Annotated in this window: 48 protein-coding genes (1 of these 48 only partly in view); 24 read left to right on the top strand and 24 right to left on the bottom strand. The window is 71.1% G+C overall.

The features are described 5' to 3' along the window. The first annotated feature begins 263 nt into the window (after positions 1-263). The 5 genes from WMF19_RS07815 (at position 264) to WMF19_RS07795 (ending at position 5147) form a co-directional block, all read left to right on the top strand. Positions 264-1100, top strand: a complete 837-nt coding sequence (locus WMF19_RS07815; RefSeq protein WP_437898505.1) for a DUF692 domain-containing protein — start codon at positions 264-266, stop codon at positions 1098-1100. 42 nt (positions 1101-1142) lie between these two features. Then, positions 1143-2129, top strand: coding sequence for a hypothetical protein (locus tag WMF19_RS07810; RefSeq protein WP_437898504.1), 987 nt, complete (start codon positions 1143-1145; stop codon positions 2127-2129). Beyond that, positions 2126-3793 carry an FAD-binding oxidoreductase gene (locus WMF19_RS07805; RefSeq protein ID WP_437898503.1) on the top strand — a complete coding sequence of 556 codons (1668 nt, stop codon included), beginning with the start codon at positions 2126-2128 and terminating at the stop codon, positions 3791-3793. The genes WMF19_RS07810 and WMF19_RS07805 overlap by 4 nt, the downstream gene beginning before the upstream one ends. A 180-nt stretch (positions 3794-3973) precedes the next feature. Beyond that, on the top strand, positions 3974-4561 hold the full coding sequence (locus WMF19_RS07800) for a sugar O-acetyltransferase (RefSeq protein ID WP_437898502.1): 588 nt from the start codon (positions 3974-3976) through the stop codon (positions 4559-4561). 10 nt (positions 4562-4571) lie between these two features. Next, on the top strand, positions 4572-5147 hold the full coding sequence (locus WMF19_RS07795) for a TetR/AcrR family transcriptional regulator (protein ID WP_437898501.1): 576 nt from the start codon (positions 4572-4574) through the stop codon (positions 5145-5147). A 106-nt stretch (positions 5148-5253) separates the two neighbouring features. Here the strand turns inward: WMF19_RS07795 and WMF19_RS07790 are convergent, their stop codons facing one another. The 3 genes from WMF19_RS07790 to WMF19_RS07780 form a co-directional block, all read right to left on the bottom strand. Next, positions 5254-6372, bottom strand: a complete 1119-nt coding sequence (locus tag WMF19_RS07790; protein WP_437898499.1) for a DUF4185 domain-containing protein — start codon at positions 6370-6372, stop codon at positions 5254-5256. Next, complete coding sequence (locus WMF19_RS07785; protein ID WP_437898498.1) at positions 6369-7886, bottom strand: sensor histidine kinase; 1518 nt, start codon at positions 7884-7886, stop codon at positions 6369-6371. Before WMF19_RS07785 ends, WMF19_RS07790 begins: the two co-directional genes overlap by 4 nt. A gap of 474 nt (positions 7887-8360) precedes the next feature. Further along, positions 8361-8795: a GNAT family N-acetyltransferase gene (locus WMF19_RS07780; protein ID WP_437898497.1), complete on the bottom strand. Its 435-nt coding sequence runs from the start codon at positions 8793-8795 to the stop codon at positions 8361-8363. Between the two features lie 115 nt (positions 8796-8910). Here WMF19_RS07780 and WMF19_RS07775 point away from each other — a divergent pair, with 115 nt between their 5' ends. The 3 genes from WMF19_RS07775 (at position 8911) to WMF19_RS07765 (ending at position 12216) form a co-directional block, all read left to right on the top strand. Continuing rightward, the gene (locus WMF19_RS07775; RefSeq protein ID WP_437901604.1) at positions 8911-9684 is read left to right on the top strand and encodes an endonuclease/exonuclease/phosphatase family protein; all 774 of its coding nucleotides are present in this window, start codon (positions 8911-8913) and stop codon (positions 9682-9684) included. An 84-nt stretch (positions 9685-9768) separates the two neighbouring features. Continuing rightward, complete coding sequence (locus WMF19_RS07770) at positions 9769-11448, top strand: rhomboid family intramembrane serine protease (RefSeq protein WP_437898496.1); 1680 nt, start codon at positions 9769-9771, stop codon at positions 11446-11448. Positions 11449-11505: 57 nt separating this feature from the next. Beyond that, on the top strand, positions 11506-12216 hold the full coding sequence (locus tag WMF19_RS07765; protein WP_437898495.1) for a GNAT family N-acetyltransferase: 711 nt from the start codon (positions 11506-11508) through the stop codon (positions 12214-12216). Positions 12217-12462: 246 nt separating this feature from the next. Here WMF19_RS07765 and WMF19_RS07760 read toward each other — a convergent pair whose 3' ends face one another. Beyond that, complete coding sequence (locus WMF19_RS07760; RefSeq protein ID WP_437898494.1) at positions 12463-13470, bottom strand: DUF2167 domain-containing protein; 1008 nt, start codon at positions 13468-13470, stop codon at positions 12463-12465. A gap of 490 nt (positions 13471-13960) precedes the next feature. On the opposite strand from WMF19_RS07760, the gene WMF19_RS07755 reads away from it, so the two are divergent. The 3 genes from WMF19_RS07755 to WMF19_RS07745 all read left to right on the top strand — a co-directional run bounded on the left by WMF19_RS07755 (position 13961) and on the right by WMF19_RS07745 (position 16723). Beyond that, a complete protein-coding gene (locus WMF19_RS07755; protein WP_437898493.1) occupies positions 13961-14671 on the top strand; it encodes a DsbA family oxidoreductase in 711 nt (236 codons plus the stop codon). 30 nt (positions 14672-14701) lie between these two features. Continuing rightward, entirely contained in the window at positions 14702-15613 is a 912-nt protein-coding gene (ylqF, locus tag WMF19_RS07750) for a ribosome biogenesis GTPase YlqF (protein WP_437898492.1), read from the top strand. A gap of 186 nt (positions 15614-15799) precedes the next feature. Continuing rightward, positions 15800-16723: a DUF808 domain-containing protein gene (locus WMF19_RS07745; RefSeq protein ID WP_437898491.1), complete on the top strand. Its 924-nt coding sequence runs from the start codon at positions 15800-15802 to the stop codon at positions 16721-16723. A 73-nt stretch (positions 16724-16796) separates the two neighbouring features. Here the strand turns inward: WMF19_RS07745 and WMF19_RS07740 are convergent, their stop codons facing one another. The 12 genes from WMF19_RS07740 to WMF19_RS07685 form a co-directional block, all read right to left on the bottom strand. Further along, the gene (locus WMF19_RS07740; RefSeq protein ID WP_437898490.1) at positions 16797-17228 is read right to left on the bottom strand and encodes a DUF3037 domain-containing protein; all 432 of its coding nucleotides are present in this window, start codon (positions 17226-17228) and stop codon (positions 16797-16799) included. After that, on the bottom strand, positions 17206-18066 hold the full coding sequence (locus WMF19_RS07735; protein WP_437898489.1) for a HipA family kinase: 861 nt from the start codon (positions 18064-18066) through the stop codon (positions 17206-17208). Before WMF19_RS07735 ends, WMF19_RS07740 begins: the two co-directional genes overlap by 23 nt. Before the next feature lie 292 nt (positions 18067-18358). Then, complete coding sequence (locus WMF19_RS07730; protein WP_437898488.1) at positions 18359-19390, bottom strand: hypothetical protein; 1032 nt, start codon at positions 19388-19390, stop codon at positions 18359-18361. A gap of 307 nt (positions 19391-19697) precedes the next feature. Then, positions 19698-20243, bottom strand: coding sequence for a dihydrofolate reductase family protein (locus WMF19_RS07725; RefSeq protein WP_437898487.1), 546 nt, complete (start codon positions 20241-20243; stop codon positions 19698-19700). A 236-nt stretch (positions 20244-20479) separates the two neighbouring features. Then, positions 20480-21013: a hypothetical protein gene (locus WMF19_RS07720; RefSeq protein WP_437898486.1), complete on the bottom strand. Its 534-nt coding sequence runs from the start codon at positions 21011-21013 to the stop codon at positions 20480-20482. Between the two features lie 197 nt (positions 21014-21210). Next, entirely contained in the window at positions 21211-22491 is a 1281-nt protein-coding gene (locus tag WMF19_RS07715) for a hypothetical protein (RefSeq protein WP_437898485.1), read from the bottom strand. A 609-nt stretch (positions 22492-23100) separates the two neighbouring features. After that, on the bottom strand, positions 23101-24297 hold the full coding sequence (locus WMF19_RS07710; protein WP_437898484.1) for a hypothetical protein: 1197 nt from the start codon (positions 24295-24297) through the stop codon (positions 23101-23103). A 381-nt stretch (positions 24298-24678) separates the two neighbouring features. Continuing rightward, positions 24679-25149, bottom strand: coding sequence for a hypothetical protein (locus WMF19_RS07705; RefSeq protein ID WP_272101033.1), 471 nt, complete (start codon positions 25147-25149; stop codon positions 24679-24681). A gap of 10 nt (positions 25150-25159) precedes the next feature. Continuing rightward, positions 25160-26362, bottom strand: coding sequence for an MFS transporter (locus tag WMF19_RS07700; protein WP_437898483.1), 1203 nt, complete (start codon positions 26360-26362; stop codon positions 25160-25162). A gap of 51 nt (positions 26363-26413) precedes the next feature. Further along, the gene (locus WMF19_RS07695) at positions 26414-27667 is read right to left on the bottom strand and encodes an outer membrane protein assembly factor BamB family protein (RefSeq protein ID WP_437898482.1); all 1254 of its coding nucleotides are present in this window, start codon (positions 27665-27667) and stop codon (positions 26414-26416) included. 259 nt (positions 27668-27926) lie between these two features. Further along, positions 27927-28838, bottom strand: coding sequence for an MBL fold metallo-hydrolase (locus WMF19_RS07690; RefSeq protein WP_437898481.1), 912 nt, complete (start codon positions 28836-28838; stop codon positions 27927-27929). A gap of 227 nt (positions 28839-29065) precedes the next feature. After that, positions 29066-30319, bottom strand: coding sequence for a DNA polymerase IV (locus WMF19_RS07685; protein WP_437898480.1), 1254 nt, complete (start codon positions 30317-30319; stop codon positions 29066-29068). Positions 30320-30534: 215 nt separating this feature from the next. Here WMF19_RS07685 and WMF19_RS07680 point away from each other — a divergent pair, with 215 nt between their 5' ends. From WMF19_RS07680 to WMF19_RS07645, 8 genes are all read left to right on the top strand, one after another. Continuing rightward, the gene (locus WMF19_RS07680) at positions 30535-31974 is read left to right on the top strand and encodes a hypothetical protein (protein ID WP_437898479.1); all 1440 of its coding nucleotides are present in this window, start codon (positions 30535-30537) and stop codon (positions 31972-31974) included. 125 nt (positions 31975-32099) lie between these two features. Then, a complete protein-coding gene (locus WMF19_RS07675; RefSeq protein WP_437898478.1) occupies positions 32100-32717 on the top strand; it encodes an RNA polymerase sigma factor in 618 nt (205 codons plus the stop codon). After that, positions 32714-33709, top strand: coding sequence for a tetratricopeptide repeat protein (locus WMF19_RS07670; RefSeq protein WP_437898477.1), 996 nt, complete (start codon positions 32714-32716; stop codon positions 33707-33709). Before WMF19_RS07675 ends, WMF19_RS07670 begins: the two co-directional genes overlap by 4 nt. A 287-nt stretch (positions 33710-33996) precedes the next feature. Then, positions 33997-34266, top strand: a complete 270-nt coding sequence (locus WMF19_RS07665; protein ID WP_437328120.1) for a PqqD family protein — start codon at positions 33997-33999, stop codon at positions 34264-34266. Then, entirely contained in the window at positions 34263-35330 is a 1068-nt protein-coding gene (locus tag WMF19_RS07660; RefSeq protein ID WP_272101022.1) for an ATP-grasp domain-containing protein, read from the top strand. Before WMF19_RS07665 ends, WMF19_RS07660 begins: the two co-directional genes overlap by 4 nt. After that, the gene (locus WMF19_RS07655; RefSeq protein ID WP_437898476.1) at positions 35327-36670 is read left to right on the top strand and encodes a diaminopimelate decarboxylase; all 1344 of its coding nucleotides are present in this window, start codon (positions 35327-35329) and stop codon (positions 36668-36670) included. Before WMF19_RS07660 ends, WMF19_RS07655 begins: the two co-directional genes overlap by 4 nt. Further along, positions 36658-38919: an urea transporter gene (locus WMF19_RS07650; protein ID WP_437898475.1), complete on the top strand. Its 2262-nt coding sequence runs from the start codon at positions 36658-36660 to the stop codon at positions 38917-38919. The genes WMF19_RS07655 and WMF19_RS07650 overlap by 13 nt, the downstream gene beginning before the upstream one ends. Continuing rightward, the gene (locus WMF19_RS07645; protein ID WP_272101019.1) at positions 38916-39557 is read left to right on the top strand and encodes a tetratricopeptide repeat protein; all 642 of its coding nucleotides are present in this window, start codon (positions 38916-38918) and stop codon (positions 39555-39557) included. The genes WMF19_RS07650 and WMF19_RS07645 overlap by 4 nt, the downstream gene beginning before the upstream one ends. 44 nt (positions 39558-39601) lie before the next feature. On the opposite strand, the gene WMF19_RS07640 is transcribed toward WMF19_RS07645, so the two are convergent. Then, complete coding sequence (locus WMF19_RS07640; protein ID WP_437898474.1) at positions 39602-40654, bottom strand: FG-GAP repeat domain-containing protein; 1053 nt, start codon at positions 40652-40654, stop codon at positions 39602-39604. A 444-nt stretch (positions 40655-41098) separates the two neighbouring features. Between WMF19_RS07640 and WMF19_RS07635 the strand changes: the two genes are divergently transcribed. Beyond that, positions 41099-42316, top strand: a complete 1218-nt coding sequence (locus WMF19_RS07635) for a hypothetical protein (protein WP_437898473.1) — start codon at positions 41099-41101, stop codon at positions 42314-42316. Positions 42317-42420: 104 nt separating this feature from the next. Here WMF19_RS07635 and WMF19_RS07630 read toward each other — a convergent pair whose 3' ends face one another. After that, positions 42421-44121 carry a hypothetical protein gene (locus WMF19_RS07630; protein WP_437898472.1) on the bottom strand — a complete coding sequence of 567 codons (1701 nt, stop codon included), beginning with the start codon at positions 44119-44121 and terminating at the stop codon, positions 42421-42423. A gap of 389 nt (positions 44122-44510) precedes the next feature. On the opposite strand from WMF19_RS07630, the gene WMF19_RS07625 reads away from it, so the two are divergent. Beyond that, positions 44511-45821 carry an ABC transporter substrate-binding protein gene (locus WMF19_RS07625; protein WP_437898471.1) on the top strand — a complete coding sequence of 437 codons (1311 nt, stop codon included), beginning with the start codon at positions 44511-44513 and terminating at the stop codon, positions 45819-45821. Positions 45822-45980: 159 nt separating this feature from the next. Here WMF19_RS07625 and WMF19_RS07620 read toward each other — a convergent pair whose 3' ends face one another. The 6 genes from WMF19_RS07620 to WMF19_RS07595 all read right to left on the bottom strand — a co-directional run bounded on the left by WMF19_RS07620 (position 45981) and on the right by WMF19_RS07595 (position 55175). Then, on the bottom strand, positions 45981-48128 hold the full coding sequence (locus tag WMF19_RS07620; protein WP_437898470.1) for a TonB-dependent receptor plug domain-containing protein: 2148 nt from the start codon (positions 48126-48128) through the stop codon (positions 45981-45983). A 93-nt stretch (positions 48129-48221) separates the two neighbouring features. After that, on the bottom strand, positions 48222-51071 hold the full coding sequence (locus tag WMF19_RS07615; RefSeq protein WP_437898469.1) for a response regulator: 2850 nt from the start codon (positions 51069-51071) through the stop codon (positions 48222-48224). Between the two features lie 5 nt (positions 51072-51076). Beyond that, positions 51077-51538, bottom strand: a complete 462-nt coding sequence (locus WMF19_RS07610; RefSeq protein ID WP_437799633.1) for a response regulator — start codon at positions 51536-51538, stop codon at positions 51077-51079. A 167-nt stretch (positions 51539-51705) separates the two neighbouring features. After that, entirely contained in the window at positions 51706-52743 is a 1038-nt protein-coding gene (locus WMF19_RS07605; protein WP_437898468.1) for a hypothetical protein, read from the bottom strand. Then, positions 52734-53435, bottom strand: a complete 702-nt coding sequence (locus WMF19_RS07600; protein WP_437898467.1) for a hypothetical protein — start codon at positions 53433-53435, stop codon at positions 52734-52736. The genes WMF19_RS07605 and WMF19_RS07600 overlap by 10 nt, the downstream gene beginning before the upstream one ends. Before the next feature lie 1221 nt (positions 53436-54656). After that, a complete protein-coding gene (locus WMF19_RS07595; RefSeq protein WP_437328108.1) occupies positions 54657-55175 on the bottom strand; it encodes a hypothetical protein in 519 nt (172 codons plus the stop codon). 1014 nt (positions 55176-56189) lie between these two features. Between WMF19_RS07595 and WMF19_RS07590 the strand changes: the two genes are divergently transcribed. The 3 genes in view from WMF19_RS07590 to WMF19_RS07580 are tightly spaced (each overlapping or abutting the next) and all read left to right on the top strand, a layout consistent with a single transcriptional unit that may run on beyond the window. Continuing rightward, positions 56190-56351: a glycosyl hydrolase gene (locus WMF19_RS07590; protein ID WP_437898466.1), complete on the top strand. Its 162-nt coding sequence runs from the start codon at positions 56190-56192 to the stop codon at positions 56349-56351. Then, entirely contained in the window at positions 56348-56974 is a 627-nt protein-coding gene (locus WMF19_RS07585) for an RNA polymerase sigma factor (protein WP_272101007.1), read from the top strand. Before WMF19_RS07590 ends, WMF19_RS07585 begins: the two co-directional genes overlap by 4 nt. Further along, positions 56967-57671: the 5' portion of a hypothetical protein gene (locus WMF19_RS07580; protein WP_437898465.1), read on the top strand. Its footprint extends 210 nt past the window's final position; the window shows 705 of its 915 coding nt (coding positions 1-705); its start codon is at positions 56967-56969; its stop codon lies off the right edge, out of view. Before WMF19_RS07585 ends, WMF19_RS07580 begins: the two co-directional genes overlap by 8 nt.

Below are 57671 nucleotides of genomic sequence, written 5' to 3'. Positions count from 1 at the left end.
CGATGACCGAGGAGGCCAATCTGCCTCGGATGAAGGAGAAACAGGATGAATACCGACAAGAGTGGATTCGATTTCGAGATGATCACCCCTGAGGACCCGGCCGAACTCGAGGTGAGAGAGGTCGCGCTGCATTGCCACTGCTGCGGCTACGTGAACGACGAGTAACATGAGCGGCGGGGGGCGCGCCCCTCGCCGCCGGCGCCGAGGCAGCGCTCGCCGCGCTGCCTCGGCGTCTCATCTTACCTGCGCGCGAGGAGCTTTTCATGTCCACGAAGCCGAGATTCGATCTGCCGCGCATCGGCGTTGGGCTTGCCTACCGCCCCTGGTTCGTCCGCGGGATCGAGCAACACCGCGACCGGATCGACTGGATCGAGATCTGCGCGGATCATTACATCTACCGAACAGAGGGGCGGGTCGCCCGTGCCGTCGAGCTGAGCGAGCGTCTGCCCATAGCGCCTCATGGCCTCGAGCTGTCCATCGGCACCGACGCGCCGCTCGACATGGATTACTGCCGTGATATCGCGCAGCTCGCGAGAGCGGTCCGCGCCCCCTGGTACAGCGATCACCTCTGCTTCACGCAGGTCTCCCGGATCGAGCTCGGCCAGCTCACCCCGATCGCGTTCACCGAGCGTACCGCGTCGCGCTGCGCAGCGAAAGCCCGGCAGTTCCAGGACATGCTGGGGGTCCCGCTGCTCCTCGAGAACATCGCCTATTACATGGGGATCCCCGGAAGCGCCATGACAGAGGCGGAGTTCCTCAGCAAGGTCGTGAACGACGCCGATTGCGGCATCTTGCTCGATCTCACGAACCTCTACGTCAACGCCCGGAATCTCCGCTATGATCCGTATGAGTTCATCGACCAGATCCCGCTCGAGCGCGTCGTGCAGGTCCACCTGGCCGGCGGGACGTACGAGGACGGGATGTGGGTCGACACGCACGACCACCCGGTCGACAGCCATCCCGAGGTCTGGGACCTGCTCGACTACCTCTGCCGGAGAGCGCCCGTGCGCGGCGTCCTCATCGAGCGCGACGCGAATCCGCCGGACGACTTCGGCGAGATGCTGGCGGAGGTCGAGCGCGCGAGGGCCATTTGGGCGTGAGGCGTTCCTCGCGCAGCCGGAGGGAGGACCATGGAACGTGTCATGAATCACATAGCAAAGGAGCGGACGATGGAGCGCGCAGCGGAGATGCGGGCGACGGGCACGGATACATCGGCGTTTCAGACCGCGTTCGCGCGGCTGCTCACCGATCCTCAGGCGTTCGAGCGCTTTTACGATGACCCGGCGCGCTTCGCCGAGGAGAACGCGCTGAGCGCCGGGCAGATGTCCGCGCTCCAGTCGCTCGACAGGGAACGGCTGCGCTGGATCTCGGGCTCGCTGGGCCTCAAGCGCTTCTACCTCGTCGAGACGTACTTCCCCGCCACGTTCGCGCTTCTCCGTCGCAACAAGGCGCTGTCGAGCGTGGGGCGGAGCTTCATCGCGACCTACCGCCCCATCAGGTCCGAGCACCTGATTCGCGCGTTTCGAGACGCCCTCTGGTTCGCCGAGCTCATCGAGCGGCGTGTCGGCCAAGGGGAGCTCGGGCTCCCCTACCTCATGGACGTGATGCGCTGCGAGCTCGCCGAGTTCATTGTGTGGTCCGACGCCGCGTGCGTCGAGAGCTCGAACGATTTCAAGTCGCGGAACGCGTCGAGGCCGAGCGTCACCGAGGAGGAGCTGCTCGACGGCGCCGTTCGCGCGGGCCGGCACGTCGCGCTGCGCGAGTTCTCGTGCGACGTGTTGCCGTTCATCCAGGCGCTCGTCGACGGCAAGGCGCCGCCCGAGCCGGAGCCCACGCCGACGCTGCTCCTGTTCGGGAGGATCGCGGTGACCGACCGGGTGCAGAAGGCCCGCGTGGGGCGGATGATTAGGTCGTTCCTTACCCGCGCTGTCGGCGGGAAGCCCACCCGGGAGATCCTCGCGGAGATCATCGAGCCGCAGACCGACAGCGCCGCGCGGCGCGCCGTCGAGCGAGATTGCTGTCGAATTCTGCAGAAGCTCTACGCGCTGAACTTCGTGACGATCGAGGAGAGCCTAGGGCCGGGCGCGCGCGGCAGAGGCGACGGCGATGGGCCGCGGAGCGTGGCATGAGGAGCGCTGCCCGACGCCATCATTCCTCACCGGGGGCGGCTCCCCTTCCCCGGGAGGACGCGGCGCACAAGGCATCTCGTCCATCCGGTTCATCCGGGCGGATCGACGCGGCCTACGGGCGCCTCGCCGCGGCGCTCGACGACGACGCGGTGCTCGGCCCGGGCTCGGATCTCTCGGCCTACGAGGACCCCTATGCGTTCGGCAGCTCCGAGGACTTCCGGTGCTCCGGGGCGGTGCTTCCGAGATCGGTGGAGGAGGTGCAGGCCGTCCTGGCCATAGCCAATCAGCACGGCATTCCGATCTGGACCGTATCCACCGGACGGAACCTCGGGTACGGGGGCGCGGCGCCGCGGGTGAGCGGGGCCATCGTGCTCGACATGCAGCGGATGAACCGGATCCTGGAGGTCGACGAGGAGCACGCCTACGCCCTCGTCGAGCCCGGCGTGAGGTTCGTGGACCTCTATGAACATCTCCGCGAGCATCGGCTGAAGCTCTGGATGTCCGCGCCATCGCTCGGTTGGGGCAGCGTCGTCGGCAATGCCCTGGAGCGGGGCATCGGCTACACCCCCTACGGCGATCATGCCGCCCAGATCTGCGGGATGGAGGTCGTCCTGGCGAACGGCGACGTCGTCCGCACCGGCATGGGAGCGTTGCCCGGCGCCAACACCTGGCAGATGTACAAGGGCGGGTATGGCCCGTCGCTGGACGGGCTGTTCCTGCAGTCGAACCTGGGGATCGTGACCAAGCTGGGGCTCTGGTTGATGCCTCAGCCGGACGGCATGATGTCATGCACCGTGCGCTTTCAGAGGGAGTCCGACCTCGAGGCGGCCGTCGATGTGCTCGCGTCGCTGCGCCGCCGGGAGATCATCCAGAGCAACGCGCAGCTGGGCAATGTCCTGCGCGACGTGGCGCACCGCTATCCGCGCTCGCGCTGGTACGACGGCCCCGGCGCCATGCCCGATGAGGTGCTCGACGAGGTCCGCCGGGATCTGGGCATCGGATGGTGGTGGATCCTGCGCTTCGGCCTCTATGGCGACAAGGAGCTGCTGGACGCCCGGTTCAGGATCGTCCAGCGAGAATTCTCGAGGATCCCCGGCGCCGAGATCACGGGGCATGAGCATCTCGCCTCGGGCTCGGATGGGCTCCACGCCTGGGAGGTCGAAGGACCGGCCGGCCGGCTGGCGGGCGTCCCGGGGTTCTTCTCCTTGAACGCGCTGAAGTTCCGCGGCGACGACTGTGGGCACCTCGACTTCTCGCCGATCGTGGCGTCCAGCGGGCGCGAGGCGGCGAGGGTTTACAACCACGTGAAGGCGCGCGCCCGCGAGCACGGGATCGACTACCTGGCCGGCTTCACCGCCGGCGTGCGCCACCTGAACCACGTCTTCACGATCCTCTACGAGAAGCACGACGCGGAGCAGACGAGCAGCGCCGCCGCGCTGCTCGACGCCTTGATCAGGGAAATGGGGAGGCAGGGGATCGGCGGGTACCGGGCGCACCTGGCCTTCATGGAGCTGATCGGCGATCAGTTCAGCTTCAACGAGCACGCGCTCCGGCGCTTGAATGAGACCCTGAAGGACGCGCTCGACCCGAACGGCATCCTGTCGCCGGGCAAGCAGGGCATCTGGCCCGCGGCGTCCCGAAAGCAGCGGGCGGGAACGCGGTGATCGGCGCACGCGCGCGCCGATCACCGCGGACGAGCCTTGCCCCATCTGCCCGCGAAGCTCGAGGCACAGGGCGAGGGCCGCGCATGGCCCTCGACGCGTTCGTCCCGCCCGTCGATGTGGACACTAGTTCCTATAGAGTGTACACTCGTCCATATGTCGACCCCTCACGATCCCCGGTCCATGCGCGAGCGGATGCTCGCTGGCGACCTCTACATCGCCGACGATCCCGAGATCGCCGAGCAGAGCGCGGCCGCGCTGGATCTCATGGCGGCCTACAACGCGACGTCGGTACGGCAGCGCCCGCTGCGCCGCCGCTTGCTGGAGCAGCTGCTCGGCGCGATCGGCGAGGGCACCGAGATCCGCCCGCCGTTCTACGTGGACTACGGCTCGCGCATCACCATCGGGGCGCGCTGCTTCGCGAACTTCGGGCTGGTCGCGCTCGACGTCGCGCCCATCACGATCGGCGACGACGTGCAGATCGGCCCGAACGTGCAGCTGCTCACGCCGACCCACCCGGTGGAGCCCGAGCCCCGGCGCCAGAAATGGGAGGCCGCGAAGCCCATCACGATCGGGAACAACGTGTGGCTCGGCGGCGGGGCCATCGTGCTTCCGGGCGTGACGATCGGCGACAACACCGTGGTGGGCGCGGGCTCCGTCGTGACGCGCGACCTGCCGGCCAACGTGGTCGCAGTCGGCAATCCCGCCCGCGTGATCCGCGCCCTCGACGCCGCGGGCGCCGCGCCGGCGCCGGGCGAGGCGCGAGTGTGACGGAGGCGCGATGAGCGCTGCCAGGGCGAGGCGCGCCGCCCCCGCGCGGCGGGCCCGCCGCCACGACCCAGGGCGCCGGGAGCGGCTCGTGGCGACCGCGCTCGACGTGATCGCCGAGCAGGGCGTCGCCGGCGCGTCACACCGCTCGATCGCCCGGGCCGCCGACGTGCCGCTCGGCTCGACCACGTACCACTTCGCCTCGATCGACGAGCTGCTCGCCGCGGCGTTCACCCGGCACGCGGACGGCGTGGCCACCCGCTTCGAGGAGCAGATGCGCGCCGCATGCGACCGCGAGGCCGCGGTCGAGCTCCTCGTCGAGCACCTCACCACGGCCCTGCTCGGCTCGGAGCGCGACCTGGTGCTCAGCGTCGAGCTCTACGTCGCCGCCGCCCGGAAACCCGCGCTGCGCGCCGTCACCCAGGCCTGGATGCTGCGGAGCCGGCGCGCGCTGGAGATCCACTTCGACCCGGTGACCGCGCGGGAGCTCGACGCGCTGATCGAAGGCCTCGTGCTGCACAGCGCCCTATCGACGGATCCCATGGCGCCCGAGCAGATCCGGCACGCCATCCGCCGCTTCACCCGCTGAGCTCCCGCAGGAGATGGGAGGTTCTGGGCCGTGACGGACAGCCAGACGTCTGGCCACGGACAGCCAGGCCGCTCTTCTGGAGCAGACAGCGGCGAGCACTCGCCCGTCAGTTCAGCACGACGCGGACGAGCGCGAACTCCGACCCGAACCAGCCGCTCGTCGGCCGCGAGTACGTGATGTACTGCACCCGACCGCCGTCCTCCTCGTACTCCACGTGGTGGACCGCGTCGTAGGGCGCGTGCTCCTCGGGGGCCGTGTACAGGGTGGACTCGTCCGACCAAGGGCCGGTGAGGTCCGGGGCGGTGCGCGCCACGATCCGGTGGTCGAACGGGGGCGCGTAGACCGCGAGCCACGCCCCGAGGTGCTCACAGTACGAGACGGACATGATGGGCGCGCCGTCGAACAGCTCGGCGGCATCCCCGGCGTCGTCGCTCCAGCCATCGCCGTCGAAGTAGCGGAAGGCACCTCGGTCGACGGGCGTCTCGAGCGGCACGCGCGCGAGGCGGCACGGCTTGGACAGGCTGCCGTCGCACGCGAAGGTGTACAGGTCGTCGCCGTGGGCGACCAGCGCGGCACCCCAGCCTGGCTCGCCTTCCCCGAAGAGCAGGTCGGGGTGCTCCGCGCTCGCGTCCACGATCGGCCGCTCCGGCGCCTCGTCGAGGCCCTCCCAGATCGCGAACGACTGGCCCACGCCGCGGAAATTGAAGTCGCCCGGCTCCGCATAGATGAGGCCATACGGGATCAAAGCGCGGTCGCGCGCCGCATCGAACACCGGCGCCCCGGGCCACACGGCCCAGCGGGCGCCGCACGGCGCCTCGGCGCAGTCATCGCCGGCGTGAGCGTCGTTGAACGCCTGCTCGTCCGCGGTGGGCGCGATGAAGTACCCCGGCGCCCCCACGCTGTCGGCCGGCGAGGAGAAGCCACCGATGCCGTCGGACGCGTCGAGATCGTCCGAGATGTCGAACGAGTTATGGTGCCAGTTCGTCCCGGCCTCATCAGCCTGCGTGAGAACGGTGTCGCCATAGACCCAGACCGACTTGCCCCACACGACAGCGCTGTCTCCACCGTCGCGCCCTTCGATCCACGCCCCCTTCTCGACGACGCCGATCTCCTCGGCAGACTCGACGCCTGGGCCCGGCTCCCCGCCACACGCCGCGAGGACCAGGTGCGCGAGGGCGATGGGGACAGAACGGGCGGGCGTGAGGGATAGGCGTAGGGAGCTCATGACGCCATCATCCCACGGAAGGGGACGGCGCAGCTCACCACGTGCTCGATGGGCAGCTCGACGAAGAAAGTCGAACCCGCGCCGAGCGCGCTCTCGACCCGGATCGAGCCGCCGTGGGCCTCGACGATCTGCCTGGCGACGAAGAGACCGATGCCCACGCCGGCGTAGTCGCGCGACGACACGGCGCGCTCGAACCGCTCGAAGATCCGCGCCGTGTTCTCCGGGGCGATGCCGATTCCGTGATCGCGCACCGCGATCACGGCCGCGTCCCCGCGCCGCTGTACGCTGATCTCGACGGGGGCGTTCGCGCCATACTTCAGCGCGTTGGACACGAGGTTCGTCACGACCTGCTCGATCCGCAGCGCGTCCCAGCGACCGAGGATCTCGCGCTCGACGCGCAGAGACAGCGAGCAGCCCGCCTGCGCCAGCACCACCTGGAGGGGCTCGACGGCCTGGCGCACCACCTCGGCGAGATTGACCCTCTCCGGCTCGAGCTCGAGACGACCCGCCTTGATGCGCGACAGATCGAGCAGCTGATCGACCAACCGCGTCAGCCGCGCGACCTGCCGAAGGCTCCCCTCCACCGCTCGGGCGGTGCGGTCGTTCTGGAGGGTCGCTGGCTCGCCGCCGCCAGGCTTGCGCTGCAGCGCCTGCAGCGTGAGCTGGAGCGCGGCGATCGGCGTTCGGAGCTCGTGGGACGCGATGGAGAGGAACTCGTCTCTCTCTCGGACGGCAGCCTGGGCGGCCTCCTCACGGAGAGCGAGTCGGCCGCGATCTTCTACGGCCCTCCCCCGAGCCCGATCGATGCATTCCAACGCGGCAGCGCTCTTCCAGATGTGGCGCACGATGAGGACGACGCAGCCGACGACGAGGAGCGACGACTCGAACGCCGAATCGTAGAGGCCGAGCTTCCGCCCCTTCACGATCGCCCAGCCGAGGATGAACGGCGCGCCGAACGCGGCGACAAGCAGTCGGCGCGCCATCACGCCGCCGGCCCCCGCGCTGTTCAACAGCTCGACGCCGCTCAGCTCGGGCCGCGCGCACAGGGCGCCGGCAGACACCACCAGAAAGAGCAGCGCCGTATGCAACGCCATCTCGGTCGTCGCTCCGACGCCATAAAGATACCCGACCCCGAGCACATATCCGAGCACCGCCAGCTGCCCGAGCAACGCGATGAGCACGACCATCGCGAAGAAGAGCCGGCGGACGCGCCGCGCCTTCGCGTCGAGCAGACACAGCGCCGAGCCGAGGAGGACAAAGCAGAGGGCCGTCGTGATAGCCATTCTGCCGAGGTGAGGGGTGCCGACGGCGCCCGGCCCTTCCCGGAAGAGAATCTGATCGATATGGAGCGGCTTGTTCAGCGCGTATTCCAGGCACGTGAGCAGCCCGATGAGAGCGACTCCGCCGGCGCACACCCGCGAGAGCAGACGCGTCCGCAAGCTCGATCCCGCGCAGCGATAGAGCCACAGCGACGCGCCGGCGGCAAGGAAGGCCAGCGCCGTGTTCACCTTCATGGTCACGAATGTCGGGTGGACACTCTTGAGAACCTGAACATCGAGCCACCAGCCCACCAGGACAGCCCCAGCGGTCACGACGGTGAGGGCGCTCGCGGCTCGTGGGATGATCCCAATCCAGTCGAGCAGAGGTGGACCAGGAAGCGCGCGCGGGCAGCCAGGCTCGTCCAGTCCGCTGCTTCGCCCGCCCGCTTTCGACGTCATCGATCACGTAGATTGTCTTCGAACACCGCGATGCGCAACGTGCGAGGAGTCGCGCGCTGCCCTCTCGTCACGCCGCCCAGCGCCGCGCTCTACGAGTTTTTTTGGCATCTTCGGGTCTGCGATTTGCGCAGGGGCAGCCCAGGCGAAACGGCGGTGTCCGTCCGGCTGCAGATGGAGCGGCAGAGGTCGCGTATTGCTGCGGCGCGCCGAGCACCACGCAGATGGCCGTCGCCCTCCCCGGCCGGACCTTTATCGCCAGCGCCCGCGGACTCAGGCCATCCGTCGGACCATCTTCGTGTGCGGGATCCCCGCCTCGTCGAAGATCGGCCCCTCCTCGACGAAGCCGAGCTTGCGATAGAACGCCGCTGCAGAGACCTGGGCGTTCAGGATCAGCGCGCGCGCGCCCTCTGCGCCGGCGACGCGGATCGCCTCCTCCATCAGCCGCCGCCCGAGGCCCGCGCCGCGAAGGTCTCTCCTGACGGCCACGCGGCCCACCTTGAGCGCGCCCTCGTACGGCACGATGCGCATCGTCGCGACGACCTCGCCGCCGTCGAGGACGACGAAGTGCCGCGCGACGGCGTCGAGCTCGTCGATCTCGATGTCCTCGGGCACGGACTGCTCGACGACGAAGACCTCGCGCCGGAGGCGGAGCGCGCCGGCGTAGAGCGGCGAATCGCTGCGGATCGGTAGGACGTCGCCGGCCATCCCCGCTTCGTGCGCCGTCCCTGGCGGCGCGTCCACCCGATTCAGCGCGCCTTTTGGCTGCTCTCCGCAGACGCCCCGACCTCGGAAGAGCTAGCCTGATCGGACCGTGAAGATCATGACCTTCAACATCCTCTTCGGCGGCGAGGATCGGTTCGAGGCGATCCTCGCGATCGTCGCCGCCGCGCGCCCGGATCTGCTCGTGCTCCAGGAGTGCGTGGGCTGGGAGGACGGCGCCCGGCTCCGGGCCGTCGCCGAGGCGATCGGCGCGCCCGCCGGCGAGCGGCACGCCGTCCTGGGCAACGCCAACCCGCGGCCGAACGGGAGGCGCAACCACGTCGCCGTCGTCAGCCGGGCGCCGCTCGCCGGCGCAAGCGTGCACGCGCCCGAGACGCTGGCCCACTGCCTCGTCGAGGTCGAGCTCTCGCTCGACGGCGAGCCGCTCGTGGTGCTCGGCACCCACCTCAACGCCGGCAGCGAGGATCGCCGGCTCACCGAGGCGCGCTGGCTGCTCTCGCTCGTGCCCCCCGCCCGGTTCGCCGCGGGCCTCTGGGCGCTCGCGGGCGACCTCAACGCGCTGTCGCGCCGCGACCCCTACCCCGCGGACCTCGGCGCGCGCCTCGCGGCGGCCGGCATCGAGAAGTACGGCAGCCCGCCGCGGTTCGACACGATGGATTCGATCGAGGCGTTCGGCTGGGCCGACGCCCTTCTCCAGAGGCCGCGCTCCTCGCGCTGGTTCACCGCGCTGCGCGGGCGCGACGGCGCGCAGGTGGAGACGCGGACCGACTACGTGCTGCTGTCGCCGCGGCTCGCCGGCCGGCTCGCGCAGGCCGACGTCATCGACGTCGGCGCCGCGTCCGACCACCACGCGGTCATCGCCGAGCTCTCCTGACGCGCCGCCTTTCGGCTACGCTCGCCGCGCGACCTCTCGCAGGAGGGAGCAGGAGGAGAAGCGAGCGTGGTGGATCCGCCGATCATGGACCGTGCGCCCCGGGACGACGCGGCGGCGCGACGCGATCGCCTGCTCGCGGCGCTGCTCCGCGGGCCGGACGCCCTCGTGCTGCTCCGCTGCGACGCGAGGCTGGCGCTCCTCGCCGGCAGGGCGGCGCCCCTCCAGATCGCGCTCGTCACGGCGCCAGGGGATCTCTCGGCCGACGAGATCCACGCCCTGCTCGAGCCGCTCGTGAAGGCGGTGCAGCCCGGCGGACCGCCGACGCACGTCGTGCTCGTGGGCGGCGCCGCTGCCCCAGGCCGGGCCGCGCTCGCCAAGGTGGCGCCGCTGGTGCAGCTCGTGCGGATGGGCTTCCACCACCTCGACGCGGCGGGCGAGCTCGCGCGCGTGAAGGGGCAGGCCCTGCCGGCCCTCGATCGGGCCTACGAGCGCCTCGCCGAGGTGGGCCCGATCGAGCCTGACGCCCTCGTGGAGGCGCTCGCCGAGGGGCACGCGCTGGCGCAGCAGGAGCGCGCGATCGTCGACCGGCTGAGGGGCAGCCGCCGCGTCACCGCGACGCTCATGATCGCGTGCGCCGTGCTCCTCGCCGTGAGCTACGCCTTCGGCTCGGGCACCCACGAGGCGGCGCTGTGGCGCATGGGCGCCAACAGCGGCGAGGCGGTGCGCCGTGGGGAGCTCTACCGGCTCCTCGCCTCGGCGTTCCTGCACGCCGACCCGATGCACCTCTTCGTCAACATGCTGGCGCTCTGGTCGTTCGGCCCGATGCTTGAGGCGCTCTTCGGCCCGCGGCGCTTCCTGCTGCTCTACGGGGCCTCGGCGCTGGGCGGGTCGCTCGCGAGCGCGATGCTGGAGGACCGGTGGAGCGTCGGCGCGTCGGGCGCGATCTGGGGTCTCATGACGGCCGGCATCGGCGTCGCGCTCCGGCCGCACGGGCTCCTGCCCCCCGCGATGATCGCGCAGATGCGCAGCCGCGCGTGGCTGCCGCTCGGGCTCAACCTCGTCTACAGCTTCCAGCCCGGCGTCGATCTGCTCGCGCACCTGGGCGGCGGCGTCGTCGGCTTCGCGCTCGTCGTCACGGTCCTCCCCCGCGGCCTCACGCCCGTGGATCAGCGCGAGCGCGCGGCGGACGCCGAGCCGAGGCAGCGCCCCTTCCTCACGGCCGCGGCCGCCCTGGCGGCCGCGGCGATGGCGCTGTCCGTGGCGACGGCGTTCGCCGCCGGCCGCCCGTGGGAGCTCCGCGCGCCGCCGGTGCTGACGCGCACCGCGGTCGCGGACACGGGCGTCGCCCTGGACCTGCCAGAGGCGCTCGCGAGCGCCGCGTCCGTGGAGGAGCTGGCCGGCGTCCGCTTCCACGCGTACGGGAAGCTGCCCCGGACGCCCGTCGTGTTCCGGGTCGCCGTCTTCCCGCTCGAGGGCGCGGTGCCGCCCGAGCAGCTGGACGCCCTCCTCGAGCAGGAGCGCAAGGTGCTCGACGAGCAACGGCCGGCGAACACCGTGACGAAGGGCCCGGCGACGCGCGTCATGCTGGGCGGGCGGCCGGCGGTGAGCGTGAAGAACGGGCTCAAGAACGGGGTGCAGATGGTGAGCTACGTCGTGGTGCTCGGGGATCGCGAGGTGATGCTCCAGGCCTACTCGACGGCGGATCGGCCGGCGACGTGGGAAGGGATCGAGGACAAAGTGGCGGCGACGATCCGGGCGCAGTAGTACGCGGCTGGCGCCGTGAGCAAACCACCTTGCGGAGATCGCGATCCCGTGGAGCACATGAATTCTCTGATGCAGCCGATCGGCCACCCCCTCCCCGGCTGGACGCCGCGGCCGCTGCCGCCGCGCGAGATCCTGCTCGGGCGCACGTGCCGACTCGAGCCGATCGATCCCGAGAGGCACGCGGCGGACCTCCATGCGGCCAACCTCACGGACGCGGAGGGGCGAGGCTGGACCTACCTGCCCTATGGCCCGTTCGCGACCCTCTCGGACTACCGCGCCTGGATGGACGCCACGTGCCTGGGTGATGATCCGCTGTTCCATGCGATCATCGACGCGACGACCGGACGGGCGATCGGCGTCGCGGCCTACCTGCGGATCGACCCCAAGAGCGGGGTCATCGAGGTCGGACACCTCAGGTACTCACCGCTCCTTCAGAGGACGCCTGCGGCGACGGAGGCCATGTACCTCATGATGCGGCGGGCGTTCGACGAGCTCGGCTACCGGCGCTACGAGTGGAAGTGCGACGCGCTCAACGCGGGCTCGCGGGCGGCGGCGCTGAGGCTCGGGTTCCGCTTCGAAGGCGTGTTCCGGCAGGCCGCGGTGGTCAAGGGGCGCACCCGCGACACCGCGTGGCACGCGATCATCGACAAGGAGTGGCCGGCGGCGAAGGCGGCGTTCGAGCGCTGGCTCGATCCATCGAACTTCGACGGCGCGGGCCGCCAGCGGCAGAGCCTCTCCGCGCTGATGGGCGCGGAGGAGCGGCGGTAAGCGGGGGTCACCGGGCGAGGGCGAGGCGGCGCCGCGTCGCCCGGTGGTAGGGCACTTTGGCCGAAGGTGTGTTCTTTTGACCGCCAAGGCGCCATAAGACGCCAAGAAAACAATAATCATCTTGGCGTCTTATGGCGTCTTGGCGGTTCCATCATTCCGGCAGGATGGCGGGAGTTCCCCCGAAGTTCAAGGAGCTGCTCGTATGCGCCTTCGAACGACGCAAGGCTTTCGAGGACTTCCCGAAGGTCAAGGGCGCCCGCGGATCCGTTCCCAGAGCACCTTGGCGCCGCCCGCGACAGCCACCAGGCCGGCGACGACGAGCTTCTTGCTGGCGAGCAGCAGGGCGAAAAGCCCCTTGAACAGCCCCGCCTTGGCCGCCACCTTGCCCGCGACCAGGGCGCCGATGCCGTACACGGCCACCTGGTCGATCTTCTCGTCGAAGTCCTCGTAGCGGTTGCCGGGCTTGAACTCGACGAACTTCAGCACGCTCTGCATCTCGCCCCGCACGGTCGCGAGCTGCTTCATGCCGGAGACGGCGTTCAGCTCGAGCACGCCTTTGCGCCCGAGCACGCGGATCGAGTAGTTGAGCGTGTGGTGCTCGTTCCCCACGAACTCGAGCTCCTTGGCCCAGTACAGCTTCTTCGTCGCAGGATCGTAGTGAGGCGGCTCGGCCCAGCCGATCAGGCGCACGGCGGGGAAGCCCGCCTTCTGGCGCTCCAGGTTCCCCTCGCCGGTGTCCTTCTGCATCTCGGCCAGGAGCTCGCCGAAATCGATGTCCTTCGCGTCATCGTCGTCGACGTGGCCCTCCTCCACGTAGCTGATCACGACCCCCCACGAGTCGTCCGCGATCGGGCTCAGGCCGGCCGGGAACAGCATGCCGAGCGCTTCGGACCCCGGAGGATTGCCCCAGGCCTCGAGCACCTTCCTGGTGCCTTCCGGGCCCGTGAAGCGGAACGCCTCCGGCACGTCGAGCTCGGCCAGGTTGTCGCCGACCGTGACCTTCCCGCTCTGGAGCTTCAGCTCGGCATCGAACTTCTGCATCGCCGCGGCGATCTCCTCCGCCGTCGGCTCCCGCGCTGCGTCGCCGGATGGCTCCGCCGCAGCCGGCTGCGCGGCCCCCGCGGGCACGGCGCTCGCCGCTCCGGCCGCGGCCCCCGCGGGCGCGGCAGGGCTCGGGTCCCCGGCCGCGGCGAGCGCGCTCGCGCCGAGCACCAGGGCCACCGAAGCGATCGAAGCGAGTCGACGATTGGACATTTTCCCCACTCCTGACGGAACACCCTGCCGCCTTCGAGAATAATCGGGGCATTCAACCAGAGTGCTCCATGGCGCACAAGCGCAGCGGGGCGCTCCCGCAGGCTGTGGAGAAGGCAGCTCCTTCAATGCATGGATAAGTTGTTGATGCAGTGTCATTTTTCCAGGAGGGGGCGTGGCGCGTCAGAAACGTGCTTTCGCCGCGAGTGCACTACATCCGATTCCCTTCGCCAAGCACCGCTATGGACATGCGGCGCATGATCCGGCTGGGTGCACGACACCTTCCGGCCAGATGCATCCAGTCGACCTGCGCGTGACTGCCCGGAGCAATCCGCCACCGCGAAGGCGACGGCCTCCCCCAGGCGGGCGCACACGGGATGGCTCAGCGCTCCCCGGCGAGCTCGACCCCTCCCCGACCGCCGCGCCGGCCCCCTTCCCGCCCGCAACGCGCGCCGCCTGGCCGTCGGCGCCCCTGCGCCCTACCTTGATCGCCATGAAGAAGCTCCGTATCGATGTCTGGTCCGACATCGCGTGCCCCTGGTGCTACGTCGGCAAGCGCCGGCTCGAGGCCGCGCTCGCCAGGTTCCCGCGCCGGGATGCGGTCGAGGTCGTCTGGCGCGCGTTCGAGCTCGACCCCTCGGCGAAGCGCGTCCTCGACACCGAGGTCTCCTACGCCGGGCGCCTCGCGAGGAAATACGGCGTGCCCGTCGCCAAGGCCGAGGCCATGATCCAGCAGATGACCGAGGTGGGCGCGGCGGACGGCCTCGATCTCCGCTTCGACAAGGTCCGGCCCGGGAACACCTTCGACGCGCACCGCGTGCTCCACCTCGCGGCCGAGCGCGGCGCGCAGGACGCCGTGAAGGAGCGGCTGCTCCGCGGCTACATGACCGAGGGCGAGGCGATCGGCGAGCCGGAGGTGCTCGCGCGCCTCGCCGGCGAGGCGGGGCTCGACCCGGACGAGGTCCGCGCGGCGCTCGCGAGCGACGCCCACGCGCGCGAGGTGCGGGCCGACGAGGCCGAGGCGCGCGAGATCGGCATCACGGGCGTCCCCTTCTTCGCGTTCGGCGGGCGGTACGGCGTCTCCGGCGCGCAGCCGGCCGAGGCCCTCCTCGGCGTGCTCCAGAAGGCGTGGGACGAGGCGGCCGACGCGCCCGAGCAGGCGTTCGCCGAGGGGGCGGCCTGCGGACCGGACGGGTGCGCATGAGCCGCCGGGCGTGATAGAGCTGCGCGGCGGATGTCGATTCAATGGTATCCAGGCCACATGACCAAGGCTCGGCGCACGATCGCCGAGTCGATGCCGTCGCAGGACGTCGTCATCGAGGTGCTCGACGCCCGGATGCCGCTGGCCAGCGAGAACCCCGTCCTGGCCGAGCTGCGCGGCCAGAAGCCGTGCATCAAGGTCCTGAACAAGAGCGATCTGGCGGACCCGGCCGTCACCACGGCGTGGCTCCGCTACTTCGAGGCGGAGCGCGCCGCGCCTCCTGACGAGGCAGAGCGCGGCGCCTCGCCGGGGGGCCAGGTGCTCGCGATCGCGATCTCCGCGAGCCAGTCGTCCGAGGCGCGGCGCCGGATCCCGGAGCTCTGCAAGCGCCTCGCGCCCCCCAAGAACGGCCCCGGCAAGGTGGTGCGGGCCATGATCGTGGGGATCCCCAACGTCGGCAAATCGACGCTCATCAACGCGCTCATGGAGCGCAAGGTGGCCAAGGTCGGCGACGAGCCCGCGGTCACGAAGAGCCAGCAGCTCGTCACGTTGAAGACCGGCATGGCCATCTCCGACAACCCGGGGATCCTCTGGCCCAAGATCGACGACGAGTCGGCCTCGTTCCGCCTGGCCGTGGGCGGGGCGATCCCCGACACGGCCATCGATTATCAGAGCGTCGCCCTGTTCGCGGCGGGGTACTTCCTGCGGCGCTACCCCGAGCTCCTCGTCGCCCGCTACAAGCTGAAGGAGCTGCCGGAGACGGCCGCCGCGCTGATCGAGGAGATCGGCCGCCGCCGCGGCTGCCTGCGCAGCGGCGGGTCGGTGGACCTGCACAAGGCGTCGGACATCCTCGTCCACGACTTCCGCGCCGGTCGGCTCGGGCGCATCAGCCTGGAAGAGCCGCCGGGGCTGGAGTCGCCGTCGGGGATCGAAGAGAGCGCGTGAGCCGCGGCGCAGCGTCGCCGGCCAGGCTGGCCGATCGACGTGGGCGCCCAGGATCTTCGACCCGAAGGCCGCCGACGCCCGCTACGATGCCCACGCGACGGCTGCCGTGCGGCGCCGCCAGTGACGTTCGCCACGCTCCCCGCTCCCCACGCTCCCTACCCATTCACCCGACGAGGACCTCACTCCATGGCCGGAAGCAGCCTGCTCGCCCTGATCGACGACATCGCCACCGTGCTGGACGACGTTGCCGTGCTGACGAAGGTGGCCGCCAAGAAGACCGCCGGCGTGCTGGGCGACGATCTGGCGCTGAACGCGCAGCAGGTGACGGGCGTCAACGCCGATCGCGAGCTGCCGGTCGTGCTGGCCGTGGCGAAGGGCTCGCTGCTCAACAAGGCCATCCTTGTGCCGGCGGCGCTGGCGATCAGCGCCTTCGCGCCCTGGGCCGTCACGCCCCTGCTGATGGTCGGCGGCGCCTTCCTCTGTTACGAGGGCTTCGAGAAGGTCGCCCACAAGGTGCTGCACAGCAAGCACGAGGACGAGGCGCACCGCGCCGAGCGCGTGCAGGCGCTCTCCGATCCGAAGATCGACCTCGTGGAGTTCGAGAGGGAGAAGATCAAGGGCGCGGTGCGCACCGACTTCATCCTGTCGGCCGAGATCATCGCGATCACGCTCGGCACCGTGGCGGCGTCGCCGTTCAGCACGCAGGTCGCCGTGCTGAGCGGTATCGCCGTGCTGATGACGGTGGGCGTCTACGGCCTGGTCGCAGGCATCGTGAAGCTCGACGACGCCGGCCTCTACCTGAGCCGCCAGGACGGCGGTCTGCAGCAGTCGCTGGGCAGCGGCATCCTGAAGGCGGCGCCGTGGCTGATGAAGGGCCTGTCGGTCGCCGGCACGGCGGCGATGTTCCTGGTCGGCGGCGGCATCCTGACGCACGGCGTGCCGTGGCTGCACCACCACATCGAGGACATGACCCAGGGCGCCGGCGCCGTGCTCGGCGCGGTGGTGCCGTCGCTCGCCAACATGGTCGTCGGCGTCGCGGCCGGCGCGGTCGTGCTGGGCGTCGTGACCGCGGTGAAGCAGGCGATGACGCGCGAGAAGGACGATCACTGACCCTGGAGCGCGGGTTCGCGGCGCCTGGAGCGCGGGCTCGCGGCGCCTGGAGCGCGGGCTCGCGCCGCGCAGGTCAGCCCTGTCCGGACCGCACAAGGGCCGCGAGCAGCCGATCGAGCGCCGCGGCCGGATCGGCGCCGAGGCCCGCGTGGACACGCGAGGGCTGGACGACAGTGCTCGCCGGGGACACCACCCAGCCGAAGCGCTCGGCCTGGGGGAGTTCGGCGACGTACCCGCACGCCCGATCGCCGGCGCAGACGCGGCGGATGAAGTCGAGGTGGCCGCGGACCGCCTCCAGGTCGAGATCGGGCCAGAGGGCGAGCAGGCGCCGCTCGTCGGGCTCGAAGCGCGCGTCGAGGAAGCCCCGGGCGCGGCAGAAGAGGACCACCCCGACGTTGACGCGCTCGCCGCGCTCCACGCGCGGGACCACACGCAGCACGGCGTAGTCGAACGGGTCGGCGGCGGCGGGCGCGCCCAAAGGGCTACCGCCGGGCACGGGCGGCATCGAGCGCCTCCTCGACGAAGCCCCGCGGCGACGCGAGGCGGTGGGTCAGGTAGACGGCGTACGCCGCGCGGCGCGCCGCGACCGGCGCGGCGTCGGGCTGCGGCGCCTCGGCCGCGTCGGGCGAGAACGCGGACCGCCGCTCGCCAGAGGACCGGGCGCGGGGGTCCTGATCGGCCAGCCACGCGTCCGGGATCGCGTCGACGATCCCCGCGATGCGCTCGGGGGTGAGCCGGGCGCTCAGCGCGGCGTCGGCCTCGGCGAGATCGCCCGCGAACGGGAGCAGGACATGGCTCTTGATGAGCGGGAAGCGGTCGTGGGCGTCGGCGCGCGGGTCGGTCGCGTCGGTCCAGGCGTGGTGGACATAGAGCGCCGCGCCGTGGTCGATCAGCCAGAGGCGGCGGTGCCACAGGAGCAGGTTGGGGTTCTTGGGCGTCCGGTCCACGTTGCTCGTGAAGGCGTCGAACCAGACGACGGCGGCCGCAAGCCCCGGGTCGATCGCCGGGCCGGCGAGCGGCTGGAACGCGAGCGACCCGGGCAGGTAGTCGAGGGCGAGGTTCAGGCCGGCGCTCGCCGAGAGCAGGTCGGACAGCTCCGGATCCGGCTCGGCCCGCCCGAAGGCGGGGTCGAGCTCCATGAAGACGATCTCCGGCACCGGCAGCCCCAGCGCGCGCCCGATCTCCCCGGCGACGAGCTCCGCGATGAGCGCCTTCGGCCCCTGACCGGCGCCGCGGAGCTTCAGGACATAGAGCCCGTCGTCATCGGCCTCGACGAGGGCCGGCAGCGACCCGCCCTCGCGGAGCGGGGTGACGTAGCGGGTCGTGTGGACGGTTCGGATCATGCCGCAGCAGCGTAGCGGGTGGTGAGGGAAGTTCCCCGCCCTGCCGGAAGGGTGAGACCGCCAAGACGCCATAAGACGCCAAGATTTTTGTGTTTTCTTGGCGTCTTTGGCGCGCTTGGCGGTTCAAAAGACCCCGCCTTCGGCCAGAGCCCTCACCCCCGCAGTTGCGTGAGACGGGGAAGTCTGGGTCGAGCTGGAGCGCACCGGGAAGCGCGCCCTCGATGATCGATGAGGCGGCCCGGCGCTCGCTCCGCGCATCAGCGCGAGAGCGAGCGCCGCAGGCCATCGTCGATCACTCGCCGAGGGGATCCAGCCTCGAGCCGAGCACGGCCTGGTAATCGCCGAGCAGGAAGCCCTGCAGGCCGTCCGTGAACTCGAACGGACCGATCACATGAACCACCTCGCTGCTCGCGCCGCCGGCGCCGCCCTCACCGGTGGCGTCCGCCGAGCCGCCCTCGCCGCTCGTGCCGCCAGCGCCGCCCTCACCGGTGGCGCCCGCCGAGCCGCCCTCGCCGCTCGTGCCGCCAGTGCCGCCCGAGCCGCCCTCACCGCTCGTGCCACCCGCGCCGCCGGCGCCACCCTCGCCGCCGGCACCGCCCGCGCCGCCGGCACCGCCCGAACCGCTCGTGCTAGCCGACCTCGTGACGGTGATGGAGTCGATATAGACGATGGTCGGGTTGGCCCAGGGCCCCTCGGCACCTGCGTCGACCTTGACGCCGATGCGCCTCACCTTGGTGCTATCGAATTTTCCCCCAGCAGTGGCATCGGCCGCATCGGAGGCATCGACGTCGATGGTGAGGTCGGTCCACTCTTTCAGGTCGCTGAAGCTCGTCCACGCCCAGGGGACGCCCGCCCAGGTCTGGTCATCGCCGTTCTGCACGAAGACCTGCAGACCACCGCCGGTGGCGGCATGAGCCTTCACACGGAACGTGACGGTAGCGCCGGTCAGGTCGACCAGCTGAGGGAAGTCGAATTGGAACAGCGTCCCCGTGGAAGCCATGGTGAGCGGCACAGCCAGCCGGGCGCAACCCGAGCAGCTCTCCTCCGGACCGGGACCGATGTCGGGGGCGCTGCCGCCCGCGCCGCCCTCGCCGCCGCCCGCACCGCCTTCACCGCCGCCCGCGCCGCCCGCGCCGCCCTCGCCGCCGCCCGCGCCGCCTTCACCGCCGCCCGCGCCGCCCTCGCCGCCGCCCGTGCTCGCCGAGCTGCTGCTGGAGCTCGACGTCGTGCTGGAGGCGGTCCCACCGCCCGCACCGCCCGCACCGCCGCTGCCGGTGGTCTCGTCATCACCGCAACCCGTCATGGCGAATGCGCCAACCAACATCCCGCACATTGCCAAAGAAAGAACTGATCTCATCCTGACCCTCTCCTGATGTGCACCACGAGGCCACGCAGCCCGGGCCTCCGTTCGCCATGGCGGTTGTCACCGCCCGCGAGCTCCTCCGAGCCAGCCGCGTGGCGCAAGTTACCCTGGGCAGAAATTTTTCTCAACAGCCCGAACGTGTGAGCCCGACAACCAGCTCAGCCCCATCGAGGCGCAGCTGTCGAGTCCGCCGGACGAAAGCGCCGCGGCGGGCTCGACAGCCACGCCGCGGCGGAATCGTGCGACACGCCCTCGCCGGGGCGGCCCCTCAGGCCGCGCCCCGGCGCTTCACGTCGTACCGGAGGAGCGACACGCCGTTCGCGTACGACGTCGCGCCGAGGAGCGCCAGCTCGACCTTCGTGGAGCTGTCGCCGAAGAGCCGGATCCCGTGCCCGAAGACGATGGGATTCACCTTGAGGACGAGCCGATCGATGAGATCGTGCTCGAGGAGGAAGCCGGCGAACGCGCCGCCCCCGCAGAGATAGATATCGGCCCCGTCGCCCTCCTTCAGCCGCTTCAGGGCCTCGATCTCGTCACGGCCCACGACCTCCACCTCGGCGCCCTCGCCGAAGCGGAGGGTCTTCGAGAAGATGTAGTGCGCCATGTGCGGGTAGGCTCGCTTCCCCGGGACGAGCCCGAAGGGATAGCCCCACTCGTACGTCCTTCGCCCCATCACGACGGTGTCGTAGCCCTTCAGGCGCTCGACGTAATCGCTGGCGTGCTCTCCTTGCATCACGAAGCCATCCACCGAGCCGTCCTCGTGCGAGATGAAGCCGTCGACCGTCACCGCGACGTCATAGACGATCTTTCTCATTCGAATCCTCCCTGAGACGCTGCCTGAGCTCGCCGTGGGTCGGTCCATCGAGAGCGCCGGGCCTCGGCGCGTCGAGGCCATTCTCATCGCGACGCTCGCGCCGGCGCAACCAGTCGACACAGAAACGACCCCAGGCGAGGTCCGCCATGCTGCCCGTGGTCCGTTCGTCTTCGGGCGAGCAAGAAGGCAGAGGTGCGCCCGAGCGCCGCCGCGTCTGCGTCAAAGGCGAGTGAGGCTCACCGGCACGGGAAGCCGTCGAAGTGGCCGCAAATGGACAGTTCGGTGCGGCCAGCGCCCACGGATAGATCCCACGCGATCGCCGAAGGCGCACCGACGTACGGCTCGACCGTGAGCGTGCCGGTGATGGGATCGGGCTGCAAGCCCATGGCGGCCTGCGCCACGCCGTGCGGCGTCTCGACACCGAGCGTGAACGTTCCCGGTTGCCCGTCCCACCTCACGATCCCGAACACGAGCACATCGTCCTCGATGGTCGCCGGGGCCAGACAGCCGGAGCCGTCCGGCCAGATCTCCACGAAGAGCGTCGGGTTGGCGAGCTCGTCGCCGCAATCGATGTGGCTGTAGGTCCGATCCGGCGGCACCGTCCAAACGGCTGGTGAGGACGAGCTGCTGGTGTCGCTGCTTCCGGCGCCTGGTGCTGACGTTCCGCCGCCGCCGCCGCCGCTCGCGCCATGGCCGTCTTCGGGAACGATGACGGTGCTGTCGCACGCGCTCGCGAAGAGGAGCGCACCCAGGAGGACTACCCACACCATGCGGGCTATAGCATGATCCGCCGACATCCCACAAGCAGCGCCAGGATCGCCGGCTTGCTCGCCTCGGTGAACCGTGACGTGGGCCGGATGCCCGCTCCCTCGGCTGGAGTTGTCACGAGATCAGGCTGTTCGATGTTCTGGCGCGCCTTGCGCGTTTCGCTGCGCGAGGTGCAGCGCGCTCCCCGGCTGGCCCGGGATCACTCGGCGATGTGGGTCAGCAACGAGCCGGCCACCGGCATGTAGTTGCCGACCACCATCGGCTCCACGCCGGTCGTGAACTCGAACGGACCCACCACGTGGATCACCTCTCCACCGGAGCCGCCGCCTTCGCCGCCCGCGCCGCCGACACCGGCCGAGCCGCCTTCGCCGCCCGCGCCGCCGACACCGGTCGTGGCGCCTTCGCCGCCCGCGCCGCCCACGCCGCCCACGCCGGACGTCGCGCCTTCGCCACCAGCGCCGCCCACGCCGGACGTCGCGCCTTCGCCACCAGCGCCGCCCACGCCGCTCGTTCCACCAGCGCCGCCCACGCCGCTCTCACCGCCGGCGCCGACGTCACCGCTCGTTCCACCGGCGCCGCCCACGCCGCTCTCGCCGCCGGCGCCACCATCACCGCTCCACCCGCCGGCGCCGCCCTCACCCTCGCCGCGCTCGCTGCTCGGGTCTCCGGCGCGTCGCGCGGCGCTCGAGCTGCCGGGTTTCGTTACGGTGATGGAGTCGACGTAGATGACGGTCGGGTTGGTCCAGGGCCCGGTGCCGCCCGCCGTGATCTGGAGTCCGATCAGCTTCACCCGCGTGCGGTTGAAGTTGGGACGAGCCGGGGCCAAGGCATCGACATCCACCGTGATCTCATGCCAGTCTGCCAGCCCGGCGATCGGATTCCACGAATAGCCGATGTTCGCATAGGACAGGTCCGCCCCGTTTTGCACGAACGGCTGCACGCCGCCGTTGGTGCCAGCGTGGGATCTCACGCGGAACGTGACCGTGCTCCCCGTCAGATCGACCGGCGAGGCGAACTCGATGAAGAACTGCGTCGCCGTATTCGCGGTCGTGAACGGAACGGACAGCCGAGCGCAACCGGAGCAATGCTCCTCCGGGACCGAGCTGCCGCCGCCTTCACCCGAGCTGCCGCCGCCTTCACCCGAGCTGCCGCCGCCGACACCTGGGCTGTTGCCGCCATCACCCGAACCGCCGCCGTCGCTCGAGCCGCTGCCGCCGTCACCCGAACCGCCGCCGCCGTCGCTCGAGCCGCTGCCGCCCGAACCGCCGCCGCCATCCGCGTTCGAGCCGCCATCACCCGAGCCGCCACCGCCGTCAGAGCCCGAGCTGGTCGAGTTCGACGACGTGCTGGAGTTGGATGAGCTCCCTCCGCCCGTCCCGCCAGCGCCGCCGCTGCCAGTGGACTCGTCGTCACCGCAACCCGTCAGGGCGAACGCGCCAACCAGCAACCCGTACGCAGCAAAAGAAAGTACCGATCTCATTCGGACCCCTCCTGGATAGACCCCCGCGAGGCAGCGCGGCAGATGTCGCCGTTCGCCACCGCGGCTCCTACAGCACTGGAGCTCTTCCGAGCCAGCCCCGCACATCGCGACGTTATCCTGGACAGAAGACTTTCTCAACAGCCCGGACGGGGAAATCCGTCACCGGGTCTCGACGCGTTTGTCGTTCATCGACGCTGGCGCCGCTGCAAGCGTGGCAGCCACATGAGACCACCTGCGGAGTCGAACCCGAGCGCGGCGCAGCGGCCACATACGACCACCTACGGAGTCGAGCAAAGCGGGGCGCGGCAGCCACATGAGACCACCCGCGGAGTCGAGCCCGAGCACAGCGCGGCATCCCGAGAGCGCAAATCAGCGCTCTCTCATGCCAATCGCTTCATCAGCGACCGTCGTCGCCGCGACGACGTCACCGACAGCGCACCTCGTTCATTCAAGGCACCTCCGGACGCGGCAGCGCGCTCGGCTCGTCGAGCGTGCTGAGCCCCTCGCCGTCGCGTCCGGAATCGTCGTCAGATCAGTGCAGATTGATGCTTCATCACGTCTCGTGGGCCTCCCTGACGGGGAACAGCGGACGCCACGGGATAGCCAGAGTCACTGGGCGACGTGGGTCACCGTCGAGCCTTCCACGGGCTGATAATCGTTGACCACCATCGGCTCCTCGCTCGTCGTGAACTCGTACGGACCCCTCACATGAATCACATCGCCGCTGGAGCCGCCGCCTTCGCCGCCTCCGCCACCTTCGCCGCCTCCGCCGCTCGCGCTGCTGCTGCTGCTCGCGCTGCTGCTGCTGCTGCTGCTCGCGCTGCTGCTGCTGCTCGCGCTGCTGCTGCTGCTCGCGCTGCTGCTGCTGCTCGCGCTGCTGCTGCTGCTCGCGCTGCTGCTGCTGCTCGCGCTGCCGCCGCCTTCGCCGCCTTCGCCTCCGGCCCCGGCCACCCCACCCGCGCCGCCGGCGCCGCTCATACCCCCCGCGCCGCCATCGCCGCTGGTGCCGCCCGCGCCTCCGGCGCCGCCCATACCCCCGGCGCCGCCCATACCCCCGGCGCCGCCATCGCCCCCGGCGCCGCCATCGCCCCCGGCGCCGCCATCGCCGCGCTCCCCGCTACGGCCAAAGAAGAAGCGCTGGCTGCTCGGAGCCCCTTCGCCTGTGCCGGGTCTCGTGACCGTGACGTAGTCGACATCGACAACGGTAGGATTGACCCAGGGCCCCGTGTTGCCCGCCGTGACCTGAACCCCGATCATCTCCACCACGGTGCGGTTGAAGTTTCCATTTGTCGGAGCCAGCGCATCGACATCGATCTTGATTTCCTTCCACTGTCCCAGCTCGGCAAGCGGGTTCCACGAGTAGCCGATGTTCGCATAGCCGAGATCACCCCCGTTCTGCACGAACGGCTGCAGACCGCCGCTCGTGCCGGCACGGGTCCTCACGCGGAACGTGACGGTCGCGCCGGTCAGGTCGACCTTCTCGTGGAAGAAGATCATGAACTGCGTGGCCTGCCCCGCCCTCGTGAGCGGCACGGAGAGCCGCGCGCAGCCAGGGCAGCCATCGCCCGGATCAACGACGCCTCCACCCACACCGCTGCCGGTGGCACCACCACCTGCGCCGCCATCACCGGCAGTCGATGCGCTGCTCGAGCTGCTGGCCGCGCCCGTGAAGCCCGTCGACGTGCTCGGGGGGAAGGGGAAGCCCCCGCCCGTGCCGTCCTCGATCGCGGGGTTGTCCGTGCAACCCATCACGGCGAACGCGCCAACCAGCAACCAACACCCCGCCGTAGAACGAACTGTTCTCATCCTAGCCCCTCCTAGATCCATCCCGCGAGGCCCCGCGGCTGCTGCCGCCGTTCGCCTTCAGCGGCTCCGACCGCGCCCGAGCTCCTCCGAGCCAAACCGCACGAGGCGAGACTATCCTGGACAGAGCAACTTCTCAACAACACGGACGTGTGGATCCGTCGTTACAGTTTAGCGCATTACGCGATCACCGACGCCGGCTCCAATGCGCGCGAAGAAGCCACATCATGCCACCTGCGAAGTCGCGTCCGGAGCGCGGGCGCCCCTCGGCGCAGCGGCTGAGCGCCCTTGGCTGCTCGGCCATGGTGCGATGTCGAGGCGACGGCGGCGCGCGATGCGCGCGGTGCCCGCAGCGCGGCGCCATCGGCCGTCGGGGCGCCGGGCTCAGCGCCCGCCCGATGACGGGGCCGCGGTGGGGTGGAGTAGCATCATGGCAATGGCGACCACATAAAACGAGAGGCCGACCAGGAGGAACGCGATGGCGACACGGTAGATCGTGGTCTTGCGATCGCGGTAGGCGAGCGAGGCCAAGAGCCAGCCGCGCAGATCGTCGCCCGGTTGCTGGGTGAGCCAGCGAATGTGCTGCACCCCCCAGACGATCAGGGTCGCGGAGAGCAGGACGATCGCCACGCCGGCGATGATCAGCCCCTGCGCGTGGGGGCTGGTGCCGGCGATGAGGCGGCCCGAGAAGCCGGTCGTGGTGATGACGATGCCGCAGAGGCCGATGAGCACCTGGGCCCGGTTGTGGAGGACGGCGAACTGCCGCTCCAGGATCCCGTGGAGGGCATCCCAGGACCCGGCGCCCACGAGCTCGACGAGCCGGTCCACCTCTTCCTCCCTCGCGATCTTCTTCATGACAGGCGCCCTAGCACTCCGGCGCCCGCGCCTCATCACGTCCCGCCGCGCGCGCGACGAACAGGCCGAACGCCGCGCTCGTGAGCGCGACGAGGAGCGCGCCCGAGGCCCACAGCACCGGACGGTGCCCATAGCGATCGACGCCCATCCCCACGACGGGCCCGAGCAGCACGAAGGCGAGGCGGAAGAGGAAGCTGCGGAGCGAGACGCAGCTCGCGCGATCGCCGTCGGGCGCGAGGCGCTGCTCCTCGTGGTGGAGCAGCGGCATGTGCAGCCCGCGCACGAGCGTGAGCAGGAAATAGAACGCGACGCCGAGCACGTGGCGCGAGAGTGCGAGGCCGAGGTACCCGGCCGCCACCAGGGCGACGCACGCGAGCAGCGTCCCCGTCATGCCGAGGCGGCGGCCGGCGCGCTCGCTCAGCATCGAGCCGAGCGCGGTGGTGAAGCTCGCGACGGCCCACATGGGGCCTATCCACGCGACCGGGGCGCCGGCCTCGGTCGCGTACAGCGCCATGAGCCAGGTCGGCAGGTACGACGCGAGCGCGAGCACGACGCCGAGCAGCAGCACCGCGCGGAAGTCGGCGCGCTCGAACAGCGCGTCGCGCACGATCGCGCGCATGCGGCCCAGGTGGTCCTCGACCTTCGGCTCGGCGCGGCGGGTCTCGCCGAACCGGAGGGCGATCCCCGCCGCGAGCGCCCAGGCCGCGGCCTCCATCGCGAACGGCAGGCGGGACCAGCGCGCGTAAAGGAAGCCCGCGGCGAGCGCGGCGCTCCCCGAGGCGATCTGCGCGATCGAGCGCATGCGGCCGTACCAGCGGGCGAACTCGTGCTCTTTGCCCTGCTCGCGCAGCGAGTCGAAGAGGAGCGCGGAGTCCGCCCCCGAGACAAGGGAGAACCCGACGCCGAGCACGAGCTCGGCGAGCAGCACCGACCAGAGCCCGCGCGCGAGCGCATAGAGGACCCAGCCGGCCAGGATGCAAAAGGAGGCGATCACGAGCGCGCGGCGGTGGCCCAGGCGATCGGCGACGTAGCCGGACGGGAACTCGAAGAGCGCGATGCTCAGGCTGAACGCGCCCTGCACGGCCATCATCGTGGCCACGCTCATGCCGATGTCCTGCGTCCAGAACAGCGGGAAGATGGCCGACGGGAACATCAGCGATTGAACGCCGTGGTAGACGCAGATGCGCCAGGGGTTCTGCCGGACGGACGACATGACAGGGGATCCGGGAGCTCACGCCGCCGCCGGCGCGCCGCCGCCTCGCGTCTAGAACTCGGTTCCGATCATGTACCTGAGTTGCCCCGTCTTCAGCGAGAACACGTAAAGCGCCGTCCAGCTGGCGAAGAAGACGTCGTTCGCCGAGATCGAGATCCCGGACGAGACCTGCGACTTCTTGTGAACCTGCACGTCCCACAGCCGCTTGCCGGTGGCCGCCTCGAAGCAGGCGAGGCGCGTGCCGTCTTTGTGATCCTTCATGTCATAAGGGACGACCAGGAACCCGCCTTCATAGGCCCCCGCCTCCACCCCCGTGGCCCGCGTGGTCAGCGGGTCGACGCCGGGCACCACCGTCTTCCAGAGGACCTTCTTCTTGTCCACCGCGGCCACCATGCCGACCTGGCTGCCCTTGCTGCGGCCGCCGAGCAGGAACCGCGGCCCGGGCCCGCTCGGGATGATCGCGCCGCTCACCGACATGCCCTCGACCTCATGCGACCCGGGCAACCCGAGCTCGTCGAACTCGTGCCAGCGGGCGAACCGATAGCCGGGCGCCTCTTCCTGGATCGAGCTCGGAACCGTCTTGCAGGCCGCGTCCTTCGCGAGCTCGCGCCGCTTCCCGGTCGCCGGCTCGAGCCCGTGCTTCGCGTCGTCGACCGTCTCGACGACGATCACGCCGTCGCCCTGGCACAGCCGCCTCGCCTTCTCGCCGAGCAACGCCGACCACGACGGCGTCCCGGTGCGCAGATCATGGGCCTGCACCTTGCCCAGCGCGTCGATCGAGATCATCCGATCGAAGACGATCGCGCGCCGCGCCTCGTGGTTGGCAGCGTCCTTGGTGAGCGCCGCCGTCTTCCAGATCGGCTTCCCGTCGCGCCCATCGTAGGCCGCGATCCACTCCTCGCCGCCGGGAATGTTGCTCTTGCCGATCACGTCCGGCGCGCCGTCGCCGTTCACGTCGGCGAGCATGGGCCGATCGCTGAAGTACGTTTTCGGTACGACGCCGAGGAGCGGCGTCGACCCACCCCTGGACGGCCCCGGCGCGTTCATCACGAAGGCGCCGGCGGCCGCGCCGACCACGACCATGGCCACGACGACCGACAGCACGATGACCCCCGCGGCGTTGCTGGACGGCGGGGCGACCCGGACGACGTGCATGCCTTGCGGGATCGGCGCGGTGGTCGGCTTCCTGCCGCGATCGACGAGCGACCGCGCGCCGCAGTACTGACAGGTGACTGCATCCATCCCCGCCTGAATCGGCAGCGGGGCGCCGCAGCGCGGGCACCTGGTATCGACGATCCGTGCCATCGTCCCACTCTACACGAGCTGCTCGCCGGATTCGCAACACGTTCGACGCGGTGATCCCGGGGCCTTCACCGGAGCCGCGGATCGCGGGCCCCCTGCGCCGCTCGCCCTCGATCCCCGGTCTCCCCGGCGGTCGACGAGGAGCGCGAGCCCTGGCCCGCGTCGACCGCGCAGGCTCGCTGTGCCCCGCTGGTCCTCCGATCGCCGCGCCCCGTTCCCGCGCTGCCTGGGCGCGTCGCAGCCGCGCGTCAGGCGCTCGCGCTCATTCCGCCTCGCGGGCGAGCTCGGCCGCGACCGGGTCGGCGCCGAGCGGGATCAGGAACTCCAGCTTGTCTGTCGGCAAGTGGCCCTTCATCACCCCTGTGAGCGACTCCTTGGCCTCGGGCGTCAGGCTCTCGCCGCTGGACAGCGATCGCACGGTGTCGCGGTAGAGGTGGAGATAGGCGCGCTGCGGATCGAGCAGCCCCACGGTGCCTTGCTCGCCGTGGCCGGGGTACACGACGGTGTCCGGGCCGAGCTCCTGTTCCAGCGTGTCGAGGTTCCCGAGCCACTCGCCCGAGTGGCCGTCCGACAGGTAGGAGTGCGTGCCGTTGAAGGCGGCATCGCCGATGAAGGCGATCGGCGGATCGGCCTTGATGACCCAGATGCTGTCCGCGTGCGACTCGCCGGGCCCGAGATCCTCGACCTGGAACGAGACGCCGTCGAGCGCGACGGTCTCTCCGGACGCGACGATCCGGCTCGGGAAGGTGCGCGCTGCGGGCCACTCCTCGCCGAACACCGGGGTCCACTGCGCGGCCTTGGCCTCGTCGTCCCGCCGGATCACCTGGTCGACGGCCGCCGTCGCCAGGATGGGCGCGTCGAGCCCGCGAACGAGCTCGGTCACACCGTTGTAGTGATCGGGGTGGCCATGCGTGAGGAGCACGGCGAGGAGCGGTTTACCCAGCCCATCGAGCTTCTGTCGCAGCGCGATGGCGTCGGACACGGTGAGCATCGCGTCGACGGCGACGACCCCGTGCTCGGTCTCGACCAGATAGGCGTTCACATAGATGCCGTTCATCCCTGCGCTCTGCGTATGGATGACGGGCGCGGGCGCCGTCGCCCCGCTCTCTGGGTCCAAGCACCCTCCGGCGAGCAAAGCCGCGGCGACCAGCGCTGTTCCAAAGCTCCGTGACATCGTGTTCTCTCCTCGAGCAGCGAGCCCGCGACGGCCCTCCCTGACCGCGTTCGGAGCGGGCGGCGCCGTCGTTCTGCGCTCAGGATAGGAGTCCTTGCCAGGCCTTCTTGGACACCGCTGCTGCCCCTGGAACGTGGCTGCTGTGATGCCGCGTGTGATGCCGCGTCCCGCGACGCAGCGCTGCCCCGCTGGATCCACTGCAGCGGGCGGCCCCTGCCCTCCCGCCCCTAGATCTTCTTCTCTCGCGCGGTCCCGCGCCCGCCCGGGGCCGCGCCCCGCTGGCCCGAGGGCGTCTGTTCCGTCTGTTTCGTCTGTTTCGTCTGTTCCGTCCGTTCCAGCAGGGCCGCGCGGGTGAGCCCTTTCCCGCCGAAGCGCTCGGCCACCTCCGCGACGACGCCCTCGAGGCGCCGACGGCGCTCCGAGGCGACCGGGAACAGGCTCAGCGTCGGGCCGGCGGTCTGGCTCGTCAGGTCGCCGGCGGCGACGCCGACGAGCCGCACCGGCCGCGAGAGATCGAAGCGCGAGAGGAGCCCCTTCGCGCAGATGTAGATCGAATCCGTGTCGCTGACCGGCTCGGACAGCCTCGCCTGGCGCGTCCGCAGCGTGAAGTCCGAGTACTTGAGCTTCACCACCACCGCGCGGCAGGACAGGCCCGCCTTGAGCAGGCGCCGCGCCACGCGGCCCGACAGATCGAGCAGCCAGCGCTCGATGGGCTCCCTGCCCCGGAGGTCCTCCTCCACGGTCTCCTCCGCGCCGATCGACTCCGCCGCGCGGCCCGGGACGACGGCGCGCTCGTCGACGCCCGCGGCGAGCAGCCGGACGTGCTCGCCCCACGCGGGGCCGAGCAGCTCGTGGAGGCGCGGCGCGGGGCAGCGCGCGAGATCGCCGATGGTCCCGAGCCCCGCCGCGTGGAGCCGATCGGCCGCGCGCGGGCCCACGCCCCACATGCGCTCGAGCGGCAGCGGCGCGAGGAAGGCGGCGACGTCGCCGGGGACCACGACGAGGCCGTCGGGCTTCCGCAGATCGCTCGCGATCTTCGCGGCGAACTTGCAGGGCGCGACGCCGGCGGAGGCCGTGAGCCCGGTCTCGTCGCGGATCGCGCGCTTGATCTGCGCCGCGATCGCCTCGCCGTCGCCGAAGAGCGCGCGGCTCGCGGTCACGTCGAGGAACGCCTCGTCGAGCGACAGCCCCTCCACGAGCGGCGTGAAGCGGCGGAAGATCGCGAACACCTGCGCGCTCACCTCGGCGTAGCGGGCGTGCCGCACCGGCACCACGATCGCCTGCGGGCAGCGGCGGAGCGCCTCGACCATCGGCATCGCCGAGCGGGCGCCCGAGGCGCGCGCCTCGTACGACGCGGCCGCGACGACGCCTCGCCGGGAGGCGCCGCCCACCAGGACGGGGCGGCCTCGCAGCGACGGGTCGTCGAGCTGCTCGACCGACGCGAAGAACGCGTCCATGTCGATGTGGAGGATCTGTCGCATCGGTGGTGCTCTTCTGTACCGCCTCGCCGCCCGCGCGCCGCGGTGAAGCGGTGAAGGCTGAACGTGGACGCGAAGGCTGAACGTGAACGCGAAGGCTGGACGCCGCGGCGGCGCCGTGCTGCGCGGTAGCGTCGTCGCTCGTTTGCTGCTACGGGTCGACTCTACTTCTTCCTTCGTCAGCCGGACACGTTGGACCGCGTCGCGGATCGTGAGTCATGACGTCGAGCGCCGCACGACCGAACTGCCCCCGTTGCGCCGCGCGCCGGCGCAAGGCGCCCGCGCTGCTCGCGGCGGCGTCGCTCGCGCTGGCGTCGAGCGCGGCCGCGGCGGACGAGCCGCGCGCCCCGGAGCGCTCCGGCGCGGGCGAGGCGCCCACTGCGCAGCGCGCGCTCGTGCTGATCGTCGCCGGGCGCCCGGGCTCGCCGCTCGAGGCGCACGCCGCTGCGCTCGTCGCGGCGCACGTCCGGCCCTCGGGCGTCGGGCTCCACGTGGTGCGGCGCGCGCCGGCGCCCGCGCTCGATGTCGGCGAGCGCGTGGCGGCGGCGCGCGCGCTCGTGGAGCAATGGTCCGCGCAGGGCGCGCTGTGGATCGAGGCAGGCCCGGGCAACGAGCTCGCCCTCTATCTCTTCCCGCGCGGCGGAGAGCGCGTGTACTCGCGGCGGTTCCCTGCGCCTCCCGGGCGGACGTCCGCGGCCGTCGAGGCGCTCGCGAACGTCGCGGGCTCGGCGGCGGCGGAGGTGCTGGAGGGGCCCATCACCGGGGCCGGGATGGCGAGCGTCGAGGTCGGCGGCGCCGCGCAGGCCGCGCCTCCGCCGACGCCGTCCGCGCCGCCGGACGCGCCCCCGCCGACGCCGTCCGCGCCGCCGGACGCGCCCCCGCCGACGCCGTCCGCGCCGCTGGACGCGCCCCCGCCGCCCGCGGCCCCTCCGTCTCGACCGCCCGCACAGGCGCCCCCGCCGACGCCGTCCGCGGCGGCGCCGGACGAGCGCCCTGCGCCGCCGCCCTCGATGCTCGATCACGCTGATGCCGCGTGGTGGCGGCGGTGGTTCCTCTCGGCCGGCTACGCGGGCGGCACGTTCGGAGCGCACGTCCCCTGGCAGAGCGCCGTCTCGCTCTCGCTGTCGTGGACGCCCACGCCCGATTCCTACGTCGGCGCCGGCTACGACTGGATGGACACACAGCACCTCCAGGTGGAGCGCGCGGGTTTCGATCTGGATCTCGATCGGACGCCGCTCTTCGCGAGCGGGGGCCACCGCTTCGACATCGGGAGCGGGCGCTGGGCCTTCCATCTCGGCGGCCGGGCCACCTTCGACGTCGTCTCGCGGAGCGGCGCGTGGCGAGCGCCGCACGCGCTCTGGAGATCGCCGGGTCCGCGGGGAGCGTCCTCGCCAGAAGGACCGCCTCCGGCGTTCGACGAGCGCGTGACCGACCTGCTGATCAGCCTCGCGCCCACGACGGGGCTGAGCCTCCGGCTCTCCGATGAGCTCCGCATCTCCCTCTGGACAAGCCTCGACGTGCCGCTGAACCGGCTCTCGACCCCCGCGCCGCAGGTCGCCGATCTTCAGCCCGATCCCGTGCGCTTCCTCGGCGGGATCGGCCTCGAGCTCGGGCCGGCCAGGCGGAGCGCCCCGCCTCGTACGGTCGCGGGGCGGTGACGGCGGGCGCGGCGCGTTCTCGCCGCGCCGGGCCACCGTCGCTCCGGGCCACCCTATAAAAATGACTCGATCGTGCCCGCGGGAGGCACAGGGTCACCGTGGTCGTGGATGGACAGGCTCTCCTCATGAGTGTGCGCTTGACGGAGGGGTCGCGCGCTCACCAGGCCGAAGGTCCCCTCGTTTCCTCCATCGATCTCGAGCGGACCCGCCGCGCCGGGGCGGGTGATCCCGCGGCCCAGGCGTGGCTCGTGGCCAGGCTCCTCCCGGGCGTCCGGCAGGTCGCGCAGGCGTTCCTGCGGCGCTCGGCCGACGCGGACGACGCCGCGCAGCTGGCGACGCTCGCCATCCTGAGGGCCGCGCCCGCGTACCGCGGCGAGGCCGCCATCGAGGGCTGGGCGCGGCGCATCGCCGTACGGACCGTGCTGCGGTACCTCCGCGCCGTGCGGCGGCGCGACGCCCCCATCGCAGGCGACCTGTCGGACGCCGAGGAGGTCCCGGCGTCGTCGCGCGGGAGCGCCCAGGAGGCGCTCCCCCGCCACGTGCGCGATTACCTGGGGGAGCTGCCCGAAGCCCAGCGCGAGGCGCTGATCCTGCACCACGCGCTCGAACACACCGTCGATGAGATCGCCGAGATGACCGACGTCAGCCCGGACACCGTGCGCAGCCGCCTGCGCCTCGGGATCGCCGCCCTGCGAAAGCGGGTCCGGCAGGACATCGCCGTCGGCCGGAGGAGATCGCCGTGAAGACCACCGTGGCCCATGCCTCGGACGAGGAGCGCTGGATCGCGATCGTCGCAGCCGAAGGTCGCGGGACGCCGATCGGGCCCGAGGACGCCGCGTTCCGCCGCCGCTACGAGGAGGCTCACCCGGAGCTCGCCGACGAAGCCGCGCTCTGGGCCGACCTCGGCCGGCTCGGCGCGCGGCGCGGCGGGGCTTCCGGCCCCGTGGACGACGACGCCCTGGCCGCGCGGATCCTCGCGCAGATCGCCGACGAGGCCGGGGCGCAGCGCGTCCCTGCGCCAGAGGAGCGCCCCAGGCGGCGCGCGATCGTGCGGCGCGGGATCGCGGGAACCTTCGCCGGCGTCGCGCTCGCGGCGACGATCCTGGCCGCGCTCGCGGCCGAGCTCATGAGCCGGCGCGACGTGGCGCCGCCGCCCCCGCGCGCACCAGACGTGGCGCCCGCGCAGGCCAGCGCCGGGATCGAGCCGCCGCCGCGCTCCCTCGACATCCAGCCCGCCGCCACGGCGCCCGCGCCGCAGGAGCCGCCTGGCGCGGGCGTGGTGGAGGCCGCCGGCGCGGCGGCCGCTCCTAGGGCGGGGACAGCGCGCGAGGGCCACCGCGGCGAGGCGCGCCCCGGTCCGAGCGCCGACGAGCTGCTGCGCGACGCCCAGCTGGCGCTCGCCGCCGGCCGCGACGCCGACGCGTCGGCCGCGTACCTCGCGCTGCTCGCGCGCCATCCGGGCAGCCCCGAGGCGCACGTCGCGCTCGTGTCGCTCGGCCGGCTCTCGCTCTCGGGCGGAGATCCCGCCACGGCCCTCGGCTATTTCGAGCGCTACCTCGCGTCCGGGCGCGGCGGGCTCGGCGTCGAGGCGCGCTACGGCCGCATCGAGGCCCTGCGCCAGCTCGGGCGCGAAAGCGACGAGCGGGCCGCGATCGACGACTTCCTCTCACGCCACGGCGACAGCGTCTACGCGGCCCGGCTGCGCGCCCGCGCCGAGGGCGCGGCCGAGCATTGATGGAGCGTTGATCCTCCTCGCGAGGCGCCTTCAAATTCATTGACTCGATCTCCGCGCCGGCGGGCACAAGGAGGGCAGGCAGCCGCGCCTGAAGCGCCCGCTCTAATACTCCAGCCGCACTTGGTCCGAGGTTCGGCTGGAGGCCTAAGGAATCCCCTCATTTGAACAGGGAGGCGGGGAGACAGGGAGTATTTTGAATCTCTCCTCCCCGTCTCCCCGCCTCCCTGTGAATTTTCTGAAGAATTCACGGTCGGTGCCCCAACATCCTTAACGACGAGGAGGCTCGCGTGAGCGCGATCCTGCGATTGAAAGAGCTTGCACTCAGCGACACCGGATTCGTGTTCGATCCCGCGTCGGGCGCGACGTTCACCGTCAATCCCACCGGCTTGTGCGCCCTCAACGCCATGAAAGAGGGGCTCTCGCGCGAGGAGGTCGCCGCCCGGCTCCGCGAGCGCTTCGACATCCGCGGGGGCGACCCGGCGCGCGACGTCGGCGAGTTCGTGGAGCTCCTCCGGCAACACGGCCTCATCTCCGCCGAGCCGGAGGGAGCCCAGTGAAGACGAGGCCCCGCACCATCGCCGTCACCGGCCTCAACGCGACCGACAACCCCGCCCCCGGCGTGGGCGTCATCCGGGCGCTCCGCGCGGGCGGCGACGCCTCGCTGCGCATCGTCGGCCTCGCGTACGACGCGCTCGATCCCGGCGCGTACGCCGGCGACATCGTGAGCGACGTGTTCATGATCCCCTATCCATCGCAGGGCCTGGAAGCGTTCGTGTCCCGCCTCGAGTACGTCCACCGCCGGGTCGGGCTCGACGTGATCATCCCGACGCTCGACGCCGAGCTGCCCTCGTTCATCGACATCGCGCCGCGGCTCCACGCGATGGGGATCGGCACCTGCTTGCCCACGCGCGAGCAGCTCGATCTCCGCTCGAAGGCGAGCCTCGCCGCGCTCGGCGCCCGCGCCGGCATCCGGGTCCCGCGCACGGCGGCCCTCTCGGACGCCGACGAGCTCCTCCGCATCCACGAGCGGGTGCCCTACCCCTTCCACGTGAAGGGCGTGTTCTACGGCGCGACGCTGGCGACGACCTTCGATGAGGCGGTGTCGGCCTATTACAAGGTGATTGCCCAGTGGGGCCTCCCGGTCCTCGTCCAGGAGCACGTGACAGGGGAGGAGCTCGATGTGGTGGCGGTCGGCGACGGGGAAGGCGGGCTCGTCGGCGCCGTGCCGATGAAGAAGATGCTCCTCACCGACAAGGGAAAGGGATGGGCCGGGATCACCGTGCGCGACCCCGAGCTCGTCGGCATCGCGCAGGCCTTCGCGGAGGCGACGAGGTGGCGCGGCCCCTTCGAGGTCGAGGTGATGCGCGACGCGCACGGGCGCTATCACCTCATCGAGGTCAACCCGCGCTTCCCGGCGTGGGTGTACCTGAGCGTGGCTGCGGGGATGAACCTGCCTCGCGCCGTGGTCGATCTCGCCGCGGGCGCGCCGATCGAGCCGCTCCGCGGCTACGAGGTCGGCGCGATGTTCGTCCGCATCTCGATCGATCAGGTCGCGCGGATCAGCGACTTCCAGAGCATGGTGACGACGGGCGAGCTCGTCCGTTCAGGAGGCCTCTCGTGAACAGCCCGGTCTACGAATCGCCCAGCATCGTCCGGCACCAGATGGGGGCGATGAACAAGTTCGGCCGCCTCCAGGGCGTGCGGCCCCTCACCCACATCGACGGAGTCGCCATCGCCGATCTCGTCGCCGAGCACGGATCACCGCTCTTCGTGTTCTCGCAGCGGACGCTCGTGAACCGCTACCGTGAGCTCCACGGCGCGTTCGCGCGCCGCTGGGCCAAGGTGCGGATCGCCTGGTCGTACAAGACGAACTACCTCGAGGCGATCTGCCGCACGTTCCACCGCGAAGGCGCCTGGGCCGAGGTCGTCTCGCCCTTCGAGTACGACAAGGCGATCCTCGCGGGCGTCCCGGCCGAGCGGATCCACTGGAACGGCCCGTACAAGCCCGACGCGGCGCTCGCGCGCGCGGTCTCCGGCGGCTCGATCATCCACATCGACAACCTCGACGAGCTCGCGCGGATCGAGCGGGTCGCCGAGCGGGTCAAGGCGCGCCCGAAGGTGGCCATTCGGGTCAACATGAACATCGAGGGACTCGCGCCATGGAGCCGGTTCGGCCTGAACCTCGAGTCCGGCCAGGCCAGGGAGGCAGTGAGCCGCCTCGTGAGCGGAGATCGCATGGAGCTCACCGGGCTGCACTGCCATATCGGCACGTTCATCCTCGACCCGGGCGCCTACGGCAAGGCGGCGTCCAAGCTGGCGCGCCTCGCCAACGAGATACGCGCCGCGCACGGGATCCGGCTCTCGTTCCTCGATCTCGGCGGCGGCTTCGCCTCGAAGAACACGCTGAAGGCGCAGTACCTCCTCGGCGAGCAGGCGTCTCCGTCGTTCGAGCGCTACGCCGAGGCGATCTGCGACGGCCTCGGCGAGCTCGATTGTCCCGCGCGGGAGCTCCCGACGCTCGTCCTCGAGACGGGCCGCGCGCTCGTTGACGACGCGGGGTACCTGATCGCGACGGTCGAGGCCAAGAAGCGCCTCCCCGACGGGCGCAGCGGCCTCGTCCTCGACGCGGGCGTCAACCTGCTCTTCACCTCGTTCTGGTACAAACACGATGTCGTCCCGGCGCAGGAGTTCAGCGCCATGCAGGAGCCCACCGTGATGTTCGGCCCGCTGTGCATGAACATCGACGTGGTGCGCGACACCATGCAGTTCCCGGCGTCCTCCCCGGGAGATCGGCTCGTGTTCCGCAACGTGGGCGCCTATAACGTGACGCAGTGGCACCAGTTCATCACCCTCCGTCCGGCGGTGGTGATGGTGAGCGAGGGAGGCGCCTCCTGCATCCGCCGCGCGGAGACGCTCGACGATTTCCGCGCCGTCGAGGACGTGCCGGCATGGCTCAGGTGATCCCCGCGCCGACGAGCGGCGCGAGCGGCGCGGCGCACGCGACCTGGACGGCCCGGCGCCGTCGGGTCGCGGCGGCCGTGAGCTCGCTGTTCGCGAGGAGCGGCGTCGTCGAGATGGGGGAGTCGCTCCTCCGGGTCTACGCGCACATCCTGTTCTCGCGCTCGCCGGCCGTGGGGCTGCTCGTGCTGCTCGCGACCGCCACCGTGCCTCGCGCCTTCGTGTTCGGCGTCATCGCGGCGTGCGCGGCGAACGGGGCCGCGCTCCTCCTCGACCTCGAGAAGGACGCCGTGAGGGACGGGTCATACGCGTACAACGCGCTCCTCGTCGGCCTCGGCGTGGCGCAGTCGTTCACAGCGGACGGCCCCGCTGTCGCCGTCGCGCTGCTCGGCGCCGCCGCGTGCGTGGTGGTCACGGCCGCGCTGCGCTCCCTCTCCGGTCCCGGCTCCGGCGGCGCCGCCGGCCTGCCGGTGCTCTCGCTGCCGTTCTTCGTCGTCTTCCACCTGACGCTGAGCACCTCGGCGTTCTCCGGGCTCACGCTCGCGGCGCCCGGGCAAGGCCCGCCCCCGATCGAGGGCCTGCCCGCGCCCATCGCGCTGTTCACGCGGTGCCTCGGCGGCCTCTTCTTCCTGCCCCGCGCCGACGCGGGCGCGCTGGTGCTCGCCGCGATCCTCGTCCACAGCCGGATCGCCGCGCTCCTCGCCGCGCTCGCGTTCGCGGCGGTGCTCGGGCTCGCCTCGCGATGGCTCTCGCTCCCTGACGGCGCGCTCGACGTGCTCGGCTACAACGCCGTCCTCACGGCGGTCGGGCTGGGCGGCGTCTGGTTCGTCCCCTCGGCGTCCTCGTTCGCGCTCGGCCTGTCCGGCGCCGTCGCCGCCGCGCTCGTCACCGCCGGCGCGATGGCGCCGCTCGCGCGGCTCGGCGCGGCGCCGCTGATCCTGCCGTTCAACGTCACCGTCGCCGCCGCCCTCCTCGCGATGCGGCGGCGCGCGCGCGACGAGCGGCCCAAGGCCGTGGATTTCCTCCCGGGCACGCCCGAGCAGAACCTCGCGTACTTCCGCACGCGGCGCGCGCGCTTCCAGCGGTCGCCGCACGGGGTGAGCTTCCGGCTCCCGTTCCGCGGCACGTGGACGTGCACGCAGGCGGTCGACGGCGCGTTCACGCACAAGGAGCAATGGCGCTATGCCTTCGATTTCCAGGTGATGGACGAAGGTGGCCGGGCCTTCCGCGGCGCCGGGAGCGCGCCGCAGGACTTCCACTGCCACCGGCTGCCCGTGGTCGCGGCCGCCGACGGCACCGTGGTGAAGGTCGAGTCGAGCGTGCCCGACAGCGACGTCGGCGCGATGAACCTCGAGCAGAACTGGGGCAACCACGTCATCGTGGCCCACGCGCCCGGCGTCTACTCCATGGTCGCGCACCTCGCGCGCGGGACGCTCAAGGTCGTGGAGGGGCAATGGGTGAAGCGGGGCGACGTCCTCGGGCTCGCCGGCAGCTCGGGTCGATCCCCCGAGCCGCACCTGCACTTCCAGCTCCAGTCGACCCACAAGCTCGGCGCGCCGACGCTCCCGTGCAGCTTCACCGACGTGGTCACGGTCGGCGAGGAGGCGCGGCTCTGGCCCAGCCTGGAGCCGCGGGAGGGCGACGCCGTGCGCTCCATCGAGGCCGACGAGGACGTGTCCGCGTACTTCGGCTTCACCTGCGCCGACACCTGGGCGTACCGCGTCGGCGCGCACGTCGAGCGCGTCACGTGCGACGTGGACGTCTACGGGCGGCTCCTGATCCGCTCGGAGGACCGCGCCGCGTCGCTCTTCTACGGCAGGAGCGACGACCTGTTCACGAGCTTCGACGCGGTGGGCGACGACGCGTCGGTCGTTCACCTGCTGCGCGCGGCGCTCCCGCGGGTGCCGCTCGAGGGCAGCGCCTCGCTCCGCTGGGCGGACACGCTGCCGGCGCGGCGGTTCCGCGCGGTCGCGCTCCGGGCGCTCGCCGACTTCGTCGCCCCCTTCCTGCCGGGCGACGGGATCGAGATGGACCTCAGGATGCGCCGCGAGGGCGACCTCCTCGTGGTGCTCGGCGAGTCGCGGCGGCGCGATCGCCGCGGCGAGCCGCTCGTGCGGACGCGGGCGGAGCTCACGAGGGGCAGAGGGCCGCTCAGGGTCGAGATCACGGCGCAGGGCCGCACGCGGGTGGCGGAGCGGGTCCAGCACGCCGACAGGAAATTCACCGTGTCATTCGGCGAGGAGACGTCATGAGAGCGAGTCGATGGTTCTTCGTGATGCTGGTCGGTTGTGCCCTGAGCGGCGTCCCTTCCGGGGCCGCCGAGGCGGAGGGGAGGCCGGCGGACCTGTTCCAGCTGTCCTATGACGCCGAGGCCGCGGGGAAGGTGCAGGACGCGCTCGCCGCGCTCGATCGCCTCCCTGCGCCGCAGAAGGATGGCTATGTGGCGGAGCTCCGCCGCGGCTGGCTCTATCACAAGCTCGGGCGCAACAAAGAGGCCGTCGACGCGTACGGCAGGGCGAGCGCGCTAGAGCCGAGATCGGTCGAGTCGCGCGTCGGCGCGCTGCTCCCGCAGATGGCGCTGCGCCGGTGGGCCGACGTGGAGGCGACCGCGCGGAAGGCGTTGCAGCTCGACCCCGCGAACTACCTCGCGAGCCTGCGGCTCGCGTTCGCCCTGTACAACCTGGCGCGCTACCCGGAGGCGGCGACGATCTACGGCCGGCTCGCGGAGATGTACCCGAGCGACGTCGAGGTGCGCTCGGGCCTCGGCTGGTCGCTGCTCAAGATGGGCAAGGGCGGCGACGCCGCGCGGGAGCTCCGGCGGGTCCTCGACATCGCGCCCAAGCACGCGCTGGCCCGGGACGGGCTGCGCGCGGCGGGCGTCTCGAACTGACGGTTGGCGCGCGCCGGCGCGCGCCGCGAGCCGTCCGGGTCGGGTCAGCCGCCGGGGGGGCCCAGGATCACCGGCCCTGGCGAGAGGAGGTGGGTGCCATTCATCAACCAAACCGCCATCTGGCTCGTCCCCAGGCGTTGCCACACGACGTCCGTCATCAGATCGCCGTTGACGTCGCCGGCGGCGATCGCTCTCCAGCCGCCGCCGATCGGCCCGGGGATCACCGGCCCCGCGTCGAGGAGCTCGACGCCGTTCATCAGCCACACCGCCACGAGGCCCTTGTCCTCGTTGGACCAAAGCACGTCCGCCATGCCGTCAGCGTTGAAATCGCTCGCCCAGAGGACTTCCCATCCCTCGCCGATCGGCCCGGGGATCACGGGCCCCCGCCCGAGGACCTCGGTGTTGCTCATCAGCCACACCGTCATCAGGTTGTGCACGTCGTCGTTCCAGATCACGTCCGCGATGCGGTCGAAGTTGAAGTCGGGCACGGAGCCGATATCCCAGTCGGTGCCCGGCCCCGAAATGAACGGGCCCGGCGCGAGCAGCTGGCTGCCATCCATCAGCCACACCGTCATCAGGTTCTTCTCCTCGTTGTAAAACAGCACATCCGAGCCGAGGTTGCGGTTGAAGTCGTTCGGCCGGATCACCCAGCCACTGCCGCGCGGCCCGGGGATCACCGGCCCCTGCGCGAACGGCCGGCCTCCGTCCATGTACCAGATCGTTATCAGGTCCCGCTGATCGTGCCGCCAGATCACGTCCCCCATGCCATCGACGTTGAAGTCGTTCGCTATGGCGATCCAGCCGCTGCCGGCCGGCCCATGAAGGATCGGGCCCGGCGTGAGCAGCTGGACTCCGTCCATGTACCAGATGGCCATGCGGCTGCGATCGGGGTCGATCCAGAGGACATCCTGTTTTCCGTCGAAATTGAAGTCGAGCGTCTGGATGATCCTCCACCCGTAGGTGCTGGCCCGCTGTTCTGCGACCCCGAGGGTGGGAGTCGCAGGCGCCGCGGATCCGCCCTCGTCGGGCAGGTCGACGTCGGAGGCGCAGCCGAGCACGGCGTGAATCGCAGCGGCGGCACACAGATACTTGGTCACGACCACAGGACTCGTCACGCTCGCCTCTCCTGCGCCGCGTGCGCGGCACGGCCGCCGATCCTGGGGGAATGCGCGACCTCGCCGGTGGGCACGCCGCTCACGCGCCTCCTGGAACGGCAAGCGCCAGTCCATCCGAGACCGGCGTTGGCGCCGGGAGCGCTCGCGCTGCGGACGCCGCCGTGGCGCGCGCAGGGGAGCGCGCTCCACTCCACGCTTCTTGCAGGGAGCGTCGCCCCATAGGACTTCTATGCTCATCGAGCTGGTCTCACGGAGGACTCCCGAGCTCACGGGCTGGCTGCGCTCTGGCCGCTGCCGTCTCGGAGTCGGAAGAAGAGGCCTCCCGGGACACCGGGACGCGGAAGGCGACAATCGGCTCCTCGGCGCACTCCACGCCGGAGTAGCTCCGTCGCTTCGCTGCTCTGATCGCAACCCAGGGGAGTGAACATGTCTGTTCCTGACGTGAAGCTCGTGCTCGGCACGGCGATGCTGCTCGTTCCATCCATCACTTGCGTGAGCCCGCGCGAGGCGCCCGAGGTGCCCGAGCACGCGGACAGCGGCGCACGAGCCGGGATCGGCGAGGCCCGGCAGGCCCTGTGTTTTGGTAGGACGATCACGAACGTCCTCGTTCTACCGGATACGTTCCACTGGGAGGATGCCGCCCACCTGCTCCGCGTGGCGGAGGGGTTCGGCCCGCGGACGCTCAGCGTCTCCGTATCGGCGAGCGTCACGCCCGCGGTGCGCGTGCTGAGCACCGTCACGCCCCGGCAGCCCCCGCTCGCGACGCCCTCGCGCCCGGCAAGCAGCCGCGCGCTCAACAACTTCTGGCCTTTCCCGGCGCTATCGGAGGACGAGCCGTTCGGGTTCTTCCAGCCCTTCCCGGGCATGCCGGGCGGCTTCCCGGGGGGCGACGACGACACCTTGGGCCCTCAGCCTTCGACGGGAATGTCGGGCAGCGGCGGCGGCTGGAGCTATCAGCCCGCGCCGGGCATGCCGGGCGGCGGCACCTGGGGTCCTCAGCCTTCTTCCTCGGCCACGTCGGGCGGCGACATGTCCTCGGGCGCGCAGCCCACGCCGGGCCCGCTGGACGATTGCGTGCCGTCGGACGAGCAGATCACCAAGGCGGTCGGGTTCGACGTGAGCGCGACCGTCGCGCTCGACGCGACCTCGGTCCTGTTCGTGCCCACGGCCGCGCTCGCGCGGGTCTCGGCCTATCCGGTCTACCAGCAATACACATGGGATATCGTCAGCACCACCGGCTGGAACTGGGAGACCCGTGCAGGAGAGACCGTCGTCGTGGGCTCTGGCATTGCCTACAGGCCGATCGGTATCTATTTCGATACCGACCTCATCTATGATCTGGCCGCGATCGGCGGCGGTCTGATCGATCCGGGCCCGTACGTGGACCCCGGCGGCAACGGCGGCGCGGGCAACGGCTCGACCCCCGGTGACGACGGGGGCGGCGGCGGCGCGGGAGCCGGCGGCGCCGGGGCTACCGGCGGCGCGGGCGGCAACGGGGCCACCGGCGGCGCGGGCGGCAACGGGGCCACCGGCGGCGCGGGCGGCAACGGGGCCACCGGCGGCGCGGGCGGCGGGGCCACCAGCGGCGCGGGCGGCGCCGGCACCCAGGACGGCTCGGGCGGTCCTTGGATCATCGATCCGTAGACCGCTGGCAGCGCCGGCGCTTCAGATAGGGCGACCGGCACCGGCACCGGCACCGGCGGCGGGGGCTCGCAAAGCAGCCGATCTCGGCGCTCCCGCGCGCCGCCCTACCGCGCCGCCCGCGCGATCTCGTCGGCCGCCCGCGCCCTCTCCTCCGCCGACTTCGACAGCGGCCCCGTCAGGAGCGCCTGCGCCTCGCGGAAGCGCGCCGCCACGTCGGACCAGTAGCTCGCTTCCGCGCCCTGCGGGGCGGCGATCTGCTTGATGACGGCCGCGTCGTACGCCGCGATGCCCGCGTACGTCGAGGCGGGCTTCGCGCGGGCCACCCAGTCGAGCGCGGCGAGTTCGCCGAGGCCCAGCGCCGCGAGCGGCGCCCGCCGCATCATGAGCGCCGCGTCCTCGGGGCCGTTGCGCAGGCCGAGCGCGACCGCGAGCAGCGCCGTGGCCTCGGCGGGGCGCGGCGTGTCCTTGGGCCACGCCGCGAGCAGCGCGGTCGCCTGATCGAAGTCCACGGCCCGCCAGTAGAGCCGGCCGAGCTCGAGCCGCGCCCTCGCATAGAGGAGCCTCGACTCGGGCGACAGCTGCGCGGTGCGCAGCGCCGCGCGGTGCTGCAGTGGAACGCCCCGGCCGAGCAGGACGCGCAGGAGCTCGGGCCGCGCCGCCGCCTCGGGCGCGATCAGGCGGCCCGCGTAGTACGTCGGCAGCCGGGCCGCGAGCCGCTCGACGGCCGACGATGGGGGGCTGCCCGCCGCGAGCGGCGGCAGCTCCAGCGTGTCCAGCGCGTCGACGCGCCGGCCGCCGTAGAGGCGGGAGAGCATCTCGCGCGCGCCGTCGACGCGGGCGTCGTGGAGCACGCCGACCGAGGAGAACTCGCGCAGGCCGACGAGCGCGGCGTCACGGCCGCGGGCCTTCCAGGGATCGATCAGCTGATCGAGCTCGCCGTAGTAGACGTTGGCGAGCTCCGCGTCCTTCCGCATGGCGTCGGGCAGCGGCGCGGATCGGACCGCCTCGACGAGCCGCATGTCGGCCCGCCCGGACTCCACGGCGACGATGCCCTTCGCGTAGAACGGAAGCTCGACGCCGCGCCGCCCGAGATCCTCGATCGCCCGGGCCTGCTCCGTCACCCACGCGAAGAGAGGCCCCTTCGTGAACGCGAGGACGCGCTGGACATCGTAGGGCGGCCGCAGCGTGGGCGGCTCGGTCGCGGTGCGCGCGAGCCGGGCCGAGAGCGTCAGGCCGAGCAGCACCTGGTAGAGGTCGCCCCGGAGCGCGCCGGGCGGCGTTTCGAGGAGCGGCGCGGCGATGGCGTCGCCGCAGGTGATGGGCGCGAGCTCGGCCCGGAGCGCGCGCGCGAGGCCCGCCTCGAGGCCCGCGCACGCCTCGACGCCCGCGAGCCGCGCGTCGCGCTTCGCGACGTCGTCCTCGGCGAGCGCGGCGTCGAGCGCCTCGATCGCGCCCTGCGCGTCGCCGCAGGGCTGCGCGGGCGCGACGGGGGCGCGCCGCGCGAACGCCTCGCAGGCGCGCGGCGCGGCGGGCACGCCGGCCGGCGCCGGGGGGACCAGCGCGGTCTTCGGGTCGAAGGGCGCCGGCTTCAGGATCGGGAGCCACTCGTCCTTGAGCGTGCCGTGGACGGCGAAGGCCTCTTCCTCCGGGAGCGGCGCCGGCGGCGGGGCCGCCGGGCGGCCGTCGCCCGGCGAAACCGGCGCGTTCGGCGCGGGCGGAGGCGCCCCGGCGCAGGCCGCGAGGGAGAGCCCGATCGCGGCGGCGAGGGCGTTGAAGGCGAAGTGCGAGCGAAGGTGGGAGGGCATCACGTCTCCTTGGACACGGGCGGTCCGCAAAGGTTTCGCGGACGAGCGGCGGGCGTCCATCACAATCCGAGCGGCGGCGCAACCTGCGCGTCGCCCACGGCACGACGCCGCGGCCGGCGCCCGACCTGGGCTCCCTCTCTCTCGGTCACGCCCTCACGGCAGCCCGACAACCGCGTTCGACGGGTATCGATCGCAGAACGCAAACAGCGAACCTTGTGGTGCGCATCGCACCCACGGCCCTTGACAGCTCCGTCCTCAATGCGATGTCATCGTCTCGAAGGACAACCATGTACACTGGGATGCCTACCGTTCGGGACTGCCTCCATCGAGCCGGCGCGTGGCTGGGTTCGCGCAGGCGACGCATGCGCTGTATGGAGACCGGGCTGATTGTGGGACTCGCGTCCCTGCTCTCCGCTTCATGCTCGTCGACGGCGCCCGATGAGCCCGATGAGCCCGAGAACGCCATCAAAATTGGGGCCCTCCTCCCCTTCTCCGGGAGCGAGTCGGCCATCGGCCGCAACCTCGAGCAAGCCATGTTGCTCGCGGTCGAAGATCTGACCGCCGCGGGCGGGCTCGGAGGGAGGCCGTTCGACATCGAGAGCCGAGACAGCCACTCGAGCCAGGAGCGCGGGCTCGACCAGCTTCTCTCGCTGATCTACACGGATGACGTCCGCTACCTGGTAGGGCCAGAAGAGAACGAGCTCGCCCGCGACATCGCGTTCGAGGTGAAGAAGGAGGACCTCCTCCACATGCTGCCGGGCTATGCTGCGCCCTCCATCGCGCGCCGTGATGACGTGGGCGGCAGGATGAGGCTCGCCCCTTCCCCGTTCGCCATCGGCTGCGCGCTCGCGAAATACATCGTCAGCGACGGCGTCCGCACCGCCAATAGCCTCTCCGCGCGGGACGACTACAACACAGGCGTCAGCACCGAGTTCACGACCCATTTCGCGGCGCTCCAGGGCAGGATCCTCCCCTCGGTGACGTTCAAGCCGGGCGCACAGACGTACAAGGACAAGATCGAAGCCGCCTTCAACCTGGACGACCCGGAGCGGGCGCCGGCTGGCCGCACGCTGCTGGCCGCCTATCCCGCCGCCGCCTCGACCATCGTGACCGAATGGACCGTCCGCGGACGTCCGGGCAGGTGGCTCCTCGGCCCTGCATTGCACACCGAGGTGTTCCTCGCCAACATCCCTCAAGGCACCCTCGATGACGACTCCTATGGGATCTCGCCCTCGCTCAGCCTGCGGAGCGAGTGCAGCCCCAAGGACGACACCGGGGAGAAGCTCGACTGCACGAACTGGAACGCCACCGCCTTCACCTATCACTTCTCCCGCCGGTGGAACGGCGAGGTCCCGTTCCCCGCAGCGCACTTCTATTACGACGGCGTCGTCCTCATCGCGATGGGCCTCGTGTACGGCTACGCGACCACCGGGCAGATCATCACGTCCGGGCATGAGCTGCGGCAGAAGATCCTCGAGCTCAACGATCCCAAGAACGATGTGGCCTTGTGGTGGGATCTCAACACCGCGATGGCCAAGCTCCGCGCGGGGACTCCGCTCCGCTACGTCGGAGCGGCCGCCGAATACGAGTTCGACGCCTACGGGGCGAGCCAGAATCACATCATGCAAAGGTGGGTCATCGAAGGCGACCAGTTCCGCGATCTCGACCCCTTCGACGCCAAGTGCGTGGTCCAGCAATGATCTAGAGCGGTCTCCGCTCTGCTAAACTGCAGAGCAGAGCGACGGTCTCCCGCACAGGAGACGGGCCCAGATCGGCGTTTTCGGCGCGGAAGCGCACTCCGGTGCGCTGAGCACCGAAAACGTCGAGGTGGGCCCGTATCCGAAGCGGGTGACCGTCGCTCAGTAACGGTGTCGTAGCTCGAAGAAGATCTCGCGCGGCGCGAGCGGGTACTCGAAGCCCGAGAACCCCGGATCCGGGCCGAAGGTGCCGAGGATGTTCTTGGCGCGCACGGCCAGGGTCGTCTCGTGCCCGGGGATGATCCACAGGTTGCGCGCGACCAGGCTGGCGTTCCACCTGAGGTACGTCGGCAGCTCGAACGCGCCGCCGGCCTCCAGGGTGCTCGCCTCCGCGGACCGCCGGGGCCCGACGAGGATCCCTTGCGTCGAGAGCTCCAGCGGCACGGAGCTCGGCGACGGCAGCTTCACATAGGCCCCGGCACGGGCGATCCAGCTCGGGTAAGCGACCATCGACGAGCCGACCAGATCCGCCTGGTACCCCACCTGGCCGGACTCCCGGGTGGAGTGCACGGTCTCGAACGACCCGTAGCCCCCGAAGGCGTCGCCGTGCCGCAGCTCGGCGCGGGTCGCCCAGATCAAGGACTTCTGGCTGGACACATTCAAGGCCGTCTGGTTGATGCCCCGCGGGACGAACTCTGCCTTGTCGTTCAAGAGGCTGTACGACACCCCCGTGCTCGCCGAGGCCCAGACGGCAGGCCTCCACGTCAGCTCCGCATCCACGGTGTGGATGAGCTGAGGCGACAGGCGCTCATTCCCGATCACGTCGCCCGGCACGAGCGGCTGGGCGAAGAGCAAATACGGGGATGGCGCCTTGAAGGCGCTGCCGTACAGCAGCTTGGCCACGACCGTCTTCCCCAGGTGCGAGGTCGCCCCGAATCGACCGGTCAGCTGATTGCCATACTTGCTGTGGTGATCGTAACGGAGCCCGCCCGTGAGCTTCAGCCACGGATCGAGCACCTTGAGGTTGGCGCTAAGGAGCGCCCCGATGTCGACCAGCTCGGCCGATTGCCGCTCCCGCTCCGGCGAGCCGAAGGACTGCCCCGTCTCCTTGGTGACCCGACGGAAAGACGGCATGTCCTCCTTGTCGTAGACGGACTCCAGATTCAATATCAGGTTGAATCGGTCCCATGGCATCCACCGGGCCTCGACGTTCGCGTCCACGCCGCGATACGCCATGCGCCGCTCGATGTAGTACCAGCCGCCGGCGACGTCCACACGATCGGCCGGCAGGACGCCGCCCTGGAAGTACATCCCCTGCACCGCGAACGCGAGCTCCCGGTTCAGCTGGAAGAGCCCGTCGACCGCCACCCGACGCTGCTGGAGGCTGACCACCGTGCCGGCGCGGTTCCCGTCGTCGTCCGTCCCGCCGGTGAGCTGTGCCCATTGCGCAAAATCCCCGCCGCGCCGGAGGCCTGACCAGTAGGCGCTGAGCCTGAGGTGGTGCCCGCGCTCGGGGCTGCGAAACCCGATGCGCGCCCCGACGACCCCCGACATGCGCTCGAGGTTCTGGGCGTCCAGGCGCCCCGCGTTGTAGGGCGGGATGAGGGCCGCCGGGGACTGGGTAGGCATCTCCAGGCCGCTTCGATCATCGAGCTCCCCCGCGGCCGTCAGCATCATCTCGAAGCGATCGGTGAACATGCCGCCCACCAGGTCGAGACGGCCGCGCGGGTGGTCCCTCGTCACGCCGACTTGCACCGTGCCGTCGACGAAGGGAATGTCCTCCGGATCGAGGGTGATGATGTTGACGACCCCGAGGAACGCATCGGCGCCATAGAGCGCCGACGCCGGACCGCGGACGATCTCGATCTGCTTGATGGCCGACAGCGGTATCAGCTCCGTGCCCAGCCAGTTGCCGCTGGTGGTCCGGAACGCCGCCGATCGCCCGTTGATCATCACCTTGATCCCGCCGCTCTCGGCCCCCAGCCCGCCCGTCATCCCCTGCACGCCGGCGTTCGGCAGGATGTGATCGTCGATAAGGTAGAACCCGACGACGTGCTCCAGCACCTCGCCGACGCTCGTATATCCCCAGCGCTGGATCTCTTCCGCGGTGATCGCCGTCATGATGGCGGGCGCGTCGTCGAGGGTCTCCAGCGTCTTGGTGGCCGTCGACACCTCGACGTCGAGCAGCCGCAAGAGGTCGACGTCCTCGAGCGCGTCGTTCCGGCGCTCACCCCCCACCGCCTTCGGCGCTGCCGACGCCGTCGCGGCCGTCGGCTGGGCCCATGCGAGACCGGGGATCGAAGCGATCACCAGCGCGACCATCCACCTGGTTTCGAGTGAGGCAAGCATCATGCGGGTTCAGTGGGCTCCAGACCTTCGTCCATCGTCGATTCGGCGCGATCGTCACGTCGCCTTGGCGGTCGCGGCGAGCTCCTCCTTCAGGGCAACGCTCACGGCGTCGAACTCGTCACGTATCCGCGCGAGGTCGCGGGCCTGCGGCAGCTCGCCTTGACTGGCGTCGAGCTGCATCTTCTCCGCCAGCTCCGCGACGCGTCCCGCGCCGATCGAGAGCATGCTGCCCTTCAGCTTGTGAGCGTTCGCCTTGATCTCTGCAGCCACGGCGCTCCGGATGACCGCCTCCAGGCCATCGAGCTGCGCCGGGACGTTCTTGAGAACCAGCTCGATCAGCTTCCGCGAGCGCGGGACCTCCGGGTCGAGCACGGGCGCGCTCGACGCCTCCGTCGCGGCGGCGGAGAGAGACGGAGACGACCCGGGCTCCTCCCGGCTCAGGACCACGTGGCGCCACAAGGTCTTCTGGAGAGATTGAGGGCGCACCGGCTTGGCCAGATAATCGTCCATCCCCGCGGCGAGCACCCGGTCCCGCTCGCCGACGAGCGCGTGCGCCGTCAGCGCGATGATCACCGTGTGGCGATTCCTCGAGCGCTCCCAGGCGCGGATCTCCTGGGTGGCGGTGTACCCGTCCATCACGGGCATCTGACAATCCATGAGCACGGCGACATACTGCTTCCGCTTGACGCACTCGAGAGCCTCCTGGCCGTTGCACGCGGTCTCCACGCGCAGCCCCAGCTGCTCCACCTGCTCCATCGCCACGTAGCGGTTGATCTCGTTGTCATCGACGACCAGCACGGGGAGCTTGCTCGCGATCTTGCCCGGCTCCACGCCGGGCTTGCTCGGCGGCGGGGTCGAGGCGCCCGTGAGCGCGCTCTGCAGCGTGTTGTAGAGCTCGGAGACGCGGAGCGGCTTGGGGAGCTGCGTGACCATGCTGGAGTCCATCCCGCTCAACGTCACGCTCGATCCCATGTGGTAGAGCGCCACCACGGGCAGCGTCTGCAACGCCGGAACCGACTGGATGGTCTTGAGGAACTCCTCGAGGCCGAGATCGTCCATCTGGACGCCGACGACGGCGGCGCTGAACGGCCGCTTCTCCAGCACCGCGAGCTCGAGCCGATTGATGGCGTCCCTGCCGGAGGTCGCGGACTCGGCGTCGAAGCCCCAGGCCACCAGGTGCTCCACAACGACGTCGCGCCAGCTCCTGCTGTTCTCCACCACGAGCGCGCGGCGCCCGCTCGCCCACTCGGCGGAGCGGATCTGCTCGCCTCCGGCCGTGACGCCGACCCGGATCGTGAACCAGAAGCGGCTGCCCTGCCCCGGCGTGCTGTCGAGGCCGACCTCGCCGCCCATGACCTCGACGAGGCGCTTGCTGATCGCGAGCCCCAGGCCCGTGCCGCCGTGCTTGCGGACCAGCGAGCCGTCCACCTGCGAGAAGGCCGCGAAGAGCTTCTTCTGGTCGTCGGGCGCGATGCCGGGGCCGGTGTCCACCACGGCGAGCTTGATGAGCGCCGTGGCCTTGTCCTGCTGAGAGGTCGAGGCGTCGATCAGCACCTCCCCGCGCTCGGTGAACTTGATCGCGTTGCCGACCAGGTTCGTGAGCACCTGGCGGAACCGGTCGGGGTCGCCCACGATGCCGGTGGGGACGCGGCGCTCGACGCGGTACACGAGCTCGAGGCCCTTCTCGTGCGCCTGGCTCGCCATCAGCTCCGCGACCTCCTGGATGACGAGGCGCAGATCGTAGGAGACGTGCTGCGCCACGTACTTGCCGGCCTCGAGCTTCGAGAAGTCGAGCACGTCGTTGATGATCGACATCAACGTGTTGGCGGAGGCGTCGACGGTCTCGACGTAACGCCGCATCTTGCCGTCGAGCGACTGGTTCTGCATGAGCCGGATGACCCCGAGGATCCCATTCATCGGCGTCCGGATCTCGTGGCTCATGTTGGCGAGGAACTCGCTCTTCATCCGGGACGCCTCGAGCGCCTGCTCGGTCTTCACGCGCAGCTCCTCGAACGCCTGCTCGTTCGCCTCGACCATGCTGTTGAAGGCCGCTCCGAGCAGCTCGAGCTCGTCGCCGCTCGTGATCTGCACGCGCTCCCACTTCTTCCGATCCACGATGGGCGATTCGGTCGACGGCGCGCTCGAGCGGAGCCCGGTGGCGATGGCCCCCGCCGCCGTGCGCAGCGCGAGCAGCGGCTCGGTGATGTGGACCGCGACCCGCTTGACGAGGAAATAGCTGGCCGCCCCGCTGCCGAGGATCAGCGCCACGATCAGGCCGAGCGTGGTCACGAGCCGGTTCGCGGCGAGGTCCCGGGCCTGGACCATGCGCTCGACGACGCCCCTCGTGCTGATGCCGTAGATCACGGTCCCGGCGTGGGTCCCCTCCGAGATGACCGGGGCCGCGACCTCGAGGACGTCATCCCCGCCCAGGGGGTTCTGCCGCCGCCGCAGCACGAGCCGGGTCTGGTGCGCGGTGCTGATCCCGAGGGACTCCAGGTCCGCCGTGGTGAAGTTCGGCGCCGCCGGGCTGGGCGCGTCGTTCGAGGCGGGCACCCGGGCCAGGCCGCTCGCGGCCCAGACCCGGTTCTCCGCGTCGAAGAACAACCCGTAGGCGATGTCGTTGTTCTCGGAGACGGTCTGGTGAATGAGCGCCTTGACATCCCCGAAGAGGTTGTCCGCCACCAGGCTGCGCAGCGCCAGCGCCTGATTGAAGCCGAGCAGGCGCGCCTTCTCTTCGAGACCGCTCAGGAGCTCCTGCTCACGCTTGGCCTGGACCGCACGATCCGTCGAATAGATGAGCGCGCCGCTCGCGAGCAGCGTGGTGCCTCCGAGCAGCAGCAGCGCGCCCAGGATCAGGCGCAGCAGCTTGATGCGGAGCGAGCCGTGGGTGTTCGGGGTTGCCATGCACTCTACTTTGGACGCCTCATCGAGGGCGGCGGGTTAGAGGAGGACGACGCCGCAGAAGACCCCGCAGACGAGGGCGGCGGCGGGCTGGTCTTCCCGGCGCGCGCGGCCACCGCGCGCTCGACCGCCGGCGCCAGCGCGACGTGCAGCTTCGCTTTCGAGACGATGCCGTCGGCGCCGACCTTCTCGCCGATCGCGCTCAGCTTGTCGATATCACAGCTGGAGACGAGGACGATACCCAGGTTCGAGAGCTGCGCGTTGTCGCGGAGCAGCTTCGCCAGCTTGTCGCCGTTGATGGTCGGCATGTTGATGTCGAGCGCGACCACGGAGATCTTGTCTCGCTTGATGACCGCCGTCGCGCCGATGGGCGTGGCCAGCTCGACCACGTCGAAGCCGGCCCTGACCAGGACGGCGCGCATCGCCTCGCGAGCGATGTCGTCGTCATCGATCACGAGCACCCGGATCATGACGGCGCGCTCCAGGAATGGCAGCTACGCGTGCGACGCTCCCCATGCGACGAGCAGATGGCAGGCGAGCCGGGGAGCTCGATGGTTCGAGCTAGCCCGTCGCATCGTGACCATGTGCCCGGTTGGAAAGGTAATCGCACGGCGCCTCCATTCCCCCCGATACGCGCTCACCTACCGATGAGAAAGTCAACTTGGCCGAACTGGCTGGAATTCAGGCCGAAGCGCCGTGCGAGCCTCACGTCGACCAGGCGTTTCACCGAGATGGGCAGGCGGACGCCCGACGACCGGAGCTTCCAGTCCGCGTCCGCGAGCTCGTAGAGGAGATCCGCCGCTTGCACCGCGAGCGCCTGGGTGTCGGGGATGGCCGCGAACGTCCCGAACTCCGCGTGCTCGTTCACGAGCGAACGCACGGCCACGACCACCGGAGCGCCGAGCCGGTCCACATAGGGCAGCCAGACGTTCGTCAAGAACCTCGGGCTCAGCAGGCCATTGTCGTTTGGCAGCCAGATCGCGTCGACCTTCGCCCGCTGGAGGTTCACGAGCGCGGCGCGGAGGTCCTGCACGCGTGGCTTGTTCGAGAGCTCTTCCTTGACGAAGGTCAGCTTCTCGACCTGCATGAGCGCTTCCTGTCGCGCGATGTGATCCGCGAAGCCCTGGCGGTACACGACGCCGACCCGATGAGCGTCGAGGCCCAGCGTGCGCAGGCCCACCATGGCCGTGACCGCCGGCACCTCGTAAGAGATGGCGACCGAGTTGGGGACGGTGCGCTGGAGCTCCTCCGCGAAGGACGCCATCAGGATCAGCGCGACCGGCGGGGTCGGGACGGTGCGCGCCCACTCGCGATACAGGAGCACGGTCGAGTTGTTGACCAGCACCACCGCCTGCGGACGATCGCGGGCCACGATCCGCGCCACGAGGTCAGGGCTCGAGTCCTCGCTGCGCAGCAGCGAGGTGATGACATTGTGTTCCTGGGACAGCTCGACGCGGAGCGATCTCAGCATGTCGTCGAGCTGCGGGTCCGAGGGGGCGATGACGGAGATGACCGGCTTCGCGTCCGGAGTCGGCGCCTTGAGCGACGGCGCCGGGTCGCTGGCCACGTGCGTGGCCGGGCCCGACGAACAGCTCAGGGACAGCACGAGCCCCGCGAGGGCGGAGGCCCGCAGCAGCGAGCGCCGAGAGAGGGGACGCGTCGACCTTACTTCCATTCGTCAACCCCCAGATCGGCGAGCACGTGTTTCGGGAGCCTCCGGATCGCGCTCTCCACCGTTTGGCGCTCGCTCAGGAACGTGACCGCCACCAGCCCGACCTTCGCCGTCGAGAGGCTGAGGATCGTGAACGTCATCTTGCTTCTCGACTCGAAGTCAGAACGAAATCGCTCCGGGAGAAGGACCGCGTCGGCCGTCTGGAACTGGAGCAGCTGCAGGAGATCTTCGATCTTCGTGACGCGCTGGACCTCGGGCGCAGCGCTCACACCCAGCAGCCCCGCTACGAACTTAGGGAGCGATTTTCGTTCGACCAGATCGACGATCCCATATCTGAGACCCGAGAGCATCTCCTTGGTCAGCGCCCTCGTCGAGACCAGGAGGTACTGCTCCGCGTCGCTCCCGGCCTTCACGCCCTGGATGTCGGCGGTCCGATTGAGCGAAGCCAGGACCGGCTTCGGCGAGAGGGCCGCGTCGGGCGGCGCCGACTCGAGCGCTGCTTTGAAATCGCTCAACTTTCCGAACACGGTGACATCGACGCCGGGCATCGACTCCTCGATCTTCTGCTCGAGGGCGCGAGCGCGAAGCGGTGTCACCGCATACACATAGAGCGTGGCCACGGGCCCGGCCGTGGTCGGCGGGCTGAGCAGCAGAAGGCAGCACCCGATGAGCAGCGCCGCCCCGAGCAGGACCATCGGCGCGCGCTTCGATCGGAGCCACCGGCGAGCCGGAACTCCGGTCCTGTCGGGCCAAGCGCGCTCGGCGAGAGTCCTGAGGAGTGAGCGGAATCCCCCGTGCCGGACCGGAGGAGCCGCGCGGTTATTTCGTGGCATCCACGATGACGCCCAGCGGGTTGCGATTCGCGCTCGACACGCGAGGTGCCCCACGGCCCGCTCGATCGCTGACCGCCGTGCCCCCATGGAGCGCCTGCAGCTCGTTTCCACCCGGCTCATGTCCTCCCGGTCATCATGGTAGGCAGCGTAGCCGATGGTTAACCCTCTTTGTCAAGCGCCCCCTGGGAGGCGCCCCCGCGTCCCCACCGAGCTTGGCGAAATGGGGACGTCGGAGAGGGTGACGACACCCGACGGCCGCTCCCCCGCCCGCAGCCGGCCAGCACGACCGCGCCGGCGCCGCCGCGCGCGCCAAACACCGAGGAGAGCGCTTGACACGCTCCTCACGCACCTCGGTGTCAGGGCTCGATCTCGAGCCCCAGGGGCGCCATGCCCCCCGCACCGCGGGAGCAAGAGACGGCACCTCGGAGAAAGCAGCAGATGGCGCCCCGGATTCGCGCGATACATCATGCTTCGTCGGCCTACATGGTGAGCGATGGTGCATCGTGATGCTCGGTAATTTCACCTTGTCATGCACAAACAGCAGAATCCCCGGGTGCGCCGCCGCTCCCCGCCAACGAGATCGAAGACTCGCGCTTCGCGCGCGATCCACTTACCGCGTACCGCTGGCGCTCTGCTTACCGGCTACCGCTGGCGCTCTACTTACTGCCTACCGCTGGCGCTCTGCTTGCCGCCTACCGCTGGCGCAGGACGATCGCGGCGTCCCGCTCTCCGGTGCGGCGTCCCGCCAACAATCGCTCCGACAACGGGATTGTAGTCCATCCGGTCGCCGCACAGCAACCCTCGCGAACCGCGGCCGCAGGGTCGGGGTGTCGCGGATCACAGCGGATGGCGCGCCACAGAGACGCTGGCGCCGGCCGCCGCGCAGACGTGAGGCAGAGCGCCCTGGGACCCGGCATATTTGCAAGGAACTCTCGTGACCTGGAGAACGAAGGTTCCACTCGAAGGGTACTCAGTACTCAGCCAGCGGCCGGGCAAACCGCTGCCCGCCTCTGCCCGGAGCGCCGGGCGAGCGGAGCGGCTCGCCCGGCGACGCGGCGCGCCGCGCTCCGGCGCGCCGTCGTCTCAGTACCACTCGCTGCCGAGGCCCAGCGTGAAGGTGAACGTCGGCCCGTCTGGCAGGAACACCGGGTGGAGATCCGCGCTGATCGCGAAGCCGCTCCGCCGCGCGCCGCTCCCGGCCAGGCCTCCGAGGATCAGGGCGCCCCGCGCGTGAGCGCCGAAGTACCAGGCCGCCGTGCTCTCGCAGCCGGCGCTCGGGAGCGGGATGCCGCCCTCCGGGACCTCCGCGCCGCAGGTCGCGACGGCCACGTAATCCATGGAGGGTCCCGCGCCGAGATCGAGGAAGTGGAACAGCGTGAAGCCCGCGAGCACCGAGTTGTAGTCGATGAACCCCGCCTCGAATCCAGCGCTGTTCTCGGTGCTCTCGGGGGTGAGCGTCACCATCGGTGTGTTCTGGTAGTATATCGCGAAATAGTGGTTGACCTGGACACCGAGCCGGCCAGAGAGCGCGAAGACGGCCCCCGCGCCCGTGGGTGACTCGATGATCCCGCCGCTGAGCGACGTACCGAAACGAAAGCGCATCCCGTCCTTCTCGCCGTCCTCGGGCTCCGTCGGCTTCTCCTCGGGAGCGGCCGGAGCCGGCGGAACCGGCGCGGGCGGCTCCGGAGCGGGCGTGTCCGCCGCCGGCGCGGACCGCGGCGCAGGCGGCGGCGCGAGCGCGGGTGCAGGCCGCGGCGCGGACGGCGGCGCAGGCGCGGGTGTGGACCGCGGCGCGGGCGCAGGCCGCGGCGCAGGCGGCACCGGTGTGGGAGATGGCGGCGGCAACGGCGTGGGAGCAGGCGCTGGCGCTGGCGCGGGCGGCACAGGTGTCGGCGCTGGCGCGGGCTGCACCGGGGTCGGCGCTGGCGCGGGCTGCACGGGTGTCGGCGCTGGCGCGGGTTGCACGGGTGTCGGCGCTGGCGCGGGTGGCAGCGGGGTCGGCGCAGGCGCGGGTGGCAGCGGGGTCGGCGCAGGCGCTGGCGCGGGCGCAGGCGCGGGCTGCACCGGGGTCGGCGCAGGAGACGGCGGCGGTGCTGGCTGCGCGGAGGCAGACGGGAGCGGCTCTGGAGGAGGAGGCGGCGGGAGGGGAGCGTCGCCCTGGGTCAAGGCCGTCGCCGAGACCGCCAACGGAACGGTGAGCGCCGCGAGCGCGGCAAGCCAGCGAGGGGGTGTCATCCGATCTTCCTCGGCGCACTCCTCGCGGCCGTCAAGCGCCCGGAGGTGCGCGCTGTCGGCCGCGGTGCGCCGCAGCGGATGATCCGCCCGCGAGCCGTGGAGCGCCAGCCCATCGACGACCGCCCGATGCACGTCGCCCCCCGTCCCTCCACTTTCCTTCACGGAACGCGGCGGCACCGGTCACCAGCCCCTCGACCCATGCGCCGAGCTCGCCAAGCCCTCCTCTGCGGTATCAGCCCCCTGCTCGGGATCCTCTTCTCCGTGGCTTGCGTGGAGGAAACGCTCCCCTCAGCCGCGACCGGGAGCGGCGGCACTGGAAATATCCATGAGACGAGCGGCGATCGGTCGCCCGAAGCGCAGGCGACGTATATGCGAGAAGCGGTGCCTCTCCTCGAATCGGACCCCGACGTCTTCCGGTACGCCTGGTTCTCCAGGCGAACCGACGCGATCCCCCACGTGGACCTGCTGGGCGCGCGCGGTGAGCTCACCACGCTCGGCGAGCTCTACGTCTCGCTGCGCCACGAGGAGGAGTGCAGCTCGTGACGGCCCGCGCGGCGGTCGCTCCGTCAACGCCTCCGCCCGCCGGCGCGGTGCCCGCCGTCCCGGCGGCCGGCGTGCAGGCCGCGCCGCTCGACTTCGCCGACGTCTACGAGGAGATGTTCCCCTTCGTCTGGCGGACCGTGCGCCGGCTCGGCGTGGACGCCTCGGCGCACGAGGACGTGTGCCAGGAGGTGTTCGTCGTCGTGCACCGGCGGCTCCCGGAGTTCCTGGGCCGCTCGTCGCTGAAGACGTGGGTCTTCGGGATCGTCGTGAACGTCGTGCAGACGCACCGGAGATCGCTGCGCCGCAAGAGCCCCGCCCACCGCGGGACAGGAGAGACCGTGGATCCCGAGCTGCTCGCGGGGCCGAGCAGCCTCAGCCCCTACGAGGCCATGACGAGGGCGGAGGCCGCGCGCGTCGCGCACGAGCTGCTCTCGTCGCTCGACGAGGAGAAGCGCGTGGTGCTCCTCCTCGCCGAGCTGGAAGAGATGCCGGCGGCGGAGATCGCGCGGGGCATCGGGGTGAACGTCAACACCGTCTATGCGCGGCTGAGGGCCGCTCGACAGGCGTTTTCCGACGCGGTGCACCGCCACCACGCCAGGATCCGAGGAGGCCGCAATGGATGAGCTGCGGGCCGGGGAGCGAGCGCTCCTGAACGCCCTTCGTGACGAGGACGAGCCGACCGACGACGACAGACGTCGGATGCGCGCGGCCGTGTGGGCGAGGCTCGGCCTCGCGGGGACGGCGGCCACGGCCACGGCCGTTGCCGCGAGCGCCGAGAGCGCCGCGGGCGCCGGAGCCGCCGGCTCAGCGAGCGCCGGCGCGGCTGCGCACGCGGTCGGTCCCGCCGCCGCGAGCATTGCCGCGGGCGCGAGCACCGCGGTCGCAAAAGGCGCGGCCATCACGCTGCTCGGCGCCCCGATGAAGATCGGGCTGGCGGCGCTCGTCGTGGGACTCGCGACGGGGGCCGCGCTCTACTTCCCAACATTGTCGACACCGGGCGAGGCGCCCGATGCGCAACGCGCGCTGGAAGCAGCGACGGGCGCGGCCGAGGCGCCCCGAGCGGAGCGCGCCGCCGCGCCCTCCAGCGCTCTGGGCGATGAGACGCCTGCGCCCGCCGAGGCGAGCGCCTCCGCCAAGGCCGACGGCCCCGACAAGGCCAGCGCCCCCGCCGAGACCAGCGCCGCGCCCGGGGCCGCTACAGCGCGCGCGATCGCGCCGCGCACGCCACGGACGGCGGCCGCCGCGAGGCAGGGCTCCGAGGGGCTCGACGCGGAGATCGCGCTGCTCCGCGACGCGCAGCAGGCGCTGCAGGCGGGCCAG

It is taken from the genome of Sorangium sp. So ce124, assembly GCF_051525235.1.
GTDB lineage: Bacteria > Myxococcota_A > Polyangia > Polyangiales > Polyangiaceae > Sorangium > Sorangium atrum.
This window is presented reverse-complemented; position numbering and strand designations above follow the sequence as displayed.

What these genes read in the sequence shown, in the direction of transcription:
- WMF19_RS07815 (WP_437898505.1), top strand. Translation starts at nt 264, where the DNA reads ATGTCCACGAAGCCGAGATTCGATCTGCCGCGCATCGGCGTTGGGCTT.
- WMF19_RS07810 (WP_437898504.1), top strand. Translation starts at nt 1,143, where the DNA reads ATGAATCACATAGCAAAGGAGCGGACGATGGAGCGCGCAGCGGAGATG.
- WMF19_RS07805 (WP_437898503.1), top strand. Translation starts at nt 2,126, where the DNA reads ATGAGGAGCGCTGCCCGACGCCATCATTCCTCACCGGGGGCGGCTCCC.
- WMF19_RS07800 (WP_437898502.1), top strand. Translation starts at nt 3,974, where the DNA reads ATGCGCGAGCGGATGCTCGCTGGCGACCTCTACATCGCCGACGATCCC.
- WMF19_RS07795 (WP_437898501.1), top strand. Translation starts at nt 4,572, where the DNA reads ATGAGCGCTGCCAGGGCGAGGCGCGCCGCCCCCGCGCGGCGGGCCCGC.
- WMF19_RS07790 (WP_437898499.1), bottom strand. Translation starts at nt 6,372, where the DNA reads ATGAGCTCCCTACGCCTATCCCTCACGCCCGCCCGTTCTGTCCCCATC.
- WMF19_RS07785 (WP_437898498.1), bottom strand. Translation starts at nt 7,886, where the DNA reads ATGAAGGTGAACACGGCGCTGGCCTTCCTTGCCGCCGGCGCGTCGCTG.
- WMF19_RS07780 (WP_437898497.1), bottom strand. Translation starts at nt 8,795, where the DNA reads ATGGCCGGCGACGTCCTACCGATCCGCAGCGATTCGCCGCTCTACGCC.
- WMF19_RS07775 (WP_437901604.1), top strand. Translation starts at nt 8,911, where the DNA reads ATGACCTTCAACATCCTCTTCGGCGGCGAGGATCGGTTCGAGGCGATC.
- WMF19_RS07770 (WP_437898496.1), top strand. Translation starts at nt 9,769, where the DNA reads ATGGACCGTGCGCCCCGGGACGACGCGGCGGCGCGACGCGATCGCCTG.
- WMF19_RS07765 (WP_437898495.1), top strand. Translation starts at nt 11,506, where the DNA reads ATGAATTCTCTGATGCAGCCGATCGGCCACCCCCTCCCCGGCTGGACG.
- WMF19_RS07760 (WP_437898494.1), bottom strand. Translation starts at nt 13,470, where the DNA reads ATGTCCAATCGTCGACTCGCTTCGATCGCTTCGGTGGCCCTGGTGCTC.
- WMF19_RS07755 (WP_437898493.1), top strand. Translation starts at nt 13,961, where the DNA reads ATGAAGAAGCTCCGTATCGATGTCTGGTCCGACATCGCGTGCCCCTGG.
- ylqF (WP_437898492.1), top strand. Translation starts at nt 14,702, where the DNA reads ATGTCGATTCAATGGTATCCAGGCCACATGACCAAGGCTCGGCGCACG.
- WMF19_RS07745 (WP_437898491.1), top strand. Translation starts at nt 15,800, where the DNA reads ATGGCCGGAAGCAGCCTGCTCGCCCTGATCGACGACATCGCCACCGTG.
- WMF19_RS07740 (WP_437898490.1), bottom strand. Translation starts at nt 17,228, where the DNA reads ATGCCGCCCGTGCCCGGCGGTAGCCCTTTGGGCGCGCCCGCCGCCGCC.
- WMF19_RS07735 (WP_437898489.1), bottom strand. Translation starts at nt 18,066, where the DNA reads ATGATCCGAACCGTCCACACGACCCGCTACGTCACCCCGCTCCGCGAG.
- WMF19_RS07730 (WP_437898488.1), bottom strand. Translation starts at nt 19,390, where the DNA reads ATGTTGGTTGGCGCATTCGCCATGACGGGTTGCGGTGATGACGAGACC.
- WMF19_RS07725 (WP_437898487.1), bottom strand. Translation starts at nt 20,243, where the DNA reads ATGAGAAAGATCGTCTATGACGTCGCGGTGACGGTCGACGGCTTCATC.
- WMF19_RS07720 (WP_437898486.1), bottom strand. Translation starts at nt 21,013, where the DNA reads ATGGTGTGGGTAGTCCTCCTGGGTGCGCTCCTCTTCGCGAGCGCGTGC.
- WMF19_RS07715 (WP_437898485.1), bottom strand. Translation starts at nt 22,491, where the DNA reads ATGAGATCGGTACTTTCTTTTGCTGCGTACGGGTTGCTGGTTGGCGCG.
- WMF19_RS07710 (WP_437898484.1), bottom strand. Translation starts at nt 24,297, where the DNA reads ATGAGAACAGTTCGTTCTACGGCGGGGTGTTGGTTGCTGGTTGGCGCG.
- WMF19_RS07705 (WP_272101033.1), bottom strand. Translation starts at nt 25,149, where the DNA reads ATGAAGAAGATCGCGAGGGAGGAAGAGGTGGACCGGCTCGTCGAGCTC.
- WMF19_RS07700 (WP_437898483.1), bottom strand. Translation starts at nt 26,362, where the DNA reads ATGTCGTCCGTCCGGCAGAACCCCTGGCGCATCTGCGTCTACCACGGC.
- WMF19_RS07695 (WP_437898482.1), bottom strand. Translation starts at nt 27,667, where the DNA reads ATGGCACGGATCGTCGATACCAGGTGCCCGCGCTGCGGCGCCCCGCTG.
- WMF19_RS07690 (WP_437898481.1), bottom strand. Translation starts at nt 28,838, where the DNA reads ATGTCACGGAGCTTTGGAACAGCGCTGGTCGCCGCGGCTTTGCTCGCC.
- WMF19_RS07685 (WP_437898480.1), bottom strand. Translation starts at nt 30,319, where the DNA reads ATGCGACAGATCCTCCACATCGACATGGACGCGTTCTTCGCGTCGGTC.
- WMF19_RS07680 (WP_437898479.1), top strand. Translation starts at nt 30,535, where the DNA reads ATGACGTCGAGCGCCGCACGACCGAACTGCCCCCGTTGCGCCGCGCGC.
- WMF19_RS07675 (WP_437898478.1), top strand. Translation starts at nt 32,100, where the DNA reads ATGAGTGTGCGCTTGACGGAGGGGTCGCGCGCTCACCAGGCCGAAGGT.
- WMF19_RS07650 (WP_437898475.1), top strand. Translation starts at nt 36,658, where the DNA reads ATGGCTCAGGTGATCCCCGCGCCGACGAGCGGCGCGAGCGGCGCGGCG.
- WMF19_RS07645 (WP_272101019.1), top strand. Translation starts at nt 38,916, where the DNA reads ATGAGAGCGAGTCGATGGTTCTTCGTGATGCTGGTCGGTTGTGCCCTG.
- WMF19_RS07635 (WP_437898473.1), top strand. Translation starts at nt 41,099, where the DNA reads ATGTCTGTTCCTGACGTGAAGCTCGTGCTCGGCACGGCGATGCTGCTC.
- WMF19_RS07630 (WP_437898472.1), bottom strand. Translation starts at nt 44,121, where the DNA reads ATGCCCTCCCACCTTCGCTCGCACTTCGCCTTCAACGCCCTCGCCGCC.
- WMF19_RS07615 (WP_437898469.1), bottom strand. Translation starts at nt 51,071, where the DNA reads ATGGCAACCCCGAACACCCACGGCTCGCTCCGCATCAAGCTGCTGCGC.
- WMF19_RS07610 (WP_437799633.1), bottom strand. Translation starts at nt 51,538, where the DNA reads ATGATCCGGGTGCTCGTGATCGATGACGACGACATCGCTCGCGAGGCG.
- WMF19_RS07605 (WP_437898468.1), bottom strand. Translation starts at nt 52,743, where the DNA reads ATGGAAGTAAGGTCGACGCGTCCCCTCTCTCGGCGCTCGCTGCTGCGG.
- WMF19_RS07600 (WP_437898467.1), bottom strand. Translation starts at nt 53,435, where the DNA reads ATGGTCCTGCTCGGGGCGGCGCTGCTCATCGGGTGCTGCCTTCTGCTG.
- WMF19_RS07595 (WP_437328108.1), bottom strand. Translation starts at nt 55,175, where the DNA reads ATGCGCTTTCGTTTCGGTACGTCGCTCAGCGGCGGGATCATCGAGTCA.